This is a genomic window from Clostridium estertheticum (assembly GCF_011065935.2).
Taxonomy (GTDB): Bacteria; Bacillota; Clostridia; order Clostridiales; family Clostridiaceae; genus Clostridium_AD; species Clostridium_AD estertheticum_A.
Map to the genome: position 1 here is coordinate 721,715 of NZ_JAAMNH020000001.1, position 57,671 is coordinate 779,385.

Here is a 57,671-nt window from a genome sequence, read left to right on the forward strand (position 1 = left end):
TGGTTTTTTTGAGAGGGGTGAGGGTCATATAGCAGCACGAAATGGTGAGACAAAGATTGGAGGTATTATTCCAATTAACACTTCAGGAGGCTTAAAAGCAAAGGGTCATCCACTTGGCGCAACGGGGGTTTCTCAGGTTGTAGAAATTGTAAAACAATTAAGAGGAGAAGCTACAGGACGTCAAGTAGAGGGTGCTAAGTCTGGATTAACAGTTAACTTTGGTGGGTTTGGTAATAATGTAGTTGCAATTATACTCACTAAGGAGGAATCATAATTATGGAACAAGAAATGTATGCTTATAAATGTACAGCTTGTGGTGAACTTCACCATCCTAAGCATTATGTATGTAAAAAGTGTGGAAATAGAAAGTTTGAAGAAGTTCCACTAGATGGTGAAGTAACCCTTGTAACTTATACAAAAGTATATAATCTTCCAGAGGGATATATGAAACCATATATGGGTTTTGGAATTGTTAAATTCACAAATGGCCTTGTTGTAAGTGGACAACTTGAAGTAGAAAACCCTCAGATAGGGATGAAGCTTATGTCAACAGTAGGAGTTGTAAAAGAAGGCATTGGTAAGGATTATTACGGATTTATTTTCAAAGCAATATAATAGTTAACTTTTTATTTGTTTAACATTAGGGACAGTTACTAAGTACTGGTTGTCAAAGGAGACGACTCTTTAATTTCTTAGTAACTGTCCCTATAAACATAAATACAATGGTTCGTATCTCTTGCAGGATTACCAGATTACTAAAGATACTATGAATAAGTAAATAACTCCTTATTAAGTGTTAAAAAAGTCATCTTAAATTTATTATTTTTAATATTTAAGATGGCTATTGATGATAAAATTTTATAAAAATGGGGGGATTAAATTGCAGGATATTAAGTATCTAAGGCCAGAAACCTTAAATGAGGCAGCCGAACTTTTAGATATGTATGGAAGTGATGGAAAGATTCTAGCTGGGGGAACAGACATAATCATAGCACTGAAGGATAGAGCAATAATATGTAAATATTTAATTGATATTAAGGCAATAAAGGAACTTTCGAATATTACTTATACTGATGCAAACGGACTGTCCATAGGTGCAGCAGTATGTTTAAATGAAGTAATAGAGTCAGGTGATGTAAAAGCAAATTACAGTATTCTAGTTGAGGCTGCAAAAACGCTTGCAAATAGTTTGCTTAGAAATAGAGCAACGCTGATAGGAAACATTTGCAATTCCTCACCGGGTGGTGATATGTTACCAGCGTCTTTAGTACTGGAAGGCAGGGTTGAAGCTTATTCAATAAATGGTAAAAGAGAAGTGCCTTTAAGGGAATTTTTTCTTGGAGTAAAGAAAAACGCCATAAAAGGAAATGAAATTGTAACAAGAATTATTTTTCCACCCACAGTTGGTACAGGAAGGTATCTTAAAAAGTCAAGAATAAAGGGTCATGACCTTGCCCAAATAAGTGTGGGAGCATTTTTAAAAAATGATGGAACACTTAAAATATCTCTAGGTGCAGTTGCACCAACACCAATATTAATTGAAGATTTTAGAAACTATAGAAAAGAAGAACTTACAAATAACATTAAAGAAATTACTGATAATATTATGAGTAAAATAAGGCCAATAAGCGATGTACGTGCAACTAAAGAGTATAGGATAACCATGGTGGAATATTTGACAAGTGAAATTCTTAGGAATCTCGGGGGGGCAAATTAATTATGAAGGAGAAATTACATTTGTTTGTAAATGGAGATGAAGTTTTTGCAGAAGTATCTTCAAATAGCACTCTACTTAGGTTCTTAAGAGAGGACTTAGGTCTTACAGGAACTAAGGAAGGATGCGGAGCGGGAGAATGTGGTGCTTGTACTATTATTTTAAATGGAAAGTCTGTAAATTCGTGTTTGGTAATGGCAATGGAAGCGGCAGAAGGAGACGTTCGTACAATTGAAGGAGAAGCTAGAAATGGTCATTTATCAAATCTTCAGAGAGCATTTATAAAACATAATGGTCTTCAGTGTGGATTCTGTACACCCGGAATGATTATGTCTGCTAGGGCTTTGCTAAATAATAGACCAAACCCAAATAGGGAAGAGATAAAAGAAGCTATGCAAGGTAATCTATGTAGATGTACTGGCTATGAGACTATTATAGAGTCTGTTGAGGCCGCTGCAAGTGAAGGTGAAGAACATGGACTATAATTTTGTAGGCAAAAGTCTACCCAGGACGGATGGAATAGAAAAGGTGACGGGAGAAGCACAGTACGTTCAAGATATAAAATTACCTGCCATGCTTTATGCAAAAATAAAAACAAGTCTCTACGCACACGCAATAATTAAGAGTATTGACGTAAGCCTCGCAGAAAAACTACCTGGGGTTAGAGCAGTTTTAACTGGTAAAGAAGCCTTCCAAAAATTGGGCATATATATTGTAGATAGACCAATCCTTGCAGTTGGTAAGGTAAGGTATTTTGGGGAAGCAGTTGCTGCGGTTGCTGCAGTTGATATTGATACTGCAGAAAGAGCCATTGAGCTTATTAAAGTTGAATATGAACTTCTACCAGTATTACAAGACGTTGAGGAAGCAATAAAGCCTGACTCTGTACTAGTGCATGAAGATCTGGGTAATTATGCAACAATTCCGAATGTTTTCTTTCCACAGGCTGGTACTAATAAAGCAAATCATTTTAAGCTAAGAAAAGGGGATATAGATAAAGGTTTTGAAGAGTCAGATTTTATAGTTGAGAATAAGTTTGATGTACCTCAAGTACTGCATATCCCAATGGAAACACACTCAGTTATAGCAAAATGGGGTTCTGGAGATAAAATCAAGATATGGAGTAGTGCCCAATCGCCCTATGCAATTCGTACTTTATTTAGCATCGCACTGGGAGTTCCAATACAAAATATTGAGGTAACAGTTCCATATATAGGTGGAGGGTTTGGTGGAAAATCGGGAATTCATATTGAACCACTAGTTGCACTATTATCAAAAGCAGCAAAGGGAAGACCAGTTAAATTTATAGCTACTAGGGAAGAGGAAATATCAACAATGCCTTGCAGACAAGGTTTAACAGCTAGGATTAAGACAGGGGTTAGGGCAGATGGTAAAATTATAGCAGAGGAAATCGAGTATTTATGGGATGCTGGAGCATATGCTGATTATGGCGTGAATATTGGAAGAGCATCGGGTTATTCCGCGGCGGGGCCATATGAAATAGATAATGTAAAGGTTGATTCCTATACCGTTTATACAAACCATATATTTGGTACGGCATATAGAGGATTTGGACATGCAGAATTTTTTTGGGCAGTGGAGCGTCAAAGAGAACTTATAGCAAAAAGACTTGGTATGGATTCACTGGAGTTTAGACTTAAAAATTTATTAAAGCCAGGGTCAAAAACAATTACTGGAGAACTTATAACAGAAAACTCTGGAGATGTTAGTAAGTGCCTAAGCATAGTTGCAAAGGGAATTGAATGGAAAAAAACTAAAACTGAAGAAGAAAAAGCATTAGAATTCAGTAGTGGTAAATATAGAGGTAAGGGGATAGCAGTACTTCATAAGGCACCAGCTATGCCAACGAATTCTGCCTCATCAGCTATAATTCAAATGAATGAGGACGGGTCCATAAGGTATAATGTTGGAGGAATAGATATGGGTCAGGGTACCTATACAGCACTTGGCCAGATAATTGGAGAAAGGATCCATATACCCTTTGAGAAAATTCATGTTGTAGTTGATACAAATACAGACACTGCACCATATGATTGGCAGACTGTTGCGTCTCGTATGACAGTTCTAGCCGGCAATGCAATAATTGAAGCCTGTGATGATTTGATGGAGCAGATTTTTGAGCTAGCAACAGTTGTATTACATGCAGCCCACCATGAACTTGAAATAGGTGATGAATGTGTTTATGTTAAGCAGCGGCCAGAAAATAAATTATACTATGACAAAATAGCAGTGGGATATTCATATCCAAATGGAAACTCCATTGGGGGACCCCTTATCGGAAGGGGAAAGAGCATTGCACAGGGTTTAACAATTTTGGATAAAGAAACAGGGCAGGGACTTCCAGCCCTGGACTGGACATTTGGTGCTCATGCCATTGAGGTTGAAGTAAATACCCATACGGGGGATGTGGAAATTTTAAAGGTAGTATCTGCTCTTGATATTGGAAAGGTTATGAATGAAATGTTGGTTAAGGGGCAAGTAACTGGAGGAATAATACAAGGTATAGGAACAGCATTGTCAGAAACAATGATCTATAATTCAGAGGGTAAATTATTAACTAAAAGCTTCGTGGATTATAAAATTCCAACCATGCAGGATTTGCCAGGACGCATAGAACTTCATTTTGTAGAAACACCACAACTTGATGGACCTTACGGTGCAAGGGGCTGCGCAGAACACCCAATGATTTCAGTAACCTCCGCCATAGGAAATGCCATATCAGATGCCACGGGTGTTGAGATATTTGAGACGCCATTTACAGCAAATAAAATATATTCAGCACTAAATAAGTAACCTGGCATCTAATGGATTTATTTGCAGTGCAGTAAATTATACCCAGAGTTTATTGTACTGTTTTAAATAATTATTTATCCGTAAATATTTAGAAGGAGTGTGAAACAATGAAACGTATCGTAGGAATTCATGATAAACTACCGATCCTAGAGACTATACCTCTCAGTTTCCAACATTTGACAGCAATGTTTGGCGCCACCATACTAGTACCAATTCTATTTGGAATAAATCCTGCAATAGCTTTACTTATGAATGGTGTGGGCACACTTATTTACAGCGTTGTTACTAAGGGCGGAATACCAGCATACCTTGGTTCAAGCTTTGCTTTCCTAGCACCAACTTTCTTAATTATTGGGTCTTATGGAGGATTTAGTCACGCACAGGCAGGATTTATTTGTTTTGGTCTATTCTTTATATTAATGTCCTTTATTGTAAAACGATTTGGAATAAAATGGATTGATATCGTAATGCCTCCAGCTGTTATGGGTGCGGTTGTTGCTATTATTGGACTTGAACTTGCACCAATTGCAGCAGTACAGGCGGGCCTAGCTCCTGCAGCAACAGCTGTAGGCAAGGTAGTTATGCCATATGTTGTCGTACCTAATGTTTTGATTGTATCTCTTTTCACATTGGGAGTTGGAATAATTGGATCTATTATTTTTAAAGGATTCTTTCAGGTCATACCAATACTTACAGCTGTAATACTAGGATATATACTTGCTTTTTTTATGGGAATGGTTGATACTGCAGCAATAGCGGCTGCACCTTGGTTTGCTTTACCTAAATTCCAGGCTCCAGTGTTTGATATTGGGGCCATAGCTATAATGGCTCCTGCATTTATAGTTGTTTTCGCAGAGCATATCAGTCATTTGATAGTAACTGGAAAGATAACTGGAGCGGATTTAATGAAGGATCCTGGACTCCACCGTTCATTACTTGGAGATGGTCTTAGTAATGTACTTTCTGGATTTACAGGTTCCCCACCAAATACCACATATGGAGAAAATATTGGTGTAATGGCTATTACAGGTGTTTATTCAGTATGGGTAATAAGAGGAGCTGCATTGCTTGCAATTTGTTTCTCATGTGTAGGTAAAATAGCTGCTGCCATATCATCAATTCCTGGGCCAGTTATGGGAGGAATTACAATGCTTCTTTATGGAATAATAGCTGTTCAAGGTATTAGAATGTTTGTTGAGCAAAAAGTCGACTTTAGTAAAAACTATAATATGGTTTTAGGTGCAGTTACATTTGTTGTTGGAGTAAGTGGTGCTAGTATTACTATTGGGCAAGTACAGTTCAAAGGTATGGCATTTGCAGCAATAACAGGCGTTCTATTATCACTCACTTTTTATATTCTAAGTAAATTTGGGTTAATGAATGAGGAATACAAAATAAAATCTAATGAAGATATTAATGCTTAATAAATAAAAGATTAAATATAAAAACTCCATGTATTAGTCATGGAGTTTTTGAAAATAAATGGATGCAATGGATTAAAAATAATGGTGCCAGGTATATTGTTTAGCTTTAGCATTTCTAGAATGCATAAGTTGTAACTGTATACCTGGTATTTTGATATGGATTTGTATTTCAGTGATGGTAATGAAATACAAATCCATATAAAGAGAAATATAGACGAGATAAAGGAGTAATATGGTAATAAATATTAGACGATTTATGTAGATATGCGTGATATAATATTAGTATTATAGAAGCGAGTTCTCTAGCTTCAAAAAGGGGGAAGTACCGTGACAGAAACTTTTATACCTAAAAGCAAGGAAGAAGCCCTAAAGCTCTTAAATCAAAGGAAATGCATTATTTTAGCGGGCGGCACTAATTTAATGGTAAAAAGAAAAAAATGGTCTGGCGAAATGGCTGACTTTGGTAGTGATATTGTTCTCATAAAGCATTTAAAAGAACTTCAAAATATTGACATAAATAATAAATATTTATCCATTGGAGCTGGTTGTACACTTGCTGAATTACAAGAAAGTATATTATTAGGGGCCTACTTTAGTGAAATAATATTAGCTATAGCATCTCAAACTATTAGAAATGCTGCGACTATTGGAGGAAATATATGCAACGTTGCATCAGAAGGAGATATATTACCCCTTTTATATGCATTAGACGCTACATTAATAATAGAGTGCTTAAATGGAACAAGAGAAATAGCGATATCGGATTTTATTATGGAACCGGGTAAAAAAGATTTAAGAGAGGATGAACTTTTAGTGGAAATTAGAATCCCTACAAATATGCTCCTATCATATTACTATAAAAAAGTAGGCACCAAAAGATCTAATTCTCTTGCAAAGGCGTCTTTTATTGGGCTATATAAATTGGAAAATGAGAGAATTGAGGATGTAAGAATGGCATTTGGAGCAATAGGAGCTAGGGTTGTGAGGTCTAGAGAATTTGAAAATAGTCTTAAAGGGCTTAATAAGGAAGAACTGCAAGTTGTTTTAAAAGATCTAGAGAAGGAGTATATTAAAATTATAGTACCTATTGATGATAAGAAAAAGTCTACTGCTGAGTATAGAAAAGGAATTTGTTTGGAGTTGATGAGGGAGTTTTTGGAGAGTATTTATAATAGGGATTAGTTCAAATGCTTTATATGAAGCAAAGAATAGGGGTAGAAACCAAATTATAGGATTTAACCCTAATTTAAAAAGGAATGTAAGTAGATTTGCTTAAGTAAGTCTACTTATATTCCTTTTTTGTTAATAGTTAAGAAATGCCACCCACATGCCACTTGCCACGTGGGTGGCACTTTTATAGGAAAAGTAAGTAAATGAGACATTCCCATATCTATGGAATTATGATTATCGTTTACTAAGCCCTAAAGTTCTATGTTTTGCTTTTGACTGTTAAATGAAAAAATGGTATACCTAAATAGGTTTTAAGGTTTTGGGCATGATAATATTATATAAAAAGTAGGTGAAACAATGAAGTACTTAAGACAATTAATGATTATTTTAATTCCATATCTAATTGGAACCGTATTACAACTAGTATTTAATTTACCAATTCCAGGATCGGTTATTGGGCTTATTTTACTGTTTTTAGGACTGCAAATAGGGATAGTAAAAGTTGAAATGATAGAAGAACTTTGCGAGTTTCTTTTATCAAACATGTCTTTTTTCTTTATTCCTGCTGGGGTAGGACTGATGACAGCTTTCGGCGTGCTAAAAGGAAAATGGATACCCTTTATCATCATAGTTGTTGTTTCCACTTGTTTAGTTTGGATTGTAACAGCATTGGTAGTTAAATTTCTAAGGAGTGGAGGTAAACATGAATGATCTAATTTCCTCACCAGTTTTTGGTGTAATAATATCCCTTATGGCTTATGAAATTGGAATTTACATAAAGAAGAAAGGAAAACTTTCAATTTTCAATCCACTTATGATAGCCATTATTATATTAATATTTTTTTGTGCAAAATTACATATTAAATATGAAGACTACAATAAGGGAGGCCAAATAATTTCCTTTTTTCTATATCCTGCCACAGTGGCGCTTGCTTTGCCCATGTATAAGAAATTTGCATTATTTAAAAAAAATGCTATTGCAATACTTATAGGAATTTTTAGCGGTGCTATTTCTGGATTTTTATGTGTGGTATTTCTTTCAAAATTATTTGGATTTGACTATGTACTTATTGAATCCTTGATACCAAAGTCTATAACGACACCTATAGGAATTGCATTATCAAATCAGTTAGGTGGAATCTCATCAATTACTGTTGTAGCTATAATAATGACAGGAATTATTGGTTCAATTTGTGGGCCACTTTTATATAATGCACTTAAAATTAATGATAGCGTTGCACTGGGAATTGCTATGGGTGCATCTTCTCACGCGCTGGGAACAGCAAGGGCTATGGAAATAGGTGAAACTGAGGGAGCAATGAGTGGCATAACTATGGCTATTTCAGGAATTGTTGCTGTTCTTTTATATCCTATTTTATGGAGAATGTTTCTTGTGTTCTTAAAATAAATTTATAGTGTATATAATATTTTCAGGAAAAATTAAATTGTGTTTATAGATATAATGTGTTTAATTGTGGAGGTGTTTTTTATGAAAAGAGATGAGGCTAGAAGCCCACTAAACAAATTATTTGATTCAATAGATAATCTGTTATCAGATGAAAAGGAGCAAAAATTAAGAAGTAAATTGGGAAAAGAAATACGTAAGTGTATTTTTACAGAGGACATAATTGAGAAACTCAATGAGAATGATTTCTCAGGCTTTATGGAGGAAGAAAAGAAAAACATGGTGCTTTTTTCTATGATATTCCCTATTTTTGTTGAGAAGAATGATGTCATCTTTAGGTTGTATAAGCATAAGATTGAAGTTGATTTATCAGATGAAATGAGTGATAGATATATTTATATATTTTCAGACGGGAGACTTACATCAGGCTTATTTGAGTGTTTTAAGCTTTATGATGATGAATATATTTATGGAGTAAAAAAGATAATAAATATCATCCCAAGATTTAAAGAAACAATAAAAGAAGAGCTAGTAAATTTTGATAAAAATGAAAATTTAGATAAACAAGAAATGGTAAATTATAAGGATAGGGAAACTATAGCTAAAAAGAATTTTGATGAATTAATAGAAAATTTAAATAAATTCAAATAAATGTGTATGGATAGAAATTAGATGAATGTTGTATTTTCTGATATTTATAGTTAAGCAAGTAAAAAAGTTCTACCCTTCGCTACCAGGGTCGAACTTTTTTAAAGCCTATGTTCAGCTAACTCTACAATTCAATATTTTCAAATACTCCTTTACCGAGAAATAAAATTAAACTGCTAAATATAAGATTATAGGCGATAAAAATTATATAGGCTAGGAGCATTCCCACAGAGCTATATAATGCAGTTAAAAGAACAATTCCAGGTGCTAATATTAGAATTAAGATAGCCATTCTTATAAGAGAGGTAAATACTATGTTATTACCACTGCCTAAAATTCTCCTTGTAAGAATTCCACCATATATGAAAAGAGATCCTATTGATACAAAGGCTATTATATTAAGAAGAATAAGAGGGATACTACTTTTAAATAATATGCCTGTTATTACAAATACGATAGTTCCATCAATAAGATTTTTAAAATTATCAACTGTTGTAGCATAAATAACTTTTTTAAAGGAATGGTCTGGTAGCATATAAATATAGGGGTTTGATAAATCCTTTTGCCACTTGCTAGCAAAAGTAAAAATCAATTGAAGATATATCATTCCACCTAAAATCATTCTTAAATCCTTTAGTGGGCTATATAATCCAGCGGTTATGGCTACAACTCCATACATAATAGATCCTATGTTTATAAATGCAAAACCAGTCTTTTTATACTCTAATATTTGCCTCCAAAATATAGCAGAGGCGAACTTTCCTTTTTTTGTATACTGCACTTTCCTTACCCTAGGCTTTTTACCAGTTTTCATAAATACTTTTTCGCCCCGGCGGGTGGCGGAGATAGCTGTTTCTTTTAACTGCGTTGAAGCTAAAACATCTTCATAATAGTCTAGTTTAATAGAGTAAACTATATAACTGCAAAGAGAACCAAACGCTATAATCAGAGCTATGTAAACAAAGAAAGTTGGACGTATACCATTCATTGAAGACATTATAATTGCCCTTACCCAGCCATATACAGGAATATAAGAAATAGCAGGAATATTTAAGAGGGATATAATAGCCTTGCCTGGTGATCTGGTTATATATAATTCTATAAAATAGGACACAAGTACAACTGCTCCTAAAATTTTGAAAGTAGATTTTAATAAAAGCTTATTTTTCACACTTTTAGAAGCTACTGAATATAACAATATCTTTAGTATTGAGTTAAAAATCAGCATAAGGAATAAGCCAAAGACAGCTACAATAACTCCATAGGACTTGATATTACTAAAACGATAAAGGGTAGGGCCTTGAAATAAAATAAAAAACACTGCTATAAAGGAAGTGTATATTTGTTTTATAAATCCATATACTAGAACTTTCTGAGGACTAGCAGGAGATGTAAACACCAAGTTTATGTCCGCACCACGAAAAAAAGTGGCACCATTATTTATGGAGGAATAAAGATCTGGCGCAGTAAATAGTAAAATAACCACCCCTACAATAGTATTGTATAAGGCTGGATCTAAAATGTCTTGCTTTCCACCTTTACCGCCATTGAAAATAAGGGTTAGAGACAAAAGTATAAAAACTACAAGATAGCCAAGTAGCTTTGCTGGCTTTCTCTTTAATTCTAACAAGCCATTTTTTACAGATTTTTTTAGTATATAGATTAATGGCTTCATTGGTTATCCTCCGTGGCTTCAAAGAAGAGTTCTTCCAAGCTCTCATTCCTATTCATAAGCTCCTGCTTTGTTCCAGATAGAACTATATTTCCAGTTTTCATTATTAACACCTTGTCCCAGATTTCATCAACACTATCTATAATATGAGTACTTATTAAAATAGAAGAGCCTTTTTCTTTCAGCTCTACAAGGGCCTTCTTTAGTTCTTTTATTGCTTTAGGATCTAGTCCCATTAAGGGCTCATCAAATAATATTACCTTAGGGGCTGTTATTAAGGCGCAACAAATACTTACCTTTTGCATCATACCTTTTGACAATTCTTTGCCAAGCTTACCTCTTTTATCACTTAGGTCAAATCTTTCAAGTAATTCTTCCGCCTTTTCTTTATAGTCCTTTATTCCATAAGCTGCAGCCATATATTCTATATGCTCATAAACTGTGAGTAAATCAAACATAGCTGGAACTTCTGGAACGTATGAGAATAATTTTTTAGCATCAACACTTTTATTTTTGTGACCACAAATTTCAATATATCCATCATACTTTAGTAGTCCAGAAATGCATTTTATTGTGGTGCTTTTTCCAGCGCCATTTGGACCCAAAAGAATAGCAATTTCACCTTCATTAACCTGAAAGCTAATATTGTTTACAACTAATTCTTTAGAATATTTTTTACTAAGATTTTGCACGATAAGCATAGGTTGATCTCCTTTTATAGATAAATTTGTTATAATTATAACAATGTAATGTTAAATATATCCCTAGTTTATATTGTATGAGGTTATTTACTTAATACAACACCAAACACATAAAACGTCTATTTAGTAACATGAAAAGAAATTTAATCATTAACACTTATGTTATTTATTCTGTGTTTTGTGGAGAACCTACTCCCCATAGAAGGTTGCTTGAAGGATATTTTAAAAACAGTATAATTATCTTCAAAGAACAGCTGAAGATCACTGCCAGTTTTTTCAACTATCCTTTTTATATTGTAAAGACCATAGCCTCTATTTTTTCCTTCTTTAGTAGAAAACCCTATATCAAAAATGTTTCTTATATTATTTGGTTTTATTGTTATTCCACTATTTTTCACCTCTACAATATTACTACTTCCTTCAGTAAGAATATTTAATATAACGATTTTATCATTGCTACTATTTCTAATGGCTTCAAAGGCATTATCTAAGAGATTATTTAGTACATCAGAAATTTCATAATCATTTAAACTGTTTTCTAATGAATTATTTGTAACATTAAATAACAATTTTATATTCAATCTATCTGCCTCAGATAGTTTATTATAGATTATAGCTTTAATTATAATATTATCTATATATAGAATATCTTCTATAAGGCTATTTGAACATTTCAGTGAACTAATATACTTCTTTAATTCATGCTTAACTTCTTGCGGGCTTGATATTTCTACTATTGCATTTATGGTATTTAAATGATTTTTAAAATCATGCTGCTTACGCCTTATATCTTCTACTATATCGATTAAAATAGGGGCATACTTATTCTGAACTTCTAAAACCTTTTTATCTTCGCTTATTTTAATTATATGATAATAGAGAAATATATTTGTGGATAACATCAATAATACAATTAAAATATATACTGGCAAATTATTCAATATTATGTTTTGATTATATTCCCATACAAACTTAGAAAACAATGAGTATAAGCCTAAGTTAATTACAAAATAGTATAATATCTTAGAATCTATTTCAAGAAAATTCTTTGCTTTTTCAGCAAAATTGCATCTTAATATGAAAATCACGAAAACTAATTGAAGGAAAGTAAGAGTAATATTCATTATAAATGTATCTGAATATTTAAATCCAATTAAAGTCGCTAGAGTAATAAGAATTGATTGCAAAACAATATTTACAGAATAAAATATAACAAATTCTAATGTGGTTTTGATAAATAGTTTTTTATAAGCGAATTTAACTAAAGATATTAGACTTATAAAACTAATAAATACATTCAAATAAGTATTCATACCGCTTGTTGCAATCATTATGCCGCCGCCTATTAAAATTATAAATAAATTTTTAAACCAATTATTTTCATTCTTTAAAGAAAACTTTGACCATAATAGCATAAATACAGTTAATTCAATAGAATTAACTGTAAACTGTTGTAGTATATCTATCATCTATTCATCTCCCTTTTATAACAAATCTAATTCCATATAATTATTGGAATTTTTCCATTATTGTATTTTTAAATTTGTAACCTAAAAGAGCAGTTTTATCATAGTTTTCAAAATGGATTTCACTTAATTTACTATCTATATGATTTATTTCCCTTATATGATTAATATTCACCGCAAAGGATTTATGGCACTGAATTATATTGGTACAATTTATAAGCTTAATAATGTTCTTTAGAGCTAATTTATTAATTTTATAAACACCATTTAAGGTATGTAACAAACATACTCGAAGAGCAACCTCTATAAAAATTATCTCATCAACAAATACCTTTACCGTAATACCTTTTCTAACATCGAAAACCACATAGCGCTTATCCACTTTCGGTTCCACTATATTATTACCATTTAATATATATCGTTTTGTCATATTCATTACATCAACTATATCATAAGGCTTTAGAATATAATCATAACAATGCACCTCTTTAAAGGCTTGATTTAAATATTCAATGTGTGTTGTTAAAAAAATAATCAAACTAAATTCGTATCTTGATATTTTTCTAAGTTCTATTGCAAAATCTAATCCTGAGGAATTCTTTAGTGAAATATCTATATAAAATATATCTATATTATTCATATTTGTAATTTCTACAGCCTCGTCTTTATCTTCACATTCATATATATTTATAGTTTTATCTATTTGCTCTATCATGTTCTTTAAATTTTTTCTTTGCAACTTGTCATCCTCTACTATTAACACATTCATCTGCGTTCCCCCTAATATCAACTCAGATTACTCTTTATTAAATTAGCCTCTTTATGGTAAAAAAGAATACAATTTTATATTATTTATTGTAATTACCTGGTTTAATTTTACTATGTATTACCTAAAATTTCAAGTTCGCATAATATATAACTTAAATTTAGCCATAGAAGCCAGCTGTAAATCCATAAAAATCGATTCTAATGTAGTTTAAAACAACCATATTGTTTGTTAATGTTCCGATTGTGACCGTTTTTTTGCCTTTCATACATAATTGCTTATATAGTTTATTTTTTGTGCTATTTTTTATAAGTGAGGTCTAAATCATTTATAGAAAAATTCATACTTATGATACTTTTATAAGCAGTAAAATGAATTAATTTATATAAATTTGATATTAATTTTGGGAGGTATATTATGACTGATGAAGTATTAAAAATTGAGAAGTTAAAAAAAGTAATTGGTAACCGTACGATTGTTTCAGATATTTCTATTGAACTTAAAAGTGGAGAAATATTTGGATTTTTGGGACCTAATGGAGCCGGAAAATCCACTACTATTAAGATGATTGTTGGATTATCTAAAATTACTGAGGGTAATATATATGTGGGAGGATGCTCAGTAAAAGAGGATTTTAAAGGAGCAATGCGCAATATTGGGTGTATAGTTGAAAATCCGGATATGTATAATTATATGTCCGGTCTGGATAATCTTAAGATATTTGCTAGAATATACAAGTGTGTAGACGAGGCGCGAATTCATGAAGTAGTAAAAATTGTGGATCTTGAGAGGGCAATAAAGGACAAGGTAAAAACTTATTCTCTAGGAATGAAGCAACGCCTTGGTATCGCCCAAGCACTACTTCATAGTCCAAAGCTTCTTATACTGGATGAACCTACCAATGGTCTTGATCCAGCAGGAATAAAGCAGATGCGGGAGTTACTCCGAACGCTTTCATCTGAAACTGGTCTTACTGTTTTTGTTTCTAGCCATATATTAGGTGAAATGCAGCAGATGTGCGATCGTGTTGGCATAATACATAAAGGGAAAATAATAACAATAAAATCCGTTGCAGAACTTCTTAATATGACGCAGAAGGATGAAAAAACTGTTCTTATATTAAAATCTGATAGCAATGAAAAGGCATTTTCGATTCTAACAAGTGCAAATATAAATAGTAGTATCTTGGGTGATGGAGTACATATTGAAACAACCAAGGAACGTGTTCCAGAAATAGTCAAAATATTAACTTCTGCAGGTATAGCTATTTTGGGCATGGATAAGCAAGAAACTAATTCACTTGAAGACGTATTTATGAAGCTTACAGGGGAGGGAAAATAAAATGGGTAGTTTTTTTACACTTGTTTCAATAGAAAATACAAAGTTATGGAAAAGACTTTCTACAAAAATAATGCTAATAATAATGATTGTAATTATAATAGCAGCAACCGGTATTTTTAAATATTATACCGTATCTCAGAAGGTTACAAATACTATTAGTGTTTCTGAAAATTGGAAACAAGAGCTACAGAAAAATGTTGACATGCAAAAGATTCAGTTAAAACAAGCTGAAAGTGATACAAATAAAAGGGCAAAGGTACTTATAGGAATGACGAAAAAGAGTATAGCTGAGGGTGAATACAGAATTAATAACAATATTAAACCAGAATCCTCAAAAAGCGTTTGGCTAAGAAGTTCAGAGTTTGCTACAAATGCTGGTTATGGTGGGATCATTGCACTTCTATTAATAATATCCTGTTCTGCTTTAGTTGCAGGTGAATTTTCTGAGGGTACAATGAAGATGATGATATCACGTCCTTACAGGAGGTGGGAAATTTTAACTTCAAAACTACTAGCTATAATACTTTATGGTCTTGTACTTTTGGTAACAACATTTTTATTAAACTTTATAATGATAGGTATATTTTTTGGTTTCAATGATATGGGAATTAAGGAAATGATGTGGACAAGTAGCAGTATAATATACATATCAGCCGCATTAAAAACAGCGATTATTTTTGGCCTTAATTTTCTTCAGGTGCTTGTTTATGTAATATTGGCTTTTGCAATTTCAGCAATATCTCGTTCTCGCTCAATTGCTACTGGATTTTCACTATTCTTGCTTCTAGTTGGTAGTAATATTGCGCAATTATTAGCTATGTATTTTAGCTGGGGAAAATATCTTCCTTTCGGAACCTCTAATTTCTCTACCTTTGTTACTGTAGGAGCAACTATTGAAGGTACAAGCCTAGCTTTTGCTATTGGGCTTTCGGCTATATACTCTATAGTATTCTGTTTTGCAGGTTATGTAGTCTTTGAAAAACGGGATATCTAAATGAAACAACTTACTAATCTTTATTATTAGGCATGTTAAAAAAACAAATCAATAATACTATTATTTTGTCCTTGGTGCATTAAGAATTCCTAAAATATAATAAGGTACCACCCACTTGCCATGTGAATGGTACCTTATTATTCCTCTTCATATTGTTTAGAAATTTTATCTGAACGTTTTTTTGAAAGTCGATTCAATCCCCAATGACTCAAAAACCAATAAGCAAACATACACAAAAAAACAATGATTATTATTTTTTTATTTTGCATATATCTTGTATAATCATTTATTACTAAAACTGTTGTATGGTTAGACTCGAAATTAAGCTGGTGAGTAGGTATTTTCTCATTGTAGGCTTTTTTGTACCAATAGCATAATCAGCATTAAGGTCATTACCTATCATGATATTTTTAAAAACAACATAGGCTGAACCACCGAAAAACGCAATAACTTCTGTGATATAAGTGCTTTTAGGTGCATTTAATATGAACATATTATACGCTATAGAAGCTAATAAAAACATAGATACTAATTGATATGCATCGCTACCTATTTTTCGTCGCTGCTCCACGACTCTTTCATCCTTAATTTTATTGTTTGTCATTTTCATTCCCCCCAAAATAAATCATTTAAAGTTTTATTTAATGCATTGCATATGGCAATGCAAAGATTAAGTGATGGATTGTAATTTCCAGTTTCTATCATACCAATTGTCTGTCTTGTGACTCCTATCTTCTCTGCAAGTTGTTCCTGTGATAAATCGCATTCTACACGAGCGATTTTCATACGTTTATTTTTCAATGGCAAAACCTCCCTGTAATAATATTGTAATACTTAAAAGTCCAAATGTCAAACATATATTGCATTTAGGAATATATATTATTCAAAACCTTGTGTTGCAATATTGGAATCCCCTTTGGTATTCAGCATTTTTAATTTTCTAAACTTGGATTCATCCTTTTTAGAGCGAAAATACACTAGACATAAATACTATGGTGCCACCCACATGCCACTTGCCATGTGAGTGGCACTATTTTGACGGATAGATAAAAATAAATTGCATTTTTGATAAAAATACTGTATTCTAGTTGGTAATGAATAATGAATAATAAAGTGCACAAAAGCTTAACACAGGGGGTAATAACAGTGAAAAAATTTAAAAGAGTACTAGTAGCAAATAGAGGCGAAATTGCCATAAGAATTTTTAGAGCCTGTCATGAACTTGGAATTCGTACGGTGGCGATTTATTCTAATGAGGACAAATATTCCCTTTTCAAAACTAAGGCAGATGAAGCTTATTTAATTGGAGAAAACAGAAGTCCTGTTGAGGCATATTTAAATATTGAAGAGATAATAAGCCTTGCACTTAAAAAAGGAGTAGATGCCATTCACCCAGGCTATGGCTTTTTATCAGAGAACCCTGAATTCGCGAAAAAATGTGCTAGTGCAGGTATTGAATTTATAGGACCTACCGCTGAAATGATGGATAAACTAGGGGATAAAATTAAATCTAAAATTGTAGCAAATGCAGTGGGAGTTCCTACTATACCTGGAGATAAAAAAGAAGTTGAAACAATTGAGGAAGCGAAGAAACTTGCAGACAAATGTGGATATCCGGTTATGTTAAAGGCGGTTGCTGGTGGTGGTGGACGCGGTATGCGAATTGTAAGAAATGAGGGAGAACTTGCCTCTTCTTATAGAAGTGCTAAAAGTGAAGCAAAGAAAGCCTTTGGTATTGACCATCTTTATATAGAAAAATATCTTGAAAAGTCTAAACATATAGAAGTACAGGTTCTTGGAGACAAGTTTGGTAATCTTGTTCATTTGTATGAAAGAGACTGCTCTATTCAGAGAAGGCACCAAAAAGTTGTAGAGTACACTCCCGCCTTTTCGATATCGCAGGAAAAAAGAAATGAAATCTGTAATGATGCCTTAAAAATAGCTAGATCAGTAAATTATAGAAGTGCTGGAACCTTGGAGTTCTTAGTTGATACTCATGGAAATCATTATTTTATAGAAATGAATCCTAGAATTCAAGTTGAACATACCATTACAGAAATGGTAACAGGGATTGATATAGTTCAAAGTCAAATACTTATAGCAGAAGATTATGCTCTAAATTCTGAAAATATTGGAATTTATTCTCAAGAAGATGTTAAGCTTCACGGATATTCTATTCAGTGCCGAATAACAACAGAGGATCCTTCTAATAATTTTGCACCAGATACTGGGAAAATAGAAGAATATAGAACTGGTTCTGGCTTTGGAATAAGGCTAGATGGGGGTAATGGTTTTGCTGGGGCAGTAATTAGTCCTTACTATGATAGTCTATTGGTAAAAACCATATCATGGTCTAGAACCTTTCAAGATGCTATAAAGAAGTCTATAAGAGCTGTGGAAGAAACTAGAATTACTGGAGTAAAGACCAATATAGGTTTTCTAATTAATGTATTGAATCATCCTACTTTTTTAAAGGGAGAATGTAATACTGATTTTATTGAAGAAAATCCTGAATTAATATCAATTGAACCTAAGGCAGATGAAGAAAGCAGAGTGCTAAAATTCATTGGAGAAAAAGTTGTAAATGAAACTAATGGTATTAAAAAGCTTTATGATGTGCCACAAGTTCCTAAAATTATAATGCCAGAAAAATTAAGTGGAACAAAACAGATTTTAGATATGCAGGGTACAGAAGGCCTTTTGAAATGGGTTAAAGATCAGAATAAATTATTGTTAACAGATACCACTATGAGAGATGCTCATCAATCCCTAATGGCAACTAGAGTGAGAACAAAGGATATGTTAAAGATAGCAAATGCAACCTCTGTTTATGGAGGGGATTTGTTTTCACTTGAGATGTGGGGAGGAGCTACTTTTGATGTAGCCTACCGTTTTTTAAATGAATCCCCATGGGAAAGGCTAACGCAGCTACGATCGAAAATTCCTAATGTGCTTTTCCAAATGCTTATACGTGGAGCAAATGCAGTAGGTTATAAAAATTATCCGGATAATATAATTCGTGAATTTATTAAAGAATCTGCAGATACTGGCATTGATGTTTTTAGAATTTTTGATTCACTAAATTGGTTAAAGGGGATGGAAATTTCAATTGATGAAGTTCTTAAAAGTGGTAAGGTCGCAGAAGCTTGTATTTGTTATACAGGGGATATCTTAAATGATAAAAAAGATAAATATAATTTAGATTATTATATAAAGCTGGCAAAGGAAATTGAAAAAACAGGGGCTCATATTTTAGGAATAAAAGATATGTCAGCCTTACTTAAACCCCATGCTGCCTTTAAGCTAATTGATGCACTAAAGAAAGAAGTAGGAATGCCTATTCATCTTCATACCCACGATACTACAGGCAATGGAGTTGCCACAGTACTTATGGCGGCCCAAGCTGGCGTGGACATTGTAGATACTGCCTTTAATAGTATGTCAGGGCTTACTAGTCAACCAGCACTAAACTCTGTTGTTGCAGCACTTAAAAATACTGATAGAGATACTGGTATTGAACTTAAAGGAATTCAAGGAATTTCAGATTATTGGGATGCAGTAAGACCAGTTTATTATAAGTTTGAATCAGGGCTCAAATCTGGTTCCGCTGAAATTTATAGGTATGAGATTCCAGGAGGTCAATACTCAAATCTTAAACCTCAGGTAGAAAGTTTTGGTCTTGGACATAAATTTAGCGAAATTAAAGAAACTTATAAAGTGGTAAATGATATGGTAGGGGATATTGTAAAGGTAACCCCCTCCTCTAAGATGGTGGGAGATTTTGCAATATTTATGGTTCAAAATGAACTTACACCAGAGAATATATACGACAAAGCAGCTAATATGGCTTTCCCAGATTCCGTTGTAGCATACTTTAAAGGAATGATGGGTCAACCAATGGGAGGCTTCCCAGAAAGACTTCAGAAATTAGTTTTGAAAGGCGCGGAGCCAATAACCGCAAGACCTGGCGAATTACTTCCCGATGAAGATTTTACTGCCATAGAAAAACACTTAATAGAAAAATTTAATATTACCCCAGATAAAAAAGATTTACTAAGCTATTCCTTATATCCTGAGGTATTCGATGGCTATATAAAATACACTAAGGAGTATGGAGATTTAAGTAGAATCGGAAGTGATGTTTATTTCCACGGACTATATGAGGGTGAAACCTGTGAAGCAGAAATCGCTGATGGAAAAACCTACATGATAAAGCTACTTAAAATTGGTAAATTAGATTTAGAAGGCAACAAAGTTGTTGCTTTTGAAGTGGATGGAAACAGAAGAGAAATAAAAATAAAAGACAGAAATAACAAAGCTCTACAAGAATTTTTATCTACAGAAATGGCGGATCCATCAAATCCATTAGAGATTGGGGCTCCAATACCTGGAACTGTTTCAGCCATTTTAGTCGCACAGGGTGATACAGTTACTGAAAATCAACCATTAATGATAGTAGAGGCTATGAAGATGGAGACTAGAGTAAGCGCATCTGTCTCAGGTGTAATTGAATCAATTGTTGTCAAAGAAGGTCAACAAGTAAAGGCCGGAGAACTTTTAATAAATTTAAAATAGGTGGTGCCACCCACGTGGCAAGTGGCATGTGGGTGGCACCTTAGGATTATTTATCATCCAGATCTTCATATTGAAGCACCCCAGGTGATGATTTAAGGGAAAAGGTATACTTTTGTTATAAAAAGTATGCCTTTAATAATACATATGGGGTGATTAAAATAGTGAAGGAGGATACAAATTATGCTTTTTTTGTCCTCTTTTTAATTTGCATAATAAGTAAACGTTTATATATGGCAATATAATACCGAAAATAGGTTAAAAAAGATAAAGAATATTCTATATAGATTTACTATAATTATACTATAAGATAGAACTTTCATAGGCATTAAGATAAAAGGAGAACTTAGTAGGTTTTCCTAATGAATTCAATCAATAATAAAAAGGAGATAGATTTAATGAAATTAATCGAAAAAGATTATGAATTTAGGGGGTTCAATAGATAAGTTCGTTTTATACTTTGTAAAAATTCAAGGCATGCGTTTATAGATAATACAGGAAATTGTAAGCAGGCTGAGGATTTAATTGAAGAAATCATTACATTTATTAGGTAATAATATTATTTTATTTGGAGGGTGAATTATGAAGATAAATATTAAAGAATTAGTTGGAAAAATGACTTTAGAAGAAAAGGCTTCATTATGTTCAGGTGAGAATTTTTGGGAAACCAAGAGCATTGAGAGACTGGGAATACAATCTATAATGATGACGGATGGACCTCATGGTCTTAGAAAACAGGCTGCAAATGCAGATCATATGGGATTAAATGAAAGTGTACCTGCTACTTGCTTTCCTACAGCAGCTTCCTTAGCAACTTCCTGGGATAGAGAGCTTATGTATAAGCTAGGGCAGACACTCGGAGAAGAATGTCAAGCAGAGGATGTAGCAATAATATTAGGACCAGGTATAAATATTAAGAGATCTCCTCTATGTGGTAGGAATTTCGAATATTTTTCTGAGGATCCGGTTCTTAGTGGAGAACTGGGAGCAGCTCATGTAAATGGAGTACAAAGCCTAGGAATAGGAACTTCCGTTAAGCACTTTGCTGCGAATAATCAGGAACATGATCGCATGACCATAAGTGCTGAAATTGATGAAAGAACTTTAAGAGAAATATACTTAACAGCCTTTGAAATACTTATTAAGAAAGCAAAGCCATGGACAGTAATGTGTGCTTATAATAAGATAAATGGCACCTATTGTTCAGAAAATAAAAAGTTATTAACGGATATCCTTAGGGAAGAGTGGGGCTTTGATGGTTTTGTTGTATCTGATTGGGGGGCTGTGGATATAAGAACGAATTCTTTAAAGGCAGGGTTAGATTTAGAGATGCCAGGAGCGAATGGGTATACAGATAAGCAAATCGTTGAAGCTATAAAAAATGGAGAATTAGACGAAGAAATTTTAGATAGGGCAGTACAAAACATAGTAACTATACTCCTCAAAGCTAAGGAAGGCAAAAAGAAAAATGTTACTTATGATAAAGTAGAACATCATAGACTTGCTAGAGAAATTGCTAGGGACTGCATAGTATTACTTAAAAGTGAGGGCAATATTTTGCCATTAAATAAAGATAGCTTAAAGCATATTGCAGTTATAGGAGAGTTTGCTAAAAATCCTAGGTATCAAGGGGGCGGAAGCTCTCATGTCAATGCTACAAAGGTAGAAAATGCTTATAATGAAATACTAAAAATTGTAGGAGTGGATAGCAAAATAAGTTATGCAAAAGGCTATGATTTAAAGAATGATGTTATAGATAGGTCGTTAATAGGAATTGCAAAGGAAGTAGCGAAAAAATCTGAGGTGGCGATATTGTTTGTTGGCTTACCAGACTCTTTTGAATCAGAAGGTTATGATAGAAAGCACATGGATATGCCACAAAGTCATGTGAAATTGATAGAAGAAGTGCTGGAGGTTCAAAGGAATGTAATTGTGGTATTAAGCAATGGTTCGATAGTTAATATGACATCATGGAATAAAGAGGTTAAGGGAATTTTGGAAGCAGGACTTTCGGGGCAGGCTGGTGGAGGTGCTATTGCAGATGTATTATTTGGTATAGCAAACCCCAGTGCCAAGCTCCCGGAAACCATCCCTTTGAAGCTTTCAGATACTCCAGCATATTTAAACTTCCCAGGAGAAAAGGGGAAGGTTTCATATAAAGAAGGGATATTTGTAGGCTATAGATATTATGATAAGAAGCAAATGGATGTGCTATACCCTTTTGGACATGGATTATCCTATACTACCTTTGAATATAGGGATTTATCTTTAAGTAGCAGTAAAATAAAAGATAGTGACATACTAGAAGTTAAGGTTAAGGTTAAAAATACAGGAAAAATATTTGGGAAAGAAATTATACAGCTTTATGTAAGAGATATTTATAGTACTGTAATTCGTCCAGAAAAAGAGTTGAAAGCCTTTGATAAGGTAGAATTACAAGCAGGAGAAGAAAAGGAAGTAACCTTTGAATTAGGAAAGAGAGCTTTTGCTTATTATGATGAAGTATTTAAGGCTTGGATTGTAGAAGGAGGAGAATTCGAGATTTTAATAGGTAAATCTTCAAGAGAAATTTGTTTGAAAGAAGTTTTATATGTAGAATCCACGAAAGTACCAAGAAGCAAGTTTAATAGATATACAAAGCTGAAAGAATGGATGAGTGATGCAACTGGATGTGCCTTAGTTCAGCCTATACTAGCTAAGTTTAATGAAGCTACAGGAATGCTAGATTCAGGGGACGAAAGTACCAAGGTAATGATGGAAGCTATGTTTGCTGATATGCCAATATGTAAGCTTATTAATTTTAGCCAAGGAATGTTTAGTGAGGACATGTTAAATCAAGTTATTGATGCAGTAAACAATGTAGAACAATAAAAATGTGCTATTATGATAGAGTTATTTATGTTATTTAATTAAATCATTAAAGAAAAAATCAGTTAGATAAAACTAAAGTTTTTATAACAACAAAATATATTGTTAATTTACCCATATGTACTTAAACATATGGGTTTGTGTTTATTCATAAATATGTTACAATTTTAATATAATGGTAAAATTATAATTAGGAACTAGATAACTTACTTATGCACATATTTTATAAAAGAGGTGATTATGGTGGATTACATGTATGAAATAATAAAATTTAGTAATGTACTGCCTATAAAAATATTTATTCATAAAGTAAACTATGTACCCAATCATTGGCATGAAAGCCTGGAACTGTTATTCATTTTATCAGGAAAAGTTAATATTGTAATAGATGGAATAAAGTATGAGCTTAATGAAGAGGATGTTATTGTCATTAATTCTAACGAAATTCATGCCTTGACCTCACAGGAGGACAATATGATTTTAGCTCTTCAAATTCCAATTGAATATATTAAAAACCATTATGATAATTTTACTGATATTAGCTTTAATTGCAAATCCTTTATGTATCAACATGAAGACCAATATAGATTTAACGTAATAAAAAATATGTTAGCTGAAATGATGTGGATTTATAACAAAGCAGAAGATGGTTTTGAGTTAAAACTACAAAGCTTGCTATTTGAGCTAGTATACAACTTATTTAAAAAATTTAAAGTTATAAAGGATGAAAAACAAAATAAAAGTAGTAATAAATATTTAGAAAGGTTATCTAGAATCATTAGCTATGTAGGAGAGAATTATAAGAAAAAAATTTCCTTGAATACATTAGCAAAACAAGAGTACTTATCTGTATTTTACTTATCTAAGTTTTTTCAAAAGTATATGGGTATGAACTTTTCAACCTATATCAACAGCATAAGGCTACAGCATGCTGCGAAGGATTTAGTATACGCAGATATGTCAATCTCACAGATAGCTTTGGATAATGGTTTTTCAAATGAAAAGTCTTTTCTTAACACGTTTAAAGAGGGATATGGCGATACTCCAAGTCAATATAGAAAAAAAATAAAAAATAATTTAAATGATTTTGTGGAACAAAAAAGTCAAGCTATAAATTATTTGGAGCTAGATAGCAGCAATGTTTTTACAACACTTTTTAAGTATTTAAATATAAAAAATAAACCTAATAGGGATGAGAGAGAGTTTATATTAAAAGATCTAGGAGCGGTTGATGTTTCCAAAGTTAGTAGAAAGATAAATCATAATTGGAAGATGCTTACCACTATTGGAAAGGCAAAGGATGGGTTATTTGCTGAGGTACAAAAACAGTTAGAAAAGATTCAAAAGGACATAGGTTTTAAGTATATTAGATTTCATGGAATTTTTGATGATGAAATGATGGTATATGATGAAGACGAAGCAGGAAACCCTATATTTAATTTTAGTTATGTTGATAAGCTATTTGACTTTTTTTATAGTGTTGGATTAAAACCTTTTGTAGAATTAGGTTTTATGCCCTCTAAATTAGCTAAAGCCAGCTACACTGCATTTTACAGAAAGAGCATTATTAGTATGCCTAAAGACATTAATAAATGGAACATGCTAATAAAAAAATTTGTGGAGCATTGTATATATAGATATGGAAAAGAAGAGGTAGAAAAATGGTATTTTGAGGTTTGGAATGAGCCAGAATTAACTAATGTTTTCTGGTTTGATAGTGAAGAGGATTATTATAAGCTTTATGAAGATACATATCAAAGTATTAAAAAAATTTCTATGGACATAAAAGTAGGTGGGCCATCAATAGTATCCGTCACTTCTATAGGTTTTAACTGGCTAGAGAGATTTTTGAGATTTTGTAATCATAATGACTGCAGACCAGATTTTGTATCTTTTCATAGCTATCCCCATGAAACAAATTCAAATATCTTTGATTGTAATTTTGAAAAAGAAATGCCCATGGTTACAATATCAGAAAATGAAGAGTATCTGGCAGAGGTGATCAATAAAATAAAATATATTACGAAGGAAGCTGGGTTAGAGCATAGGGAAATACATATGACAGAATGGAATTCAAATGCCTGGCACAGGGATTTGTGTAATGATACCTGCTATAAAGTAGCGTATATTGTTAAAAATATAGTAGAAAATATGGATAGTATCTCTAGCTTTGCTTACTGGACTATTACTGATTTTATTGAAGAGTTTCAAGTGCCTGCCCATACATTTCATGGGGGATTAGGGGTTATAACGAATAATGGCATAAAAAAAGCTGCCTACTATGCTTTTTGGCTTTTAAACAAATTGGGAAATAATGTGATAGATTCAGGAGACGGATATTATATTACAGCAAGTAAAAAAGGATATCAGGTTATTCTATACCATTACTGCCATTTTGATAAACTATACAGCAGAAGAGATACTTCAAATATTCACATTAGTGAGAGATATAATGTTTTTATAAATGATTATAACAAGGAAGTAAATTTAAAATTAATAGGATTTAAAGCAGGATTATATGAAGTTAAAGAGTACTCAGTGAATAGAACAAATGGAAGTTCCTACGACAATTGGGTTGAGATGGGATCAATCGAATATTTAAATGAAGAAGAAATCCATTATTTGAATGACAAATCACTGCCCTCATTCAAAAAGTATGGACAGGCTATAGACCATGAATATTCAATTATTACTGGATTAATGCCTCATGAAGTCAAGTTATATGAAATAAATTTTAAGCAAGTTTAATACTTGCTTTTTTTGTCCTCTTTTCTATCCAGGAATATAGCAAACGATTACATATAGCAAAAAAAAGCTCTGAATAAGTTAATAAAGGCAAGGGATTTAATTGATAGATTTATTATAATTATATCATAGAGTCGAACTAATAAAGTATTCTTCAAAATAAAACCATGGTTATAATCCTTATGTTTCGCCACTTAAGCAGAATGCCAGAAACTCTTATTATTAATGCTGAATATGATTTTTTAAGATTAGAAGGTGAGGCTTATGCCAGGAAACTGATTCGTTCAGGCGTAAAAACAAAGATGGTTCGATACAATGGAGTGGACCATGCATTTATAGATAAGATAGGACAATATCCTCAGGCTGAGGACTGTATGAATGAAATTGCAAAAGGAATTAAGAAATTATTTTCTAATAAAAACAAGTAATATGGAGGCGACGGAATGATAGATTTAAAAGCAATTCCCTTTAATTTAAAGGATGAAGATATAAAATGGGTTGAAGAAACCCTGAAATCAATGGACTTAAAGGAAAAAATAGGACAATTATTTTGCCCTATAGGTATGACGGATAATAAGGATTATTTAAAGGCTCTTGCTACAAATATTAAACCTGCTGGAATAATGTTTAGACCAGAAGTGGGTAGTAAAATGCAGGAAACACACAAGTACCTTCAAGAGAATTCAAGAATACCATTACTTATTGCAGCTAATTTAGAAACTGGTGGAAATGGTATTGCTACTGATGGAACCTTCTATGGAAAACAAATGCAAGTGGCAGCTACTGATGATGAAGACATGGCATATAGATTAGGATTAATAGCAGGAAGGGAAGGTAGAGCTGTAGGCTGTAACTGGGCCTTTGCACCAGTTATAGACATAGATATGAACTTCAGAAACCCAATTACTAACGTTAGAACCTATGGTTCTAACCCTGAAAGAGTCTTAAGAATGGGTACAGCCTATATGAAGGGGATCCATGAAACTGGACTAGCTGTATCTATAAAACACTTTCCAGGAGATGGAGTTGACGAAAGAGATCAACATCTTTTAACATCTATAAATGCATTGTCTACTGAAGATTGGGATAAAACTTATGGAATGATATATAAGGGAATGATAGATGAGGGAGCTCATACAGTAATGGTAGGACATATAATGCAACCAGAGTATTCAAGAGAGCTTGTTCCAGGAATAAAGGATGAAGAAATAATGCCAGCTACCTTGGCACCAGAATTACTTCAAGGTTTATTAAGAGAAAAGTTAGGCTTTAACGGTATGATAGTTACAGATGCCAGTTTAATGGCAGGATTTACTGTGGCCGAAAAAAGAGAAATTGCAGTTCCAAAAGCTATTGCTTCAGGGTGCGATATGTTCCTATTCAATAGAAATATTGAAGAAGACTTTGGTTATATGATGAAAGGGATAGAAAAAGGAATATTAACTTTAGAGAGAATTGATGAGGCAGTTACTAGAATCTTAGCAGTTAAGGCATCCTTAGGGTTACACCTTCAAAAGGGAAACAATACATTAGTCCTTGGTGCAGAGGAATTATCAGTTTTAAAATGTGAGGAGCATGTAGCTTGGGCAAAGGAATGTGCTGATAAAGCTGTAACCTTGGTAAAGGATACTCAAAACCTATTACCAGTAACCCCAGAAACCCATAAGAGAGTAATTCTATATGTTTTAGGTGATGAAGGTGGAATGCTCGGTGGACAGTCAATATCTAAATACTTTAAGCAGGCACTAGAGGCAAAGGGGTTTGAGATAACCTTATTTGACAAACAAAATTTAGACTTTGCAGCTCTATTTGCACCAATTAGTAGCTTAAGAGAAAAATATGATTTAGCAGTTTACTTTGCCAACATTGAAACTGCAAGCAATCAAACTACTGTAAGAATAAATTGGGCACCACCAATGGGAGCAGATTTACCTTGGTTTGTAAAAGAATTACCAACCTTATTTGTATCAACAGCTAATCCTTATCATCTTCAAGATGTTCCAATGGTTAAGACTTTTATAAATGCATATTCTAGTAGCGAATATGTTGTAGATGCTGTTATTGAAAAAATCATGGGTAATTCTGAGTTTAAGGGAATAAACCCAGTAAACCCATTCTGTAATTGTTGGGAAGCAAAGCTTTAGGAAAATAAAAGTCATGTAGCAAGGGCAGGAAATCACACACATTGCAGCATACTTTAAAATAAAATAGTCTGTGTAATCCTTAAGAGATACACAGACTATTTTTCATATTAATCGAATCTATATATATAGTATTACACCAATTTATAAATCAAGATTAACTATAGTTCTTCCTTTATGCTTTCCTTTTAATATCATATCAATTTTTTCAGTTAATCCTTCTAAAGATACTTCATCCACATTAGCTTCTAAATTATCAAGTTTCCAATCAGAGGATAATTTATTCCAAATCACAAGTCTGGTATCCATAGGACAGTTAACAGAATCAATTCCAAATAATGAGACGCCTTTCAAAATAAAGGGATATACTGAGGCTTTAAATTCATGGTCTGCAACATTTCCACAACAGGTGACACTACCGCCATAATTAGTTGATTTAATTGCAGTGGCTAAAATGTTTCCACCTACTGTGTCTATTACTCCTGCCCACCTACTCTTTAATAGTGCTTTTCCAGAATTGTCATCTATATCTTTTCTATCAACTATATCTTTTGCACCAATTCCCAGGAGCATCTCCCTTTCAGAAGCTTTTCCTGTAGCTGCAATGACATTATAACCAAGAACACTTAAGATTGAAATGGCGGTACTACCTACTCCGCCTGTTGCACCTGTTACTAATATATCTCCGTCACTGGGTTTAACACCTGAGTTAACCAGTTTATAAACTGATAGGGCAGCAGTGAATCCTGCGGTACCATAAATCATACTTTCTCTTAAAGAAAGGTTTTCAGGAAGTTTTACAACCCACTCTGCCGGAACCCTAATATACTCTGCATATCCTCCTGAGGTACTCATTCCTAAAGCATATCCTGTTACAAGTACCTTATCGTTAACTTTAAAACTATCATTATTGCTTTCAACTACAAAACCTGCAGCATCGATTCCAGGAGTGTGTGGATAATTTCTAGTTACTCCTTTATTTCCTGTAGCAGAAAGAGCATCTTTATAGTTAAGTGAAGAATATTTTACATTTATTATTATATCACCTTCTGGTAGATCATTTATTTGTCTAGTTACGATCTCTCTTTTAAATTCTTTATTTTTGGTTTCTGAAACTAACATTGATTTAAATTTATTATTATTCATTTTAAGACTCCTTATATGATAAATGATTTTATATTAAGCAAATTATAGTAGTAATAAAGTTCTATGTCAAATCCAATTTTTAAAGGTGTAATCAACACAATTCCACCCACATAGCACTTGTCATGTGGGTGGCACCTATTTGACAAGAATATGAAGTCAAGATATAATTATTGAGAATGATAGTACTTATCATTTATATACATAAAGAAAGTATCCATGGGTGTACTTCTTATTGTCATGGCTGCAGGACTTTTGTCCGGAGAAATTCATGAATTTCAAGAACTTTATATGATTCCAGTAGGGATAGAACAAGTTTGGAGTACCAAGGGATTATTGGATCAAAAATCCATGATAGGTGGGTTACTAAAAGCTATTTTCGGGTATGCAGACAGCCCAAATTTAGTTCAAGTACTTGCATATTTGACCTATTTAATGGGTGCATTTTATGCTTATTTTAAGCCTAGCAAACTCCATAACAATTAAGTAATACATGAGCTGGAGTACATTGACTACACTAAGGAGGAGCTTAAATGGAAACTATTAAGTCGATATTTTATTTTATATTAGCAGGAGTTTTTGAGATAGGAGGTGGCTACCTTGTGTGGTTATGGCTCCGTGAAGGAAAAAATATAGGATATGGAGTTTGTGGAGCAATATTATTAATAATATATGGCATTATTCCTACTCTGCAGCCTCCAAATGCTAATTTTGGTAGAGTATATGCAACTTATGGTGGTATCTTTATTGTTTTATCTATCTTATGGGGCTTTAAGATTGATAATATAATTCCAGATAAATTTGATTTGATTGGTGGATTTATAGCGTTAGTTGGAGTTATTATAATTATGTATGCTCCAAGAGGATAGAATATTAAATGTTTATCATGTCACTATATATTAATAATTTAAATATTAATATATAGAGGTGTTAATATAATAAGTCAAAAAAAATTAACAATATAAACGAATTCCTAACTAAAAATGTTAATATTCCCATAGAACTATATGAATCTATCGTATTATGAAAAGAGTACACCCATCTTCTATAAGTGGGTGGTGAATTTTCATTTGGCGTTAGCCAACCTTGTAGTAACCTCTTTTATTATTTTTTTATAAATAAAGTAAATTGTTATATTTTTTTGGATATAGTAAATAATATTATTATGAATATTCAAGAGCGGAGGATTATGACTAAAAAAATTACTAAATCAGTCTTATTTGGTGTTCAAAAACAACAACTTAAGCATTTAAATTCTAGCAATTATGAAGCTCTTAGAGGATTATGTTTTTTATCTAAAAACATGTATAACGTAGCTTTATATAATATTAGACAATATTATTTTACTGAAAAGAAGTTTCTTGGATACAACAGCAATTATCACCTATGTAAATATAATGAGAATTACACAATGCTTAATAGTAATTCAGCACAGCAAATGCTGAAAGTTGCTGATAGAAACTTCAAGTCATTTTTTGCTTTAATAAAAATGGCTAAAAAAGGAGAATATCAATATAGTGATATTAAATTACCTGGGTACTTACCTAAAGATGGATTTTTTAATCTTATCTTTAATGAATTTAATTCTTCTAAAGATAAATTTTCAGTACCAATGTCAACTACTTTCAAAAGGCTTTATGGTAAGGTTGAGATTAACATACCTTCAAATTTAAAAGGTAAGGCAATTAAAGAAGTTAGGATATTACCTAAAAATGATGCAAGGTTCTTTGAAATTCAATGGGTATATGAAATTGATGAGTTCAAAGGAAATTTAAATAAAAACAACACACTTGCTATTGATTTAGGAATAGATAATTTATGTGCTTGTACTATTAATGATGGTAAAGCATTTATAATTGACGGAAAAAAACTTAAATCCATTAATCAATGGGCTAATAAGGAAAATAGTAGACTCCAATCAATTAAAGATAAGCAAAAGATTAAAACGACCACTAAAGCTCAGAAGAAACTATGGAATAAAAGGAGTAATAGAGTTAATGATTATCTCAATAAGACCGTTAGGGTAATTATTGATTATTGTTTAAATAACGATATAGGTAGTATTGTAGTTGGTTATAACCCAACTATTCAAAGAAAAGTAAATTTGGGTAAAGTCAATAATCAAAACTTTGTTAATATTCCAATTGGTAATATAAGAGAAAGGCTGACTTATCAGAGCCAAAGATATAATATTAATTTAATAGAACAAGAAGAAAGCTATACTTCAAAAGCTGATTTTTTAGCAAATGATAGTATGCCTATTTATAGTGCTTTGAATAAGAAAAGATACTTATTTAGTGGTAAAAGAATATCAAGAGGACAATACAAATCATCTAAAGACTTGATATTAAATGCTGATATAAATGGCTCACTTAATATAATGAGAAAATCTAACATAAAACAAATTAACTTAAATCATAAAGAGTATTTAAACCCCATAAGGACAAGAATAGCTTAAATGTAGGCTGGGAATAGAAATATTTACAGTATAGGGCGTACTTGGACACGCCAAAAAGAATAAGGCTGCCTAATTTATTAGGTCCAAAGTTAAAGCAAACTTCTTTATAAAAAAGAATCCCCTTCCTCTACAGGTGGGGGAGGGTTCAATCTTGGACAATATTTTATTGGATATGCTGATAATTTAACATTCGGGCAAGATACAAGTGCTTGGGCAAGGTTATACAATCCAATTAATTCAGGCGTTACTTTGTATGTAAATGTGTTGACTGTAACTGATGTTTCAGAGTCTCCATTCCGTGCACAGTTTTGGTTTAACTCAACTCCTCCTGAGTCAGATGTTAAATTTACACCTGTAACTCCTACAAATTTAAGTATTAAACCATCACATAAAGCAAAGGTACAATTAGAATATGCATCTAATGTTACAGGTGACCCAACTGGAGGAATCAAGGCCTTTGTAAGAAGAGCGTAGCCTGAAACAACATTGATAGAAAGTGAAAATGGGAAAATAATTATTGGTGAGGGTGGTAACTTTTTAGTGTTCTTATCAACTCCAGAAACACCAGAACTTTTAAATTCAGGTAGAATAGCTTTTGTTTGGTGGGAAGAAAGAATCAGTGATAAATGTAAATGCAAGGATTAATAATAACTTCCCATTAATTTAAAATCAAATAAAAAACTAAATTTGTAGAAAAAGAGCTAAAGCATTTTAAAATGGATCCTGTGCCAAGGACATTTTATTTATTTTGGCTCTTTTATAATTATAAAATATATAGATAATTATGATTATAAAGAGTAGAATAAAAAATATAAATGGTTTATTCTTTTAAACAGAGGAGGGGTAGTTTTGGGTATTAATCAAATATCACAACAGTTGAACAGTATAATCACCGGAACAGCACAATCAACAACAGGAATTTTAGGTAAGGATTCAAATGGAGATGCTTCTTCTAGCTTTGAAGCTATACTTAATCAAATAGTGAACAATTCACAAAATCCAACTTTAAATAACGATGGGACAAGCAGCTCTAGTATTAATAGTAAGGATAATATAGTTAATGGATTAGATAATTTGTCATTACAATCTCAAAGGGCTGAGCAGCTTCAACAAATGGTTATGCAGCAAATGATGCAGATTATGACAAAACAAGATACAAGTAGTAGTTCAAGTATCGGTTCCATTGAAAGTGAAGATGGCTTAGAATATTGAATTACGAATTAAGGGAACTCATTTGAGTTCCCTTAATTGATAATTTTAATATTCATTATTAGCTGCAAAAGCATTATTAATAATATACATATTTTTAGGCATATACACACAAAATAAATACATCCATTATTATTTAAGGAAGGATGTAGCTTTATGAATGAAAAAAATAATATGAGTATTAATGATGAGTTAACCGCTAAATCTTATTGGCTGGATTCAACTTCAGAAACAAACTATCCTACTTTAGAAAAAGATATCAAAGTTGATATTGCAATTATAGGAGGAGGGATTACAGGAATAACTACTGCTCTCCTTTTAAAAAATGAAGGTTTCAAAATTGCATTAATTGAGGCAGACAAAATAGTTCAGGGAACCACAGGGCATACTACAGCTTATGTTACTTCACAACACGATATAATATATAGTAATTTAATAAGTCGTATGGGAATTGAAAAAGCTAAGCAATATGCGGATGCAAATGAGGGTGCCATAGATTTTATTGAAAACACTATAAAAAAATACAATATTGATTGTGATTTTTATAGGTTGCCAGCATATATCTATACAACAGATGAAACCTATATAGAGAATATGAAGGCAGAAGCTAAAGCAGCTAAAAGCCTAGGCATAAAAGCAAAATACATAGAAAAGTTAGATTTGCCATTTTATGTAAAGGGTGCACTATGCTTTGAAAATCAAGCTCAATTTCACCCTAGAAAATACCTTCTTAAAGTTGCCGAAAACATTTCTGAAGATGGAAGTCAAATATATGAACATACAAGAGCGGTAGATATAAAGCATGATAATTTATATACTGTAATAACAGATACAGGATTTAAAGTAACAGCTTCAAAAGTTGTTTTAGCTTCACATTTTCCTTTTTATGATGGTTTAGGATTATATTTTGCAAGACTTCGCCCAGAGCGGTCATATGTAATAACTGCTAAAATAACAGATGATTTGCCAAAAGGCACATTTGTAGATGCAGGAGATGCAGGGTGGTATTTTCGCTTACAAAAGTATAGAGATGGTCAGATGATAATTATTGGTGGTCAAGATCATAAAACTGCTCATGGTGGCGACATGATGAAACATTATGACAATTTAAAAAAATTTGCAGAGGAGAATTTTACTGTTGAGAAATTTTTATATAGATGGTCAACTCAAGATTATATAACATTAGATGGTGTGCCATATGTAGGTAATCTTACTTCCACATCAGAAAATATTTATGTAGCTACAGGTTATGGTGAATGGGGAATGACAAATGGAACAGCAGCTGCGAATATATTAAGGGATATTATAGTTAAGAAGGAAAGCCCTTATGAGGAGGTTTACAATCCATCGCGCCATATTTCAACTGAAGGAATTACGAACTTTGCAAAGGAAAATTTTGATGTTGCAAAAGAGTTAATAAAAGGAAAACTTCAAATTGGGCAACATAATATTGATTTAAAAAATGGTGAGGGAAAGGTAGTAGAGCTTGATGGAGAAAGATATGGGGCATATAGAGATAAAAATGGCGAATTGCATATAGTTGATATAACATGTACACATATAGGTTGTGAGCTAAAATGGAATAGTGCAGAATCATCTTGGGATTGCCCTTGTCATGGGTCAAGATTTACTTTTGAGGGCGATATTATAGAAGGCCCAGCGGTTACAAGGTTAAATCACTACAAAGAAGGTAATAATACAATTGATTCAAATCTGATTTGATAAAAATAAAATGGTATAGTCGTTATAATCTATCTATACTATTATATTAAAAATAGTTAAACACCTAAAAGATGTAACATTGAAACAATTACAATGCACCTAATATGTACCTATAGTAAGTATAGAAGAGTATGAAGTGCAAAAAATTATAATTTTGATTGTTCCATAATATTCAATAACATTTTAGATAAGGGTGTGAAAATTTCACACCCTTTAGTATTTTATTTAAGTTGATATTATTTTCGAGAGGTATAATCTTAATGGACAAACTTAATCTTCTGGAATATCCTTAAAACTACTTGATACTCTCTTCTATACTCTTTCCAAAATTCCTACACCTGTCTAATGCTATTTCATCAGGGTTCCACAGTTCTCTTATACCTTCATTTATTATTTCAAACCCAGCTTTATTTAATTCTTCTGTAATTATTTTAACTGACTCACCACTCCAACCGTAACTTCCAAATGCTGCTGCTTTTTTATCCTTAAAACCAAGTCCCTTTATCATTTCTAATATGGCTGCAGTAGAAGAAAGAATTCCATTATTTATTGCTGAAGAACCAACAAGGATCATCTTTGATTTAAATACTTCTGTGACAATATCATTTTTATCATTTTTTGAAGAATTAAATATTTTTATTGTGATATCTTTATTTGCTTCAGTTATCCCTTCAGCTATAGTTTCTGCCATTCTTCTAGTACCATTCCACATAGTATCATAAATTATTGTAATTTGATTTTCTTTATAATTTTTTGCCCATTCCATATATTTATTTGCAATTTGAAGTGGGTTTTGTTTCCAGATAATACCATGACTTGGGCAAATCATATCTACTGGTAGGTTTAAACTTAATATTTCCTCAATTTTCTTCACTACTAAGGGGCTAAAAGGTGTTAAAATATTTGCATAATACTTTATTGCTTCTTGAAATAGTTCCGCATTATCAACCTTGTCATTATACATTAGTTCCGATGCATAATGCTGCCCAAAAGCATCATTACTAAATAATGTGTTTTCTCCTGTTAAATAAGTAAACATACTGTCTGGCCAATGAAGCATTCTTGCCTCCACAAATATTAATTTGTTTTTTCCTATCTCTAATATATCCCCTGTTTTAACCTCAACGAAATTCCAGTTTTGATGATAATGGGCTTTTAGAAATTTCGCTCCATTTTTAGTGCAATATATAGGAACATTCGGTATTTCACTCATAAGTTCTGGGAATGCCCCACTGTGATCGATTTCTGAATGGTTTGCAATAATATAATCAATTTTGTTTAAATCTATTTCATTCTTTAAATTAGCAACAAACTCTTTGGCATATGGTTGCCATACTGTGTCTATAAGTACCGTTTTTTCATCTCTAACTAAATATGAATTGTACGAGGTGCCTTTATTTGTAGAGTACTCTTTACCATGATATTCTCTTAGTTCCCAATCTATTTTTCCGACCCAAGTAACTGTATCACTAATCTTAAATGACATAAATATCATCCTTTCCATAATATATTTTTGAATAAGATATTGCTTTCAAGAGGGATATGTTGGAATGTAAATTCGGCTTTTATTTACATCATGGTTTTTATTCTCTCAAATAATTCATCTGCAGTACCGGCCTGTATTAGTTCATCATTTACTAAAGCATAAGGTCCTACTGCACAATCCCCACAATACCCCAAGCATGACGCTACTGTTACATCAGCATTAGTAAAATTGTCTTTTAATTTTTTCATAGTTTTCTCTGTTCCAAAAGTAAAGTTATTTTCACAAAAATTTATTTCTGTCATCTTTATAGCTCCATCATTAATTATTATCTTTTTAATTTATCTAATAACTCGTCTGCAGATATATTAGATAAATCAACCTGATTTAATGTTATTCCACTTTTTATGGCTGATTTAAGAAGTGGTGACCTTTTCGTATCACCTATAACAATTGCACCGATTATGTTATTATCTTTTATAAATATTTTTTTATACCCTTTTACATTAATATCTTCATCTATTAATACTTTTGTAGACTTAGTTTCATCTGTACATCCCATAGAAAATAACGAAATTCCAAAAGCATTTGGGGTTGTTACTGGAGTGAGTTTTTCATAAATAGTTTCCTTCCCAGTAATGTTGTATCCTGAAACCTTTCCTTGTGCTATGGCAATATTCCATAGTCCAGTAACTTGATTATCAAATTCAGCAATATCTCCTGCCGCATAAATATTTTTTATGTTGGTTTCCATTTTATTGTTGGCTTCATAATATTATTGTTCCCTTTTTCTTTTGTAATTATTTTAAAAACATGTAATTTACCAGTTTGTATTTTAAATAAAAAAAGAGTATGTGACTTTATCACATACTCTTAAAGTATTGGTTTAACTTTTCTCTATTGACTATAAATTTCCTATGTTCAATTTTAACCATATCCATTTGTTCAAGTTCATTTACTGCCCTTGAAATAGTTTCACGAGAGCTACCTAACATATCTGCCAAATAGGTTATATTTATCTTAACATCTATTAAAACTCCCTGCTCTGTTTCTACTCCATAGTCCTTAGACAGTTTCCAAAGCTTAGCAGCTACCCTTTTGTCCATCTTAGTAGGAACTGTATTTTTAATTTGTCTATACAATCTTCTTATTTTTTTACTCATAGAGCACAATATAACTTCTGTGAGTTTAAAGTCTTGCTGCATGATATTTAATAAGTCTACTTTTGGTATGCTTATAATTTCACCGTCTTCAAAACCTTCGCAATTAATAGAGGCTGTATGATTATCGAAAATTACCTCATTTATAATCTCACCTTTGTTTAAGATATATATAATCCTTTTTTGACCTTTTTCTGATAACCTGTACATGGTTACCTTGCCCTCTAGCACTATATATATATTATCGATAATTTGTCTTTCAGCAAATAATATTTGTGTTTTTTTTAGTTTTTTTGTGAGGACAATCGCTCTTATTAAATCTAAGGTTTTATCATCGACACATTCAAATAAAGGAAGGTCTTTTAATTGCCTAAGCGTTACTTGTGGCATCCTAACTTCTCCTTATGATTTCATTTTAAAATCTCATTATTTCAAAAATGTAAATTATTGTTTCTAATAATATTAATAATATCATTATATCTCATACTCAGTGCAATATGTAATATAATATACGAAAGCTTTATTTTTCTCATAATCAACTAATTAAAATCCAGTATATTTAAAAAGCACCATGCTTAAAAGCATGATGCTATATTAAAGAAATGGACGATTTTATTTTTCTTTTGCTATAAACCAATATGCTGCTCCAATAAATACAGCCCCACCTACAAAGTTACCTAGGGTAACCCAAAGCAAGTTGTGTGTTAACCCAACTATTGAAATTGATGCTCCATGAGGAATCATCAGTGCTACTGAAAGTAAGGTCATATTTGCAATACTATGTTCAAAACCTGTAGTTATAAATGCAAAAAGGCACCAGAAAATCATTATAAGTTTAGCTGTTTCTTCCTTTAATTTAATAGAACACCACACAGCTAAACAAACTAACATGTTACAAAGGATACCTCTTAAAAATAATTCCATACTTGGTGTTGCCATTTTTACTTGTGATGCTTTTAAAATGAGGGTAGCTGTACTTCCTTTTGCAAGACCAGCACCTACAAATATTGCAGATAACAATACCGAACCTACGAAATTTCCTATAAAGCTATAAATCCAAATATTTATAGAATCAAGCCAAGAGACTTTCTTTTCTAGAGACCCTATGGTCATAGTCATGTTGTTTCCAGTGAAAAGTTCGGATCCAGCCATTATTACAAGACTTAAGGCAATGCCAAAGGAAGCTCCCATAATAATTTTTGTTGCAGGGGACTGTGCAGCTGATAATAATCCACCAATAGTAAATATTAATAAAATTCCAAATCCCACATAAACACCAGCCAAAGCAGCTGCAGTAAGATACCTTATTTTGCTTTTCTTCAAGAGTTCAGACTTTTTTATAGCTGATGTTGAAACATTGTTAATTTCTTCACTAAACAAAATATATCATCTCCTTAAATAAAATATACTCACACTTTATCATTATAAAATAAGAAATTATGTGACTAATATCACATAATTTTAAAAAGATATTTTTTATCCTAATATTTGTTTTAAATTATCTTCTGGTGTAAGTACTTAATTAGAGCTTGAAGGGTTAAACTATCATCAGTAAGTACCTCTAGAGCTTACTGTGAAGGAAAACCTTACAACTTTGTATATGATGATATAAAAAATACAAAATAGGAGAAAACAATAATGATTAATAAATAAATATAAAATAATTATTAAATTAGGAGGATGCTAAAATTTGAAAAATTTAAAAAGTTTAAAAGGAACCAAAACTGCCGAAAATCTTTTAAAATCCTTTGCAGGAGAATCACAAGCAAGAAATAGGTATACCTATTATGCTTCAGTAGCTAAAAAGGAAGGTTACGTCCAAATTGAAAACATATTTACTGAAACAGCAGGTAATGAAAAAGAACATGCAGAGAGATTCTTTAAATTTTTAGCCAATAGTGATTTAAATGGCGAAGCAGTTATTATTAATGATGCAGCTTATCCTGTTTTCTTAGGAGATACTAAGGGAAATCTATTAGCAGGAGCTGCTGGTGAGAATGAAGAGTGGACGACTTTATATCCTCATTTTGCAGACGTTGCAGAAGAGGAAGGGTTTTCTGACATTGCATATGTATATAGAAAAGTTTCTGAAGTTGAGAAAAGACATGAGGTCAGATACAGAAAACTAGCTAAAAACATTGAAGATGGTACTGTGTTTATAAAAAATGAAACAACTTTATGGAAATGCAGTAATTGTGGATTTATATTCGAGGGCAGCGGAGCACCAGAAATTTGTCCATCATGTGCCCATCCAAAGTCTTATTTTGAAATATTTGCAGAAAACTATTAAAACTTAAAAAATAAATTATAAAAATAATTTTAAAGAAATAAATGGAGAAGTGAATTAAATTCACTTCTCCGTTTATTTTTCTGATTAAAAATGTCTGACTTTGAACATTAAGTGTTTATAAAGAACTCTATTACATTTTTTCAAACTCAGATTTTGGAACTCCACATAATGGACAAACCCAATCTTCTTGAACATCCTCAAACTTAGTTCCTGGTGCTATTCCACCATCTGGGTCACCTATTTCTGGATCATACACGTAGCCACATACTAAACAAACATACTTATCCATAAAAACATCTCCTCTTGATTTATTAATATTAAAAACTATTTAATAGTCTCTTTATAGTATTATTATTCCCTTTTTTCTTTGTGATTATTTTAAAAGCATGTAACTTACCAGTTAATATATTCCTTAACTTCAGCTTTATCTCCTAAGGTTATATCTTTTAGAACCCACTCCTTAAACACTGGATATCCTGTTCTATCCACAATATACCCTATGTGTTCTTTTCCTCCTGGTGCATCTATATTTATGTATTTATCAATATATGAATATGTGTTTTTTATTATTTTTATTATACTTTCTGCGTCTACCCAAGTTATAAAATCCTGAGCAAGTCTAGGATTCTTTTTTCCAGTTCTACCCATTATCACAAGCTTATAATATTTATCAGTACTTCTGCTCCATGCACCAGTTGGACATTTACCTATACATTCACCACAGCCAATGCACTTGTCATGGTCGCGTACAATTTTAAAATTTTCCATTTTAAGTGCACCAGTAACTCTTTTTTTACAGTTAGTTACGCAGGTTTTACAGCTTATACATCTATAGGATTCATATTGAGGCTCAGTCATCCCTATAATCCCGAAATCCTGAATCCTAGCTTTGATACAATCATTAGGGCAACCGGTTAAAGCTATCTTCACATGATAATCATTAGGAAAGATTTCTTTTTCAATCCTTTTTGCAAAGTCTGTAGTATTATAATTTGCAAAGGGGCATACATTCGCGCCTATACAGGCTGATACATTTCTAGTACCTGCTGCTGAATATCCTGTATTGGGAGAAATTTGATTTATTTCCAGGCCTTCTATAATTGGTTGAATCATCTTATTAACTTCTGGTATTTTATCTATATCAATATTGGGTATCTCAAAGCCCTGTCTTATAGTTATATGAATATTTCCATCTCCATAAGTTTCTGCTACCCTTTGCAGAACTTCTAAATATTTAGCTTCTATGTGACCCCCAGGTACTCTTACTCTTATAGCTGTTTTACCTCTTTTTTTAGTTATTCTGTAAGCATTTTTTTTAAGTAATTTGGTGTTTACATCCATGATATTCTCCCCCTTAATCTACTAGATGAACTGCATCCATATAGTTAAAAACAGGTCCTTCTAAACAAATATAAGTATCATCAATTTTACAATGTCCGCATTTGCCAACACCACAGCACATCTTTCTCTCATAAGATACCCATATATTTTCTTCCTTTACTCCTTTTTTTATAAATTCAGCTACTGTAAATTTCATCATTATTGGAGGGCCTACTACAATAACTTGTACTTTATCTATATTCTCTACTGCAATATCTGCAACATATTTTGTTATTAATCCTACATTTCCCATGTAGCATTCTTCTGCACTATCTACAGTTAGAGTTACACTAATACTCTTTTCCCAAGATTTTAAATCATCTTTAAATAAAATGTCTTTAGGTGACTTAAATCCTGTTATTAGATTAAAGTGATTACATTCCGTTGGATGCTTTGAAAAATAATCTACTATTCCTTTTATAGGTGCAAGTCCAGTTCCACCTGCGGCTACAATGATTTCTTTATTTTTATAAAGGTTAACATCGAAGCCATTTCCATACGGGCCTCTTAAAAATAAGGTACCTCCTACGAAAAAACTATGAATTACATCTGTAACCACACCTACACGTCTTATTGTAAGATCTATATAATCCTCACCTATCTCACTAACAGATATAGGTGATTCCCCGAATTTTGGTATGGATACTTCAAAAAATTGACCCGGCTTTACGTCTCCTCTGAACTCCATTCTGAAAGTATAATCCGTTTCTGTATGCTTTTTTATATTAAGTATCTTAGATTTAAAAGGCATATATATGTTTTCCATTTATTCCACCTCATCCATTGCTTTATTTAATTTATTTACACAATTTGAGAAAGATATATATTCGGGGCATATATCATCACATCTACCACAACCTATACACATATGATACCCAGCTCTCTTTTTAAAGTCATATACCTTGTGCATAATTTTAAATCTCATTCTATCCTTTTTGTCTTTTCTAAAACCGTGGCCACCTGCCATATCACTAAATCCGTCTACATGACAAGATGCCCATACGCGTCTTCTTTCTCCTGTATTTTTATTATCCTTATAGAAAATATCCTGCATAGTAAAACAGGCGCAAGTACCACATACAAAATTACACCTCCCACATGCAATGCATCTTGAAGAATATTCATCCCACATTTTTGATTTGAAAACCCTCTGATCTAAGTTTTCAGGTATAGTAACCACTATATCATTAGTCAGAGCAAATTCAGGCTCTAGTTCTATCACAATCGATTCGCCTTTGTTAAAGTAATTCATTAGTTCCTCGGATTTACAATCTATAATAACCTCATCATTTTGAAGCTTAGTGTACATATCATAATCTTCTGTTTTATTTGATCCCATGCTTACACAAAAACAGTTTTCAAAGCTTTTACTACAACCCATAAGCACAAATTTAATTTTGTTTCTTAAATTCTTATAATAATAGTCCTCATTACCATTTCTTAAATAAATTTCATCCAATCTCTTCAATGCATGAATATCACAGCTTCTTAAGAAAATTAATATTTTCTTTTCCTCTTGTTTTGGCTGCGTGCATTCATTTTCAGTAAAGTAAAATAAGGTTTGAGTAATAGGCAGTATTATTTCCTTAGGAGAAAAACTAGATTTTAGATCAAACTCTACTTCCTTTATACTCTCTATTTCTTCATACCTAACAGTATCAGTATCTGCAAGAGTTCCTTTTCCCTTGAGCTTTACTGGAGCATATACCTTATATTCACGTCGCAAGATTTTAAGATACTCATCAAACTTCTCTATTTTTAACTTAAAGCCCATAAATACAACACCCTCCACCATAATAAATTTCACTTAATAATTAAGCATTGTTAATAAATTCACTATAATAAACAAATCTATTCTATTCCGAATTAACTTCATTATATTTTAAATAAAAAAAAGAGTATGTGACTTTCATCACACACTTTTTAAATGGCGAAGAAACAGCGCAGAAGGAAGTTCAATTTCATTATTGCAAGCCAAACAAACCTCTTATAGTAAAAAATTAATCTAGTAACATATGTTACCGACAATACAATTATAAACCTATATACTAATCTCATAACACAAGCGCAAATAGTGCTTACAAAAGTGAAAAATGGAGGGTGATTTGTATGTCAATGTTTTGTTATCAATGTCAAGAAGCAGCTAATTGCAAGGGTTGTACGGTAAAGGGAGTTTGTGGTAAGACTGAAGACCTTGCAAAGGCTCAGGACTTGCTAATTTACATAACTAAAGGAATATCTGTATACAGTGTTAAGGCTAGAGCTAATGGTATAGTTAATAAGGAAGTAGATAATTTTATAATGGAAAGTTTATTTGCAACTATAACTAATGCAAATTTCGATAGAAATGTATTTATTGAAAGAATCAGAAAAGGATTAAGCTTAAGGGAAGAAATAAAAGGGCAGCTTCTTAAAGCTGGTGTTAAGTTAAGCGATAAAGGCGAAAATGCTAGTTGGCTTAGCAAAATATTAAATACCTTTGGGCTTGGCAAAGAAGAGGAATTAAACCTACCAGATGCAGCGGTTTGGTTTTCTAACGACTTAAAAGCCTTTGATGAAAAAGCCGGCAAAGTTGGCGTGCTTTCAACAGAGAATGAAGATATAAGATCTTTAAGAGAATTATTGATTTATGGACTTAAAGGTATGGCTGCATATGCTAAGCATGCTGATAATCTTGGATACAATGAAGATGGTCTCCATGCGTTTACTCAAAAGGGGTTAGCTTCTACTTTAGACGATACTTTGGGGGTAGATGAACTTGTAGCTTTAGTACTTGAATGTGGTAAGTACGGTGTGGATGCAATGGCATTACTTGACAAGGCTAACACTTCTAGTTATGGAAATCCAGAAATAACAAAAGTTAATATAGGAGTTAAAAATAATCCTGGTATATTAATTAGTGGACATGATTTAAAGGATATGGAAGAGTTATTAAAGCAGACAGAAGGTACTGGCATAGATATCTATACTCATAGTGAAATGCTTCCAGCTAATTATTATCCTGCATTTAAAAAGTACAAGCACTTGGTAGGTAATTATGGGAATGCATGGTGGAAGCAGAATCAGGAATTTGAAAGCTTCAACGGACCAATACTTATGACTACAAACTGTATCGTAACTCCAAAAGCATCTTATAAAGATAGGATATACACTACAGGAGTAACAGGATTTGCAGGTGTTAAGCACATAGCAGATGGAATTGATGGAGGAGCAAAAGATTTTTCTCAAATAATTAAACAAGCTAAAAATAGCAACGCACCTGTGGAAATTGAAAAGGGTGAAATAGTAGGAGGCTTTGCTCATAATCAAGTGATAGCTCTTGCAGATAAGATTGTAGACGCTGTTAAAACTGGAGCAATAAAGAGATTCTTTGTAATGGCAGGTTGTGATGGAAGAATGAAGAGTAGAGATTACTACACAGAATTTGCTGAAAAATTACCAAAGGATGCAGTTATACTTACAGCAGGTTGTGCAAAATATAAATATAACAAATTAAATTTAGGTGATATTGGTGGAATTCCAAGAGTATTGGATGCTGGACAATGTAACGATTCATACTCATTAGTAGTGATAGCACTTAAACTAAAAGAAGTATTTGAATTAGACGACATAAATGAACTTCCAATTTCTTACAACATTGCATGGTACGAGCAAAAAGCAGTTATAGTATTACTTGCATTGTTACATTTAGGCGTTAAAAAAATTCATTTAGGACCAACTCTGCCAGCCTTTTTATCGCCAAACGTGGTAAAGGTATTGGTTGACAACTTTGGAATTGCTGGAATAACAAATGCAGATGACGATATAAAGATGTTCATGGAGGGCTAATAATTAGAATCCTCGAATTACCTTAATTTAAAAAAATGCTAAAGCTGAGAAGCTTTAGCATTTTTACATTTACTGCCACCCACATGCCACTTGCCATGTGGGTGGCACTTAGGATTCAACTATCTTTTTAATTTATCTAATAACTCCTCTACAGATATATTAGATAAATCAATCCCGTCTAATGTTGTTCCATTCTCTATGGCTGATTTAAGTAGAGGTGATCTTTTCGTATCACCTATAACAACTGCACCAATTACCACATTATCTTTTATGAATATTTTTTTATACCTTTTTGTTTCAATATCTTCATCCATTAATACTTTTGTAGCCCTTGCTTCATCTATAGATCCCATAGAAAACAAGGAAATTTCAAAAGCATTTAGAAGTGTTACTGGTGTGACTTTTTCATATATAGATTCTTTTCCAATAATGTTGTATCCTGCAACTTTTCCTTGTGCTATAGCAATATTCCATAGTCCGATAACTTGCTTATCAAATTCAGCGATATCGCCTGCTGCATAAATGTTTTTTATATTGGTTTCCATTTTATTGTTTACTAATATTCCTTTTGAGGTTTCAATTTCAGTATTCACGGTTAAATCCACATTAGGATTAATTCCTATAGAATAAATAACCATATCACACTTTAATTCGACTTTTTCGTCTATGAGGATTCCTTCTACTTTAGGATTCCCTATTATTTTGTTTACTGCAGTATTGGTTAATATTTCTATTCCACAATCCTGTATTATATTCTTTAATATCTCAGATGCACTTTCGTCTAACTGTCGAGGCATAAGCCTGGACTGTAATTCAACAACTATTACCTTTTTACCATGCTGATGTAATCCCCAAGCCATTTCTAAACCTAGTATTCCACCACCGATAATTATTATTTGTTCACATTCGGTAAGGCTTTTTTTAATATTTAAAGTATCATTAAGGCCTCTTAGAGTGTAAACACCCTCCAAATCTATACCATCTATTGGAGGTTTAGTGTTACTGGCTCCATTTGCAAAAAGCAATTTATCATACTTAAATTTACTACCATCAGATAATAATACTTCCTGAGAAGCTATATTTACATTTATAGCTTTTGTATCAATAAATATATTTACCCTATTTTGCTCATACCATTCTTTCTTTTGAATAAGTATGTTATTTTCCTCCAGGTCATCAAATATACCTTTGGATAGTCTTAATCGGATATAAGGATAAAATTTTTCTTCTCCAACCAAGTATATCTCTGAGTCTAAATCTGTTTCTCTAATTGCCTTAATTGCGGTTATTGCTGCGATACCATCGCCTAGGATCATAATCTTATTAGCCATTTACATCACCACATTTCATAATATTTATTAGCCTAATATTTGTTTCAAATCAGCTTCTGGTGTACTTATAGGTTTAATGTCAAAAGTATCAACTAGGAATTGTAATACATTAGGGCTTAAGAAAGCTGGTAATGTTGGTCCTAGATAAATTCCTTTTACTCCTAGTGATAATAATGCTAATAAGTCTGCAACAGCCTTTTGTTCATACCAAGTTATAACCATTGCTAGTGGTAAATCATTAATTCCACATTTAAATGCATCAGCTAGTGCTAAAGCTATTCTAACTGCGGAATATGCATCGTTACACTGACCTATATCGAGTAGCCTTGGAAGTCCAGCTACTTCTCCAAACTCCAATTTATTAAAACGGTACTTTCCACAAGCTAAAGTAAGAATAATACAATCTTTTGGAACAAGTTGCGCAAATTCAGTGTAATAATTTCTTCCTGTTTTTGCTCCGTCACAGCCTCCAATTAAGAAAAAGTGCTTAATTTTTCCTTCTTTTACTGCATTAATGATTGTATCAGCATGACTTAAAGTTGCTTTATGGCCAAATCCTACTAGAATTTCTTTAACTTCTTCATCTTTTTCGAAGCCACCCAGTTCTAGAGCTTTATTTATTATTTCAGAGAAGTCCTTATGACCATTCTCGTCAGCAGCTATATGTTTTATACCATCCCAACCAACAACACTTGTTGAGTAGATTCTATCTTTATATGAATCTTTTGGTTTCATTAAGCAGTTTGTTGTCATTAAGATGCAACCAGGTATACCATCAAATTCCTTTTGTTGATTTTGCCATGCTCCTCCAAAGTTACCTACTAAATGAGCATACTTATTTAACTTAGGATAACCATGGGAAGGAAGCATTTCGCCGTGGGTATAAATGTTTATTCCCTTGCCTTCAGTTTGCTCTAGTAGCATTTCTAAGTCCCTTAAATCATGACCAGAAATTACGATAAATGGTCCTTTTTTAATATTTACATTAACCTTTTGAGGTGAAGGTGAGCTATATTTTTCATTATTAGCACGATCTAGTACCTCCATAATTTTAACACTCATCTCTCCAGTTTTAAGTAAGTATTTGATAAGATCTTGAAGATTTAAAGTATTATCAGTTAATGCTGCAAGAGCTACAAAATAAAATTCATCTACTTCTTCACTATTATATTTTATAAATCTAGCCTGATGTGCATAAGCCGCAATTCCTTTTAATCCGTATTTTATAGTTTCACGTACGGAACGGATATCTGCATCTAATTTTTCATCGTACATAACACCTGCTTTTTTAGCATCTTCAAGGATTTGCTCTTTAGAATCACTTAAATTATATAGAGCCTCTTCTGTATTTACTTTTTCATTAGAAACTTTATTTCTAACCTCTTCTTTGATTACTTGAGATTTTTTAAGCATATCAATATGAGCTTCAGGATCAAAATTCACATTTGTTAATGTCATAAATAATGCATTCTCAATAAATGAAATCCATGCAATAGGGAGTTTTTCACCTTTATCTAAAAGTTTTGTAGCATAACAACTAATTCCTTTTAGTTGATAAATTAATAAATCCTGCATTGCTGCAATTTCTGGCGTTTTTCCACAAACTCCTATGTTGGTACAACCTTTTCCACCAGCAGTTTGTTCACATTGAAAGCAAAACATTTTACCTTGCATATGTAACCTCCTATTTTTTATAAATATTTAATTTTAGCTTACACTTTTTTTATGTAAAAATGTAAGAAAATAATGAATATTCATATATTGTCCATAAATAATATATGTTTTAAGCATTCGTTTATGATTAAGGAATTTCAATTTTTATGGGAAGCTAAAATGGCTTCCCATAATTTATTTTTTGAGTAAAATGTTCATTACCTAAAGTTGTTAGAAATTTAGAGTTATATTTTAAAACAAACTATTTAAATAAAATAAAAATGGGTTAAATATCGTAGGATTTGGGTACCTTCTTTTTTTTAGAGGAATTTTAACTAGCTTATAGAATTATACTAAAACAGATTAATTATATCTTTGTGGTACTTTAAGATTTAATGTAAAATAATTATTTTCGGGGTGTGATTCTATTGAAGAAATTTTTGAAAATAGTTTTAATTGTTTTAATTATACTGTTATCTTCCGAAAGTTTTGCATTTTCAAATTCAATTAGTGCAATATCTTTAACTAGTGAAGAGCAACAATGGTTAACTAAAAATAAAGACAGGGTTTTAACTCTTGGTATAGATCCCTATTCGGGAAGTGAATATTTCAAATATAACGGCGAAGAAAAGGGTTATTTAATTCCCATTATAAAAATTATCAATAAAAACTTAGGAACAAATATAAGACTTGAAGCATCAAAGTCTTGGGGAGAAGTTTATTCGGGGCTTCGAAATGGCAGTGTAGATATTCTTTTTGGCGCAAATGAAACCGCTGAAAGGGATAAATTCATGACTTTTACGAAGCCTGTAAGTAAGTCTCCTTATGCACTTATAGCTAAAAAAGAGGGAGATATACATACCATAGGTGACATTGATAAAAGACCCATAGGGTTTCTTAAAAATGATATTGTAATGGAACTAATGCCAAAGATCTATAAGAACATAAAGTATAACAAAAAAATCTATAACTCTGAAATAGAATTAATTTCAGCATTAAATAATAATAAAATTGATGCATTTATTATTACAGGGGGTGATGCTGTATATAATTATATTTATGAGTTTCCAGATTTAAATTACACATTTAAGATAGATAAAATAACCTCTGACAGAACCTTTTCCACAAGAAAAGAGGACAAAATTTTGGCTGAAATTTTAGATAAACAAATCAGTAATTTATTGGGTAGTAACCTACCTCAATTGATGAACCAAAGCAAGATTGAATATAACATGAAAATAATGAGTCTTACGGAAAGCGAAAGGGACTGGCTTAAAAGTAATGGCGAAGCAATTATAGGAATTACAAAGGATTATCTTCCCTTTGATTACTATAAGGATGGTATTTATGGAGGAATAAGTGGAGAAATCATCAAAAATATAACTGTTAAAACCGGTATAAAATTTAAATATGTTTATGATGATTTTGATATACTAAAGCAAAAGCTTATAAAAGGTGAAATAAATGTTTTAAATATTGCCAAAACGGATGATAGATTAAAAACCATATTATACCCAAAGCCTTATAGCACCGAAAGAGATATAATCGTTGGCAAAGTAGGGGTCAAAAATGCTAAGGATGTTTTTGGGCTTGAAGGTAAAAATGTTGCAGTGATAAAAGGCTTTTGGCATAATGAATATCTAAGGAAGAATCTCACTAGTGTAAATATTATAGAAACTAACAACATTCAGGAATCACTAAAGCTAGTTCATGATGGAAAGGCCGATTATCTTATAGAAAATCCAAGTGTACTTCGTTTTTATGTTGAAGATATGCAGCTATTTGATATTGTTCAAAAGGGTACAACAAGTACAGATTCCTACCTATATTATGGGATTTCCCGAAATGCTCCTGAACTTGCAAGTATAATTGATAAGGTTATTCCGCTTCTGGATATAGATGAATTATTCAATGCAGGGTATACTGAAGTACCTCATCAAACAAGCAATCAGAGCAATAAGAGGTTTATTTTTATAATTCTAGGGTTAGCTTCTTTAATACTTGTTATAATATTATTTTCAATTAAGTTATTTAAAGACTTGCTAAATGAAAAGACTAAAACATCAATCCTGAGGGAAAAGGAGCATCTTTTATATACAGATGCATTAACAAATGTTTACAATAGAAATTACTATAATGATAAAGTAAAGGATAAACTTGACGCCTGTGAATATCCTCAGACAATAATTGTTTCTGATATAAATAATTTGAAAACCGTTAACGATAATTATGGACACCTTATTGGTGATGAATTATTAAAATGTTTTGCTGATACGCTTAGACAAGCTTTTCCTGGTTGTAAGCTGATTCTAAGAATGGGTGGAGATGAGTTCCATCTAATATTAGAAAACACAAATGATGAGCAGGTGGACAAGGATATATTAAAGGTTAAAAAGATTATTTCAGAAAAAACCTTAACAGTTGATAAGCATAAATCTATTAAAATGTCAGCAGCCTTCGGATATGCCACAAGAAAATGTTCTAAGGAAAATATTGATAGTATAATTGCTCTTGCGGATAAGAGAATGTATGAGGATAAAAAGAAAATTAAAAGTAGTTATTCTAACAAATAAAAGGAAAGGGAAGTGTAGATTATGAGTTTACCTATAGCTCTTCAATTATATAGTATTAAAGATGAGACAGAGAAAGACTTTACAGAGGCGTTAAGGAGAGTAGCTAAAATAGGCTATAGCGGAGTAGAGTTTGCTGGTTACGGTGGATTATCAAGTTCAGAGCTTAAAGCATTGCTCAGGGAGTTAGGTCTTAAGGTTTGCGGAAGTCATGTAAGTTTGGATGAATTAACAAAGAATATTGATAATGTAATAGAATATAATTTAGAAATTGGCAGCCCGTATATAATATGCCCTTTTGCTACATATAATAGCAAAGTAGATTATGAAGAAATGGCACAAACATTGAATGTTTTAGCTTTAAAATGTAGCGAAAAGGGGATATTATTTGGTTACCATAATCATGGGCATGAATTTCAAGAATATCAAGGGGAATATGGGCTAGATATTCTGTACAAAGAAGCTGATGCGGAACTGGTAAAAGCAGAAATTGATACTTATTGGGTTCAGTATGCAGGGCTGGATCCTGCTCAATATATAAAAAAACATGCAGGGCGATGTGATCTTATTCATATAAAAGATATGGAAATAGTAAATGGAGAAAAGCGTTCAACTGAAGTTGGAAATGGAATTATGGATTTCAAAACTATAATTAAAGAAGCTGAAAAGCAAGGAGCTAAATGGTTTATTATTGAGCAAGAATTTTTCAATGAACCTTGTTTAAAAAGTGTGGAGATAGGATATAACAATTTAAAGAAATTAGTTGAGGATATAATTACCGATGGAAAAATTGAATTAATATGAGTTTTGTAGTATTATATTAGTATAATATTTTTTATCGGTTGGACAAAGTTAGGTTTGATTCCAAGAAATTTGTTTCTAGGGTGGGAAACTCTTATTTGAGTTCCCCACCTTTTTATTTTTTGATAAAATTATTTGTAATTTGTTAATGAATAGTTTTAACACTATGTACCAATATGAGGAGGTAATACAGTTACCTATGGTGGGATTAAAGGATGCATTAGAGAAACTAATTTGCTGAGCCACTTGCCACGTGGGTGGCACTACGGTTCTATAATACTAATTTTATTAGTATTTGAATCCAAATCAGTGGAATCTTCTAGGCCTGAAAGATTAGCAGTATTTTCGTCTTGGGTGTTTTGAAGTTTTGTTATTTTATCAACATCACCCTTTAAAATATCCTGGGTAGAATGTTGCAATGTATCTCTTATTAATTTTCCGAGTTCACCATCCGGAAATGTAACAACTGTAATATCTGTAACCTGATTATTGGTGCTTATTAACATTTGCTTAGAGGTAATAACTGTATTCACAATATCTATTTTGCTTAGATTTTTACAATAGGTGCTAACTGGAGAAAAATTTTCTATTTTATTAGCATCTAATTTTAAATCATTCAAGTTAGTCAAACCTTTTAATGGTTCCATGTTAGCCATTTGATTAGTAGCCAAATCCAAATTAGTTAAGTTAGCGAGTCCCTTTAGTGGTTCCACGTTACTCATTTGATTAGTAGCTAAATCCAAATCAGTTAAGTTAGTCAAGTCCTTTAGAGGTTCCACGTTACTAATTTGATTGGTAGCTAAATTCAAATTAGTCAGTTTAGTCAAACCTTTTAAAGGCTCTATGTTAGTCATATGATTAGTAGCTAAATTCAAATTAGTCAAGTTAGTCAAGCCTTTTAATGGCTCTATGTTAGTCATATGATTAGTAGCTAAATTCAAATTAGTCAAGTTAGTCAAGCCTTTTAATGGTTCTATGTTAGTCATTTTATTGGCAGCTAAGTTTAAATTAGTTAAGTTAGTCAAGCCTTTTAGGGGTTCTATGTTAGTCATTTGATTTGTAGCTAAATTCAAATTAGTTAAGTTAATTAAGCTTTTTAGAGGTTCTATGTTATTCATTTGATTTGAAGATAAATTCAAATCAATCAAGTTAGTTAGTCCTTTTAAAGGTTCTATGTTACTGATTTGATTATTACTCAAATTTAATGAAGTCAAATTAGCCAAATTTTCTATTCCTGAAAGGTTCGTAATATGTTTGTCCTTAGTGTTTTGAAGTTTGGTTATCTTATCAACATCATCTTTTAAAATATCTCCAGTAGGGCATTGTATCTCCTCTCTTATAGTCTTCTCTAAATTCTTATCTGAAAATGTAATAACTGTACTCTCTGTAATCTGAACACTTACTGAGTTTTGTTGATTAGCACTGTTTGATGATGCCATCTTTGTAGAACTACAACCAACAAGGCTTATACTAAATAAAAAAATAATAGAAATATTTAAACACTTAGATTTAATGTAAGGTATCTTCTTCATCATTATAATCCCCCATTTGAATTAATAATTAAACTATGTGAATACTAGGAATAAACATCTGAAAGTTCCACTCGTATACTTTCATCTTCACTTCGCACTTTGCTACTATATATCATATTTTCCCTAATTACCTTGTCTGAAGGAAGCATAACTGTAAACTTACTTCCTTTCCCAAATTCACTTTCAGCATATATACTACCACCATGTAATTCTACAATTGACTTAACTAAACTAAGACCAATACCCGTACCTTCTGCATTTCTTGATAGAGATTTGTCTACCTGTTTAAATCTATCAAATATCATATCCAAGTTCTTTTCTTCAATTCCAATACCATTGTCTTTAACAGAGATTTCAACAAATTTAGTTTTATCCTTAACATCTACAAATATTTCATTCCCGATATTTGAAAATTTTATGGCATTTGATATAAGATTTAATACTATTCTCTGTATCATTTCTGGGTCACAAGCAATAATATTCTCTTCTACATCTGTATCAAAAATAATATGTAGGCCTTTTATGTCAGTAAAATTAGTTACAGACATCACTATTTCTTCTACAACTTCCACTATATTGTTATTTGATAAGTTCAATTTAAAGAACCCTGCTTGAATTTTTGATGAATCAACTATATTATTTATAAGTTTAGATAATCTATAGGAGTTTAGTTTCATAGAGTCAAGATATTTAATAATTGTTTGGCGCCTTTGGTCTAATGAGCCATTTTGGCAATACATTTGAAATAACTGTATTGCTGAGAAAATCACATTTAATGGTGTTTTAAGCTCATGTGAAATATTTGCCATAAATTCTTCATGTGAAATAAGTAATTTTTGTAATTCCTTATTCAGTTGATTTTTTTTCTTAACTTCTTCATAGGTATAATTCCATATATACCTAATAAACATAAGATTACCCAAAGTAAGTACACTACCTAAAAAAATCAATAGATACCTTTGAAATTTTTGGGCACTTATAACTTTGTTACGTGAAATATTTACATCTAAATTAATTTTATTTATTAGTATATTATCAGTAGTCCTAAATTTATCAACTAAATTTTTGCCTTCATTTAAATTTAATTTTGCCTGATAGGAATTGCCGTTATCTACCAATGCTATTTGCTCTTTAAAAAATGTTTCAATGGACTTCATCTGATCTACAAGTTGATTAGTAGTGTCCATTCCTAATTCCGTATCTTTCAAATTATCCAAAGAATTGTAATATCCTTGTACTTGGTTACTTCCTAAATAATAGGGGGCTAAAAAACCTTTGTCTTTTTTAATGATATAGGCTCTAATACCGGTTTCCTGATTAATTAGTGATGTTAAAATTTCCGTTGAAAATGTTTTTGCAGGAAGTATTTTTTTTATAATAAAATCAGACTCATTACATACTTTATTCATACTATAAATACTAAATAATATTATTATTAATGATAGACAAGCAATTGAAATATATCCCAATACCATAGTTCGCCTACTTTTATTTTTACCCATAATAATTATCGCAGCTCCTCAAAAAAAATTACTATAATTTAAAATCAATTATCCCTTATAACATATTACTACAAAATGCGACATTGTGATATATTCTTAATAATAAAGTTATTATATATATTGGTATTTCTGGACCACTTACATGTAACTTGCCATATAGGTGGAACTTTTCTGTCTTCTTATGAAAAAAACGTCATTTTAATGTTTATTTATTACAATTTTGTCGATATTATGTTGCATGTACCTGTGTTTAATGTTAATATTGTACTTATAATGAAGGTGATGAGTAAGACATGATTAAATTTAATCAATTTATAACTGATGATCAAGCAGTAGCATTTGAAGAAGCCTCTGTAGTGAGTGAGATGAAAAAAATGGGAATCAAGAGATTGATACCCTGGAAAATTTAAATAAGTTATTGGAGGGAATTAATTATGTTTAATCCTGATTTTTCAGATGCAGTAAGAGTAATAGATAGCTCAACAAGTAGTAATAATACCGTATTCGAAGTACTTGAATATAAAAAACTTAGAAATGGCAGTGTTTTTAACCCTACTGCTGCAAATTTATCCCCGTCGCAATATGGTGGGGAAAAGCTCCGCCAAGTGAGAATTAACATTAATGGAGGTGGGGTACTAGTACAGCCTGGTGAGCTCCAATTTATGAAGGGACCAATCCAAATAGAGATTCAGAAAAACGCACCTTCTGCCTCTAAGGGATTTTTCAAAAACGTGGGCGCTGGAGAAGCTTCCTTTACATCAAAGTATTATGGGAAATACGGGGAGATATATTTAGACCCCTCACATAAGTATTTTTATATTCTAGAGCTATCTAATGAAGAGCTTATTTTAGATGATGGAATGTTTTATTGTTGTGAAGATAGCATTGAGCTTTCTGTTCATACAAATAAAAATATTGCTACAGGCCTAGTAAGTGGAGATGGTTTTAGACAACCAAAACTAAGTGGAAGTGGTATTGCCATATTAGAAAGTGACGTTCCCTTCGATGAAATCCTCATTTATGAGTTAAATAATGAAACACTAAAAATTGATGGTAATTTTTCAATTGTTATAAGAGGCAAAATAGAAACAAAAATAGAAAAGTCAAAGCGCGAAGGATATTTACAAACATTTGTAGGAACAGGTGAGGTTTGGATTGCACCTACTAGAAAAAATAGACCAATGAATGTATAATTCATATTTTAATTTAGCACTATCAAATATGAAAATAGCATTAATCAGTAACATAAAATGAGGAAAAAGCAGTGAGGAATCTATATTAACTTGTGCATAGAGAACTTATAAATAATATGGAGAGTGGGAGTTTAATGAATCATAGTTATTTTTTTGTAATACTGGTAGTCGTTATTACTGTTGGCCTACTAGTATTTAAATCCATAAGGCGTGATGAAAATAATAATGTCGTGGAAAAAATGGAATATACAGTATTTATAACTAACACATTTGACAAGGATGATGCTAAAGTTATGACACCTATTTTTACCATGGTATTAACTGAAAATGATATTAGAGAAGAGACAATATTCTGTAAGGTACTTGATGGAGATGGCGAACTAACTATTAAGGATGCCGAAGGATTGATGATTGAGAATATAAAAGATGCATCAAAGAATAAAGCATTTATTGAAAGCTTTATACATGAAGAGAATTGTTCAATTGAAGAAAAATTGATAGCAGATAATCTTAAAAAAGAGATAAGAACTCTATAGTATCCCTTGTCATAAAACAGTTACGCTTATAATAAAAAAGTTCCAATTGTGAAAATCAAATTAATATAACAAAAGACTGCACGATTAGGTGCAGTCTTAAATAAAAAAATTTAACGAACTATTTTTTTTATAAATTCCTCGGAATTAACTATGTACCTTATATGAATTCCTTCACCTATTTTACCAAGTCGCAGTTACCTTTGAGGGGTATGTTTAGCATAAAATTCATTGTAGTTTTTCAGTTCTCTTTTTAAAAGATTTGGAGTATCTAGCTTATAAGGGCAGTGATTTTTACAGTGCCCACATTCTATGCAATTATTTATAAGTTCCATCTTTTCTTTAAAGCTATCTTCTAAGAATCCTTGATAAGGAGCTCTTTTAAGAAGAAGTGATATTCGTGCAGCTGTGGGGATTTCAATTCCAGCAGGGCATGGAAGACAATATCCGCAAGCACGACAGAAATCTCCTGAAAGCTCAGTACGATCCTTATTAATAATGGACCACATGGATTCGTCGAGTATTGGTGGATTTTTCTCAAGAGAAATAAATTCATCTAACTCAGTTTCTCTTTGTATTCCCCATATTGGAACAACGTTATCAAATTGCCTTAGAAAGGAAAAGGTCGAGGCGGCATTAGTTATTAGTCCTCCAGAAAGAGCCTTCATTGCAATGAGACCCACATTTCTTTCACTACATTCTTTAATTAAGCTTAAGTCAATATCAGCAGATAGTGAACTTAGTGGGAATTGTATAGTGTCATATAATCCTGAGGCGGCTGCATCCATTGCATTTTTTATTTTATGATTTGTAATCCCTATAAAACGAACAAGTCCTCTTTTCTTAGCTTCTAGAAGTCCTGCATAGAGGCCTTCTGGATTTTCAGGATCTGGAAGAATACTTGGGTTATGTAACTGAAGAATATCTACATAATCTGTTTTTAAATTTTGAAGACTTATTTGTAAATGCTCAAGTAATGTTTTTCTGTCATTTGCATGGCTCTTAGTTGCAATTATGATATCACTTCTAACATCTGAAAGAGAATACCCTATTTTTTCTTCACTATCGGAATATGCCCTTGCAGTATCAAAAAAATTTATCCCATTGTCATGAGCTTTTCGTAAAATATTCCTAGCCTCTTCAAAAGAAACTCTTTGCACCGGTAATGCACCAAAGCCGCTTCTTGTAACCATTAAATTTGTTCTTCCTAGTTTTATTTTATCCATTTATATTCCTCCATATGTTTTATAACTATAGTTTTTCATAAGTAGATCTGCGACATTTAGGGCATATAGGTAAGGTATCAGAGTCTAGTTCTAAATGAACTATTTCCCCACAAGTAGTACATTTGTAATCACCTTTTCCTGGCTTTTGTCCTGTAGTATACATTGTTATCACTTCCTTTACATATAAGTATTCAATACTATTTCGTAATTATCCTG

The 57,671-nt window shown here is 32.0% G+C and carries 50 protein-coding genes, 1 pseudogene and 1 other annotated feature (1 of these 52 cut by a window edge); of the genes and pseudogenes, 29 read left to right on the forward strand and 22 right to left on the reverse strand.

Going from position 1 to position 57,671, the window contains the following annotated elements:
• From G9F72_RS03330 to G9F72_RS03375, 10 genes are all read left to right on the forward strand, one after another.
• On the forward strand, nt 1–274 hold the final stretch of the coding sequence (locus tag G9F72_RS03330; protein WP_164959119.1) for a thiolase C-terminal domain-containing protein. Its footprint begins 923 nt before the window's first position; the window shows 274 of its 1,197 coding nt (coding positions 924–1,197); its start codon lies beyond the left edge, outside the window; the stop codon is at nt 272–274.
• A 2-nt stretch (nt 275–276) separates the two neighbouring features.
• Nucleotides 277–615: a Zn-ribbon domain-containing OB-fold protein gene (locus G9F72_RS03335; RefSeq protein ID WP_164959118.1), complete on the forward strand. Its 339-nt coding sequence runs from the start codon at nt 277–279 to the stop codon at nt 613–615.
• 265 nt (nt 616–880) lie between these two features.
• Nucleotides 881–1,717 (forward strand): FAD binding domain-containing protein, encoded by an 837-nt coding sequence (locus tag G9F72_RS03340; RefSeq protein ID WP_164959117.1) that lies wholly within the window; start codon nt 881–883, stop codon nt 1,715–1,717.
• Between the two features lie 2 nt (nt 1,718–1,719).
• Nucleotides 1,720–2,199, forward strand: a complete 480-nt coding sequence (locus G9F72_RS03345) for a (2Fe-2S)-binding protein (protein WP_164959116.1) — start codon at nt 1,720–1,722, stop codon at nt 2,197–2,199.
• Entirely contained in the window at nt 2,189–4,528 is a 2,340-nt protein-coding gene (locus G9F72_RS03350) for a xanthine dehydrogenase family protein molybdopterin-binding subunit (protein ID WP_164959115.1), read from the forward strand. Before G9F72_RS03345 ends, G9F72_RS03350 begins: the two co-directional genes overlap by 11 nt.
• Before the next feature lie 107 nt (nt 4,529–4,635).
• On the forward strand, nt 4,636–5,952 hold the full coding sequence (gene uraA / locus G9F72_RS03355; RefSeq protein WP_164959114.1) for a uracil permease: 1,317 nt from the start codon (nt 4,636–4,638) through the stop codon (nt 5,950–5,952).
• A gap of 327 nt (nt 5,953–6,279) precedes the next feature.
• Nucleotides 6,280–7,134, forward strand: coding sequence for an FAD binding domain-containing protein (locus G9F72_RS27320; protein WP_164959113.1), 855 nt, complete (start codon nt 6,280–6,282; stop codon nt 7,132–7,134).
• Nucleotides 7,135–7,479: 345 nt separating this feature from the next.
• Nucleotides 7,480–7,833, forward strand: a complete 354-nt coding sequence (locus G9F72_RS03365) for a CidA/LrgA family protein (protein WP_164959112.1) — start codon at nt 7,480–7,482, stop codon at nt 7,831–7,833.
• On the forward strand, nt 7,826–8,530 hold the full coding sequence (locus G9F72_RS03370) for an LrgB family protein (RefSeq protein ID WP_164959111.1): 705 nt from the start codon (nt 7,826–7,828) through the stop codon (nt 8,528–8,530). The genes G9F72_RS03365 and G9F72_RS03370 overlap by 8 nt, the downstream gene beginning before the upstream one ends.
• A gap of 81 nt (nt 8,531–8,611) precedes the next feature.
• Nucleotides 8,612–9,178: a hypothetical protein gene (locus G9F72_RS03375; RefSeq protein WP_164959110.1), complete on the forward strand. Its 567-nt coding sequence runs from the start codon at nt 8,612–8,614 to the stop codon at nt 9,176–9,178.
• Nucleotides 9,179–9,299: 121 nt separating this feature from the next.
• On the opposite strand, the gene G9F72_RS03380 is transcribed toward G9F72_RS03375, so the two are convergent.
• From G9F72_RS03380 to G9F72_RS03395, 4 genes are all read right to left on the reverse strand, one after another.
• Nucleotides 9,300–10,850 carry a putative ABC exporter domain-containing protein gene (locus G9F72_RS03380; RefSeq protein WP_164959109.1) on the reverse strand — a complete coding sequence of 517 codons (1,551 nt, stop codon included), beginning with the start codon at nt 10,848–10,850 and terminating at the stop codon, nt 9,300–9,302.
• Nucleotides 10,847–11,548 (reverse strand): ABC transporter ATP-binding protein, encoded by a 702-nt coding sequence (locus G9F72_RS03385; protein WP_164959108.1) that lies wholly within the window; start codon nt 11,546–11,548, stop codon nt 10,847–10,849. Before G9F72_RS03385 ends, G9F72_RS03380 begins: the two co-directional genes overlap by 4 nt.
• A gap of 143 nt (nt 11,549–11,691) precedes the next feature.
• Nucleotides 11,692–13,017 carry a sensor histidine kinase gene (locus G9F72_RS03390; RefSeq protein WP_164959107.1) on the reverse strand — a complete coding sequence of 442 codons (1,326 nt, stop codon included), beginning with the start codon at nt 13,015–13,017 and terminating at the stop codon, nt 11,692–11,694.
• 40 nt (nt 13,018–13,057) lie between these two features.
• Nucleotides 13,058–13,783, reverse strand: coding sequence for a LytR/AlgR family response regulator transcription factor (locus tag G9F72_RS03395; protein WP_164959106.1), 726 nt, complete (start codon nt 13,781–13,783; stop codon nt 13,058–13,060).
• Nucleotides 13,784–14,197: 414 nt separating this feature from the next.
• On the opposite strand from G9F72_RS03395, the gene G9F72_RS03400 reads away from it, so the two are divergent.
• Entirely contained in the window at nt 14,198–15,121 is a 924-nt protein-coding gene (locus G9F72_RS03400) for an ABC transporter ATP-binding protein (RefSeq protein WP_164959105.1), read from the forward strand.
• Between the two features lies 1 nt (nt 15,122).
• The gene (locus tag G9F72_RS03405) at nt 15,123–16,115 is read left to right on the forward strand and encodes an ABC transporter permease (protein ID WP_164959104.1); all 993 of its coding nucleotides are present in this window, start codon (nt 15,123–15,125) and stop codon (nt 16,113–16,115) included.
• A gap of 292 nt (nt 16,116–16,407) precedes the next feature.
• On the opposite strand, the gene G9F72_RS03410 is transcribed toward G9F72_RS03405, so the two are convergent.
• The gene (locus tag G9F72_RS03410; RefSeq protein ID WP_164959103.1) at nt 16,408–16,719 is read right to left on the reverse strand and encodes a DUF6773 family protein; all 312 of its coding nucleotides are present in this window, start codon (nt 16,717–16,719) and stop codon (nt 16,408–16,410) included.
• 2 nt (nt 16,720–16,721) lie between these two features.
• Nucleotides 16,722–16,916 carry a helix-turn-helix transcriptional regulator gene (locus G9F72_RS03415; protein WP_164959102.1) on the reverse strand — a complete coding sequence of 65 codons (195 nt, stop codon included), beginning with the start codon at nt 16,914–16,916 and terminating at the stop codon, nt 16,722–16,724.
• A 345-nt stretch (nt 16,917–17,261) separates the two neighbouring features.
• Here G9F72_RS03415 and G9F72_RS03420 point away from each other — a divergent pair, with 345 nt between their 5' ends.
• The 5 genes from G9F72_RS03420 (at nt 17,262) to G9F72_RS03440 (ending at nt 28,444) form a co-directional block, all read left to right on the forward strand.
• Nucleotides 17,262–20,690 carry a pyruvate carboxylase gene (locus tag G9F72_RS03420; protein WP_187356102.1) on the forward strand — a complete coding sequence of 1,143 codons (3,429 nt, stop codon included), beginning with the start codon at nt 17,262–17,264 and terminating at the stop codon, nt 20,688–20,690.
• A gap of 579 nt (nt 20,691–21,269) precedes the next feature.
• Nucleotides 21,270–23,558, forward strand: a complete 2,289-nt coding sequence (locus G9F72_RS03425) for a glycoside hydrolase family 3 C-terminal domain-containing protein (protein ID WP_164959100.1) — start codon at nt 21,270–21,272, stop codon at nt 23,556–23,558.
• 237 nt (nt 23,559–23,795) lie between these two features.
• Nucleotides 23,796–26,303: a GH39 family glycosyl hydrolase gene (locus tag G9F72_RS03430; protein WP_224675940.1), complete on the forward strand. Its 2,508-nt coding sequence runs from the start codon at nt 23,796–23,798 to the stop codon at nt 26,301–26,303.
• Nucleotides 26,304–26,482: 179 nt separating this feature from the next.
• Nucleotides 26,483–26,728, forward strand: a complete 246-nt coding sequence (locus G9F72_RS03435; protein WP_202054889.1) for an alpha/beta hydrolase — start codon at nt 26,483–26,485, stop codon at nt 26,726–26,728.
• Nucleotides 26,729–26,743: 15 nt separating this feature from the next.
• Nucleotides 26,744–28,444, forward strand: coding sequence for a glycoside hydrolase family 3 protein (locus G9F72_RS03440; RefSeq protein ID WP_164959097.1), 1,701 nt, complete (start codon nt 26,744–26,746; stop codon nt 28,442–28,444).
• 141 nt (nt 28,445–28,585) lie between these two features.
• Here G9F72_RS03440 and G9F72_RS03445 read toward each other — a convergent pair whose 3' ends face one another.
• Nucleotides 28,586–29,587, reverse strand: coding sequence for a YhdH/YhfP family quinone oxidoreductase (locus G9F72_RS03445; RefSeq protein ID WP_164959096.1), 1,002 nt, complete (start codon nt 29,585–29,587; stop codon nt 28,586–28,588).
• A 216-nt stretch (nt 29,588–29,803) separates the two neighbouring features.
• Here G9F72_RS03445 and G9F72_RS03450 point away from each other — a divergent pair, with 216 nt between their 5' ends.
• From G9F72_RS03450 to G9F72_RS03475, 6 genes and pseudogenes are all read left to right on the forward strand, one after another.
• Complete coding sequence (locus G9F72_RS03450; protein ID WP_187356101.1) at nt 29,804–30,070, forward strand: hypothetical protein; 267 nt, start codon at nt 29,804–29,806, stop codon at nt 30,068–30,070.
• Nucleotides 30,071–30,117: 47 nt separating this feature from the next.
• Nucleotides 30,118–30,453 carry a YnfA family protein gene (locus tag G9F72_RS03455; protein WP_164959095.1) on the forward strand — a complete coding sequence of 112 codons (336 nt, stop codon included), beginning with the start codon at nt 30,118–30,120 and terminating at the stop codon, nt 30,451–30,453.
• 320 nt (nt 30,454–30,773) lie between these two features.
• Nucleotides 30,774–32,042, forward strand: coding sequence for an RNA-guided endonuclease InsQ/TnpB family protein (locus G9F72_RS03460; protein WP_224675942.1), 1,269 nt, complete (start codon nt 30,774–30,776; stop codon nt 32,040–32,042).
• 165 nt (nt 32,043–32,207) lie between these two features.
• Nucleotides 32,208–32,687: pseudogene (locus tag G9F72_RS03465) on the forward strand (DUF6143 family protein).
• Nucleotides 32,688–32,891: 204 nt separating this feature from the next.
• Nucleotides 32,892–33,254, forward strand: a complete 363-nt coding sequence (locus G9F72_RS03470) for a hypothetical protein (RefSeq protein WP_164958619.1) — start codon at nt 32,892–32,894, stop codon at nt 33,252–33,254.
• 153 nt (nt 33,255–33,407) lie between these two features.
• Nucleotides 33,408–34,973: an FAD-dependent oxidoreductase gene (locus tag G9F72_RS03475; protein ID WP_224675943.1), complete on the forward strand. Its 1,566-nt coding sequence runs from the start codon at nt 33,408–33,410 to the stop codon at nt 34,971–34,973.
• 295 nt (nt 34,974–35,268) lie between these two features.
• On the opposite strand, the gene G9F72_RS03480 is transcribed toward G9F72_RS03475, so the two are convergent.
• The 5 genes from G9F72_RS03480 to G9F72_RS03500 form a co-directional block, all read right to left on the reverse strand.
• Nucleotides 35,269–36,459: an anaerobic nitric oxide reductase flavorubredoxin gene (locus G9F72_RS03480; RefSeq protein ID WP_164958618.1), complete on the reverse strand. Its 1,191-nt coding sequence runs from the start codon at nt 36,457–36,459 to the stop codon at nt 35,269–35,271.
• 83 nt (nt 36,460–36,542) lie between these two features.
• Entirely contained in the window at nt 36,543–36,761 is a 219-nt protein-coding gene (locus G9F72_RS03485) for a DUF1450 domain-containing protein (protein ID WP_164958617.1), read from the reverse strand.
• A gap of 23 nt (nt 36,762–36,784) precedes the next feature.
• On the reverse strand, nt 36,785–37,210 hold the full coding sequence (locus G9F72_RS03490; protein ID WP_164958616.1) for a hypothetical protein: 426 nt from the start codon (nt 37,208–37,210) through the stop codon (nt 36,785–36,787).
• Nucleotides 37,211–37,319: 109 nt separating this feature from the next.
• Nucleotides 37,320–38,006 carry a Crp/Fnr family transcriptional regulator gene (locus tag G9F72_RS03495; RefSeq protein WP_164958615.1) on the reverse strand — a complete coding sequence of 229 codons (687 nt, stop codon included), beginning with the start codon at nt 38,004–38,006 and terminating at the stop codon, nt 37,320–37,322.
• Between the two features lie 222 nt (nt 38,007–38,228).
• Complete coding sequence (locus G9F72_RS03500) at nt 38,229–38,996, reverse strand: formate/nitrite transporter family protein (protein WP_164958614.1); 768 nt, start codon at nt 38,994–38,996, stop codon at nt 38,229–38,231.
• A gap of 310 nt (nt 38,997–39,306) precedes the next feature.
• On the opposite strand from G9F72_RS03500, the gene rbr reads away from it, so the two are divergent.
• On the forward strand, nt 39,307–39,906 hold the full coding sequence (rbr, locus tag G9F72_RS03505) for a rubrerythrin (protein WP_164958613.1): 600 nt from the start codon (nt 39,307–39,309) through the stop codon (nt 39,904–39,906).
• A 130-nt stretch (nt 39,907–40,036) separates the two neighbouring features.
• Here rbr and rd read toward each other — a convergent pair whose 3' ends face one another.
• From rd to asrA, 4 genes are all read right to left on the reverse strand, one after another.
• Nucleotides 40,037–40,195, reverse strand: coding sequence for a rubredoxin (rd, locus tag G9F72_RS03510; RefSeq protein ID WP_164958612.1), 159 nt, complete (start codon nt 40,193–40,195; stop codon nt 40,037–40,039).
• A 104-nt stretch (nt 40,196–40,299) separates the two neighbouring features.
• Entirely contained in the window at nt 40,300–41,247 is a 948-nt protein-coding gene (gene asrC, locus G9F72_RS03515) for a sulfite reductase subunit C (RefSeq protein WP_164958611.1), read from the reverse strand.
• Between the two features lie 13 nt (nt 41,248–41,260).
• Entirely contained in the window at nt 41,261–42,052 is a 792-nt protein-coding gene (gene asrB, locus G9F72_RS03520) for an anaerobic sulfite reductase subunit AsrB (protein ID WP_164958610.1), read from the reverse strand.
• Nucleotides 42,053–43,060 carry an anaerobic sulfite reductase subunit AsrA gene (gene asrA, locus G9F72_RS03525; RefSeq protein ID WP_164958609.1) on the reverse strand — a complete coding sequence of 336 codons (1,008 nt, stop codon included), beginning with the start codon at nt 43,058–43,060 and terminating at the stop codon, nt 42,053–42,055.
• A 335-nt stretch (nt 43,061–43,395) separates the two neighbouring features.
• Here asrA and hcp (G9F72_RS03530) point away from each other — a divergent pair, with 335 nt between their 5' ends.
• Nucleotides 43,396–45,114 carry a hydroxylamine reductase gene (gene hcp / locus G9F72_RS03530; protein ID WP_164958608.1) on the forward strand — a complete coding sequence of 573 codons (1,719 nt, stop codon included), beginning with the start codon at nt 43,396–43,398 and terminating at the stop codon, nt 45,112–45,114.
• Nucleotides 45,115–45,233: 119 nt separating this feature from the next.
• Here the strand turns inward: hcp (G9F72_RS03530) and G9F72_RS03535 are convergent, their stop codons facing one another.
• Both G9F72_RS03535 and hcp (G9F72_RS03540) read right to left on the reverse strand, forming a co-directional pair.
• Entirely contained in the window at nt 45,234–46,445 is a 1,212-nt protein-coding gene (locus G9F72_RS03535) for an NAD(P)/FAD-dependent oxidoreductase (RefSeq protein WP_164958607.1), read from the reverse strand.
• A gap of 27 nt (nt 46,446–46,472) precedes the next feature.
• Complete coding sequence (gene hcp, locus G9F72_RS03540; RefSeq protein ID WP_164958606.1) at nt 46,473–48,119, reverse strand: hydroxylamine reductase; 1,647 nt, start codon at nt 48,117–48,119, stop codon at nt 46,473–46,475.
• A 407-nt stretch (nt 48,120–48,526) separates the two neighbouring features.
• On the opposite strand from hcp (G9F72_RS03540), the gene G9F72_RS03545 reads away from it, so the two are divergent.
• A complete protein-coding gene (locus tag G9F72_RS03545; protein ID WP_164958605.1) occupies nt 48,527–50,671 on the forward strand; it encodes a diguanylate cyclase in 2,145 nt (714 codons plus the stop codon).
• Nucleotides 50,672–50,692: 21 nt separating this feature from the next.
• On the forward strand, nt 50,693–51,472 hold the full coding sequence (locus G9F72_RS03550; RefSeq protein ID WP_164958604.1) for a sugar phosphate isomerase/epimerase family protein: 780 nt from the start codon (nt 50,693–50,695) through the stop codon (nt 51,470–51,472).
• Nucleotides 51,473–51,508: 36 nt separating this feature from the next.
• Nucleotides 51,509–51,562, forward strand: a sequence feature (sodium ion sensor (DUF1646 type); this cis-regulatory element may regulate processes involved in with the transportation of sodium ions).
• A 170-nt stretch (nt 51,563–51,732) separates the two neighbouring features.
• On the opposite strand, the gene G9F72_RS03555 is transcribed toward G9F72_RS03550, so the two are convergent.
• Both G9F72_RS03555 and G9F72_RS03560 read right to left on the reverse strand, forming a co-directional pair.
• Nucleotides 51,733–53,004, reverse strand: coding sequence for a leucine-rich repeat domain-containing protein (locus G9F72_RS03555; RefSeq protein ID WP_164958603.1), 1,272 nt, complete (start codon nt 53,002–53,004; stop codon nt 51,733–51,735).
• Between the two features lie 41 nt (nt 53,005–53,045).
• Nucleotides 53,046–54,503: an ATP-binding protein gene (locus tag G9F72_RS03560; RefSeq protein ID WP_224675944.1), complete on the reverse strand. Its 1,458-nt coding sequence runs from the start codon at nt 54,501–54,503 to the stop codon at nt 53,046–53,048.
• A gap of 434 nt (nt 54,504–54,937) precedes the next feature.
• Here G9F72_RS03560 and G9F72_RS03565 point away from each other — a divergent pair, with 434 nt between their 5' ends.
• On the forward strand, nt 54,938–55,696 hold the full coding sequence (locus G9F72_RS03565; protein ID WP_164958602.1) for an AIM24 family protein: 759 nt from the start codon (nt 54,938–54,940) through the stop codon (nt 55,694–55,696).
• A 134-nt stretch (nt 55,697–55,830) separates the two neighbouring features.
• Nucleotides 55,831–56,232 (forward strand): hypothetical protein, encoded by a 402-nt coding sequence (locus G9F72_RS03570; RefSeq protein WP_164958601.1) that lies wholly within the window; start codon nt 55,831–55,833, stop codon nt 56,230–56,232.
• 194 nt (nt 56,233–56,426) lie between these two features.
• Here G9F72_RS03570 and G9F72_RS03575 read toward each other — a convergent pair whose 3' ends face one another.
• Nucleotides 56,427–57,455, reverse strand: a complete 1,029-nt coding sequence (locus tag G9F72_RS03575) for an aldo/keto reductase (protein ID WP_164958600.1) — start codon at nt 57,453–57,455, stop codon at nt 56,427–56,429.
• Nucleotides 57,456–57,480: 25 nt separating this feature from the next.
• On the reverse strand, nt 57,481–57,618 hold the full coding sequence (locus G9F72_RS03580; protein WP_164958599.1) for a zinc ribbon-containing protein: 138 nt from the start codon (nt 57,616–57,618) through the stop codon (nt 57,481–57,483).
• Nucleotides 57,619–57,671: the final 53 nt, after the last annotated feature.

What these genes read in the sequence shown, in the direction of transcription:
- G9F72_RS03335 (WP_164959118.1), top strand. Translation starts at nt 277, where the DNA reads ATGGAACAAGAAATGTATGCTTATAAATGTACAGCTTGTGGTGAACTT.
- G9F72_RS03345 (WP_164959116.1), top strand. Translation starts at nt 1,720, where the DNA reads ATGAAGGAGAAATTACATTTGTTTGTAAATGGAGATGAAGTTTTTGCA.
- G9F72_RS03350 (WP_164959115.1), top strand. Translation starts at nt 2,189, where the DNA reads ATGGACTATAATTTTGTAGGCAAAAGTCTACCCAGGACGGATGGAATA.
- uraA (WP_164959114.1), top strand. Translation starts at nt 4,636, where the DNA reads ATGAAACGTATCGTAGGAATTCATGATAAACTACCGATCCTAGAGACT.
- G9F72_RS03365 (WP_164959112.1), top strand. Translation starts at nt 7,480, where the DNA reads ATGAAGTACTTAAGACAATTAATGATTATTTTAATTCCATATCTAATT.
- G9F72_RS03370 (WP_164959111.1), top strand. Translation starts at nt 7,826, where the DNA reads ATGAATGATCTAATTTCCTCACCAGTTTTTGGTGTAATAATATCCCTT.
- G9F72_RS03375 (WP_164959110.1), top strand. Translation starts at nt 8,612, where the DNA reads ATGAAAAGAGATGAGGCTAGAAGCCCACTAAACAAATTATTTGATTCA.
- G9F72_RS03380 (WP_164959109.1), bottom strand. Translation starts at nt 10,850, where the DNA reads ATGAAGCCATTAATCTATATACTAAAAAAATCTGTAAAAAATGGCTTG.
- G9F72_RS03385 (WP_164959108.1), bottom strand. Translation starts at nt 11,548, where the DNA reads ATGCTTATCGTGCAAAATCTTAGTAAAAAATATTCTAAAGAATTAGTT.
- G9F72_RS03390 (WP_164959107.1), bottom strand. Translation starts at nt 13,017, where the DNA reads ATGATAGATATACTACAACAGTTTACAGTTAATTCTATTGAATTAACT.
- G9F72_RS03395 (WP_164959106.1), bottom strand. Translation starts at nt 13,783, where the DNA reads ATGAATGTGTTAATAGTAGAGGATGACAAGTTGCAAAGAAAAAATTTA.
- G9F72_RS03400 (WP_164959105.1), top strand. Translation starts at nt 14,198, where the DNA reads ATGACTGATGAAGTATTAAAAATTGAGAAGTTAAAAAAAGTAATTGGT.
- G9F72_RS03405 (WP_164959104.1), top strand. Translation starts at nt 15,123, where the DNA reads ATGGGTAGTTTTTTTACACTTGTTTCAATAGAAAATACAAAGTTATGG.
- G9F72_RS03410 (WP_164959103.1), bottom strand. Translation starts at nt 16,719, where the DNA reads ATGACAAACAATAAAATTAAGGATGAAAGAGTCGTGGAGCAGCGACGA.
- G9F72_RS03425 (WP_164959100.1), top strand. Translation starts at nt 21,270, where the DNA reads ATGAAGATAAATATTAAAGAATTAGTTGGAAAAATGACTTTAGAAGAA.
- G9F72_RS03430 (WP_224675940.1), top strand. Translation starts at nt 23,796, where the DNA reads ATGGTGGATTACATGTATGAAATAATAAAATTTAGTAATGTACTGCCT.
- G9F72_RS03435 (WP_202054889.1), top strand. Translation starts at nt 26,483, where the DNA reads ATGTTTCGCCACTTAAGCAGAATGCCAGAAACTCTTATTATTAATGCT.
- G9F72_RS03440 (WP_164959097.1), top strand. Translation starts at nt 26,744, where the DNA reads ATGATAGATTTAAAAGCAATTCCCTTTAATTTAAAGGATGAAGATATA.
- G9F72_RS03445 (WP_164959096.1), bottom strand. Translation starts at nt 29,587, where the DNA reads ATGAATAATAATAAATTTAAATCAATGTTAGTTTCAGAAACCAAAAAT.
- G9F72_RS03450 (WP_187356101.1), top strand. Translation starts at nt 29,804, where the DNA reads ATGGGTGTACTTCTTATTGTCATGGCTGCAGGACTTTTGTCCGGAGAA.
- G9F72_RS03455 (WP_164959095.1), top strand. Translation starts at nt 30,118, where the DNA reads ATGGAAACTATTAAGTCGATATTTTATTTTATATTAGCAGGAGTTTTT.
- G9F72_RS03460 (WP_224675942.1), top strand. Translation starts at nt 30,774, where the DNA reads ATGACTAAAAAAATTACTAAATCAGTCTTATTTGGTGTTCAAAAACAA.
- G9F72_RS03475 (WP_224675943.1), top strand. Translation starts at nt 33,408, where the DNA reads ATGAATGAAAAAAATAATATGAGTATTAATGATGAGTTAACCGCTAAA.
- G9F72_RS03480 (WP_164958618.1), bottom strand. Translation starts at nt 36,459, where the DNA reads ATGTCATTTAAGATTAGTGATACAGTTACTTGGGTCGGAAAAATAGAT.
- G9F72_RS03485 (WP_164958617.1), bottom strand. Translation starts at nt 36,761, where the DNA reads ATGACAGAAATAAATTTTTGTGAAAATAACTTTACTTTTGGAACAGAG.
- G9F72_RS03490 (WP_164958616.1), bottom strand. Translation starts at nt 37,210, where the DNA reads ATGGAAACCAACATAAAAAATATTTATGCGGCAGGAGATATTGCTGAA.
- G9F72_RS03495 (WP_164958615.1), bottom strand. Translation starts at nt 38,006, where the DNA reads ATGCCACAAGTAACGCTTAGGCAATTAAAAGACCTTCCTTTATTTGAA.
- rd (WP_164958612.1), bottom strand. Translation starts at nt 40,195, where the DNA reads ATGGATAAGTATGTTTGTTTAGTATGTGGCTACGTGTATGATCCAGAA.
- asrC (WP_164958611.1), bottom strand. Translation starts at nt 41,247, where the DNA reads ATGGATGTAAACACCAAATTACTTAAAAAAAATGCTTACAGAATAACT.
- asrB (WP_164958610.1), bottom strand. Translation starts at nt 42,052, where the DNA reads ATGGAAAACATATATATGCCTTTTAAATCTAAGATACTTAATATAAAA.
- asrA (WP_164958609.1), bottom strand. Translation starts at nt 43,060, where the DNA reads ATGGGCTTTAAGTTAAAAATAGAGAAGTTTGATGAGTATCTTAAAATC.
- hcp (WP_164958608.1), top strand. Translation starts at nt 43,396, where the DNA reads ATGTCAATGTTTTGTTATCAATGTCAAGAAGCAGCTAATTGCAAGGGT.
- G9F72_RS03535 (WP_164958607.1), bottom strand. Translation starts at nt 46,445, where the DNA reads ATGGCTAATAAGATTATGATCCTAGGCGATGGTATCGCAGCAATAACC.
- hcp (WP_164958606.1), bottom strand. Translation starts at nt 48,119, where the DNA reads ATGCAAGGTAAAATGTTTTGCTTTCAATGTGAACAAACTGCTGGTGGA.
- G9F72_RS03550 (WP_164958604.1), top strand. Translation starts at nt 50,693, where the DNA reads ATGAGTTTACCTATAGCTCTTCAATTATATAGTATTAAAGATGAGACA.
- G9F72_RS03555 (WP_164958603.1), bottom strand. Translation starts at nt 53,004, where the DNA reads ATGATGAAGAAGATACCTTACATTAAATCTAAGTGTTTAAATATTTCT.
- G9F72_RS03560 (WP_224675944.1), bottom strand. Translation starts at nt 54,503, where the DNA reads ATGGGTAAAAATAAAAGTAGGCGAACTATGGTATTGGGATATATTTCA.
- G9F72_RS03565 (WP_164958602.1), top strand. Translation starts at nt 54,938, where the DNA reads ATGTTTAATCCTGATTTTTCAGATGCAGTAAGAGTAATAGATAGCTCA.
- G9F72_RS03570 (WP_164958601.1), top strand. Translation starts at nt 55,831, where the DNA reads ATGAATCATAGTTATTTTTTTGTAATACTGGTAGTCGTTATTACTGTT.
- G9F72_RS03575 (WP_164958600.1), bottom strand. Translation starts at nt 57,455, where the DNA reads ATGGATAAAATAAAACTAGGAAGAACAAATTTAATGGTTACAAGAAGC.
- G9F72_RS03580 (WP_164958599.1), bottom strand. Translation starts at nt 57,618, where the DNA reads ATGTATACTACAGGACAAAAGCCAGGAAAAGGTGATTACAAATGTACT.